The sequence below is a fragment of the Escherichia albertii genome, from assembly GCF_028622335.1.
GTDB classification, from domain to species: domain Bacteria; phylum Pseudomonadota; class Gammaproteobacteria; order Enterobacterales; family Enterobacteriaceae; genus Escherichia; species Escherichia albertii.
Window position 1 is genome coordinate 576,716 of record NZ_CP117568.1, and the last position, 57,671, is coordinate 634,386.

51 protein-coding genes and 2 pseudogenes (2 of these 53 running past the window's edge) are annotated in these 57,671 nt (G+C 46.4%); 26 read left to right on the plus strand and 27 right to left on the minus strand.

Annotated elements, in window-relative coordinates; genetic code table 11:
• A protein-coding gene (locus PS053_RS02760) for a sulfatase-like hydrolase/transferase (protein ID WP_059218791.1) crosses the window boundary here: on the minus strand, positions 1 to 511 show its beginning. 1,172 nt of this gene lie to the left of the window's left edge; 511 of the gene's 1,683 nt are visible here — the first part of the coding sequence; the start codon lies at positions 509 to 511; the stop codon falls past the left edge of the window.
• Between the two features lie 689 nt (positions 512 to 1,200).
• Between PS053_RS02760 and PS053_RS02765 the strand changes: the two genes are divergently transcribed.
• Positions 1,201 to 6,633 (plus strand): autotransporter outer membrane beta-barrel domain-containing protein, encoded by a 5,433-nt coding sequence (locus PS053_RS02765; protein ID WP_256921763.1) that lies wholly within the window; start codon positions 1,201 to 1,203, stop codon positions 6,631 to 6,633.
• 79 nt (positions 6,634 to 6,712) lie between these two features.
• On the opposite strand, the gene PS053_RS02770 is transcribed toward PS053_RS02765, so the two are convergent.
• Together PS053_RS02770 and PS053_RS02775 are read right to left on the minus strand one after the other, a co-directional pair.
• The gene (locus PS053_RS02770) at positions 6,713 to 7,099 is read right to left on the minus strand and encodes a type II toxin-antitoxin system death-on-curing family toxin (protein WP_000638401.1); all 387 of its coding nucleotides are present in this window, start codon (positions 7,097 to 7,099) and stop codon (positions 6,713 to 6,715) included.
• Positions 7,096 to 7,317 carry a type II toxin-antitoxin system Phd/YefM family antitoxin gene (locus PS053_RS02775; protein ID WP_001195490.1) on the minus strand — a complete coding sequence of 74 codons (222 nt, stop codon included), beginning with the start codon at positions 7,315 to 7,317 and terminating at the stop codon, positions 7,096 to 7,098. Before PS053_RS02775 ends, PS053_RS02770 begins: the two co-directional genes overlap by 4 nt.
• A gap of 417 nt (positions 7,318 to 7,734) precedes the next feature.
• Between PS053_RS02775 and PS053_RS02780 the strand changes: the two are divergent.
• Positions 7,735 to 8,064 (plus strand): annotated as a pseudogene (locus tag PS053_RS02780) (methyltransferase domain-containing protein); the annotation flags it as partial.
• A gap of 82 nt (positions 8,065 to 8,146) precedes the next feature.
• On the opposite strand, the gene PS053_RS02785 reads toward PS053_RS02780, so the two are convergent.
• Positions 8,147 to 8,707 (minus strand): recombinase family protein, encoded by a 561-nt coding sequence (locus tag PS053_RS02785; RefSeq protein ID WP_021573890.1) that lies wholly within the window; start codon positions 8,705 to 8,707, stop codon positions 8,147 to 8,149.
• 219 nt (positions 8,708 to 8,926) lie between these two features.
• On the opposite strand from PS053_RS02785, the gene PS053_RS02790 reads away from it, so the two are divergent.
• Together PS053_RS02790 and PS053_RS02795 are read left to right on the plus strand one after the other, a co-directional pair.
• Complete coding sequence (locus tag PS053_RS02790; protein WP_273774644.1) at positions 8,927 to 11,887, plus strand: Tn3 family transposase; 2,961 nt, start codon at positions 8,927 to 8,929, stop codon at positions 11,885 to 11,887.
• A 27-nt stretch (positions 11,888 to 11,914) separates the two neighbouring features.
• Positions 11,915 to 12,349: pseudogene (locus PS053_RS02795) on the plus strand (trans-aconitate 2-methyltransferase); the annotation flags it as partial.
• Between the two features lie 3 nt (positions 12,350 to 12,352).
• Here the strand turns inward: PS053_RS02795 and PS053_RS02800 are convergent.
• The 6 genes from PS053_RS02800 to sad form a co-directional block, all read right to left on the minus strand.
• Entirely contained in the window at positions 12,353 to 13,267 is a 915-nt protein-coding gene (locus tag PS053_RS02800) for a bestrophin family protein (protein WP_024164792.1), read from the minus strand.
• A 204-nt stretch (positions 13,268 to 13,471) separates the two neighbouring features.
• On the minus strand, positions 13,472 to 14,923 hold the full coding sequence (gene uxaB / locus PS053_RS02805; protein ID WP_256878981.1) for a tagaturonate reductase: 1,452 nt from the start codon (positions 14,921 to 14,923) through the stop codon (positions 13,472 to 13,474).
• A 246-nt stretch (positions 14,924 to 15,169) separates the two neighbouring features.
• Complete coding sequence (locus tag PS053_RS02810; protein WP_000558269.1) at positions 15,170 to 16,588, minus strand: sensor domain-containing diguanylate cyclase; 1,419 nt, start codon at positions 16,586 to 16,588, stop codon at positions 15,170 to 15,172.
• A 135-nt stretch (positions 16,589 to 16,723) separates the two neighbouring features.
• Positions 16,724 to 17,086 carry a DUF4186 domain-containing protein gene (locus tag PS053_RS02815; protein WP_001257077.1) on the minus strand — a complete coding sequence of 121 codons (363 nt, stop codon included), beginning with the start codon at positions 17,084 to 17,086 and terminating at the stop codon, positions 16,724 to 16,726.
• Complete coding sequence (gene glsB / locus PS053_RS02820; protein ID WP_000257427.1) at positions 17,086 to 18,012, minus strand: glutaminase B; 927 nt, start codon at positions 18,010 to 18,012, stop codon at positions 17,086 to 17,088. Before glsB ends, PS053_RS02815 begins: the two co-directional genes overlap by 1 nt.
• Positions 18,013 to 18,075: 63 nt before the next feature.
• Positions 18,076 to 19,464 carry a succinate-semialdehyde dehydrogenase gene (gene sad, locus PS053_RS02825; RefSeq protein WP_059259336.1) on the minus strand — a complete coding sequence of 463 codons (1,389 nt, stop codon included), beginning with the start codon at positions 19,462 to 19,464 and terminating at the stop codon, positions 18,076 to 18,078.
• A 100-nt stretch (positions 19,465 to 19,564) separates the two neighbouring features.
• On the opposite strand from sad, the gene ptrR reads away from it, so the two are divergent.
• The 3 genes from ptrR to ydeA all read left to right on the plus strand — a co-directional run bounded on the left by ptrR (position 19,565) and on the right by ydeA (position 22,989).
• Positions 19,565 to 20,446, plus strand: coding sequence for a putrescine utilization regulator PtrR (gene ptrR / locus PS053_RS02830; RefSeq protein WP_000366483.1), 882 nt, complete (start codon positions 19,565 to 19,567; stop codon positions 20,444 to 20,446).
• A gap of 78 nt (positions 20,447 to 20,524) precedes the next feature.
• Positions 20,525 to 21,640, plus strand: a complete 1,116-nt coding sequence (yneK, locus tag PS053_RS02835; RefSeq protein ID WP_256878988.1) for a putative protein YneK — start codon at positions 20,525 to 20,527, stop codon at positions 21,638 to 21,640.
• Positions 21,641 to 21,798: 158 nt separating this feature from the next.
• Positions 21,799 to 22,989: an L-arabinose MFS transporter gene (ydeA, locus tag PS053_RS02840; protein ID WP_059218795.1), complete on the plus strand. Its 1,191-nt coding sequence runs from the start codon at positions 21,799 to 21,801 to the stop codon at positions 22,987 to 22,989.
• 24 nt (positions 22,990 to 23,013) lie between these two features.
• On the opposite strand, the gene marC is transcribed toward ydeA, so the two are convergent.
• The gene (gene marC / locus PS053_RS02845; RefSeq protein ID WP_000885021.1) at positions 23,014 to 23,679 is read right to left on the minus strand and encodes an NAAT family transporter MarC; all 666 of its coding nucleotides are present in this window, start codon (positions 23,677 to 23,679) and stop codon (positions 23,014 to 23,016) included.
• Between the two features lie 211 nt (positions 23,680 to 23,890).
• Between marC and marR the strand changes: the two genes are divergently transcribed.
• The 3 genes from marR to marB are packed head-to-tail and all read left to right on the plus strand — an operon-like array spanning position 23,891 to position 24,978.
• The gene (gene marR / locus PS053_RS02850; RefSeq protein ID WP_000799374.1) at positions 23,891 to 24,325 is read left to right on the plus strand and encodes a multiple antibiotic resistance transcriptional regulator MarR; all 435 of its coding nucleotides are present in this window, start codon (positions 23,891 to 23,893) and stop codon (positions 24,323 to 24,325) included.
• 20 nt (positions 24,326 to 24,345) lie between these two features.
• Positions 24,346 to 24,729, plus strand: coding sequence for an MDR efflux pump AcrAB transcriptional activator MarA (gene marA / locus PS053_RS02855; RefSeq protein WP_000091205.1), 384 nt, complete (start codon positions 24,346 to 24,348; stop codon positions 24,727 to 24,729).
• Between the two features lie 30 nt (positions 24,730 to 24,759).
• Positions 24,760 to 24,978, plus strand: coding sequence for a multiple antibiotic resistance protein MarB (gene marB, locus PS053_RS02860; protein ID WP_059227422.1), 219 nt, complete (start codon positions 24,760 to 24,762; stop codon positions 24,976 to 24,978).
• A 57-nt stretch (positions 24,979 to 25,035) separates the two neighbouring features.
• Here the strand turns inward: marB and PS053_RS02865 are convergent, their stop codons facing one another.
• From PS053_RS02865 to PS053_RS02885, 5 genes are all read right to left on the minus strand, one after another.
• Positions 25,036 to 26,475, minus strand: coding sequence for a 6-phospho-beta-glucosidase (locus PS053_RS02865; protein ID WP_059225580.1), 1,440 nt, complete (start codon positions 26,473 to 26,475; stop codon positions 25,036 to 25,038).
• A 23-nt stretch (positions 26,476 to 26,498) separates the two neighbouring features.
• Complete coding sequence (locus tag PS053_RS02870) at positions 26,499 to 28,172, minus strand: carbohydrate porin (protein ID WP_059215954.1); 1,674 nt, start codon at positions 28,170 to 28,172, stop codon at positions 26,499 to 26,501.
• A gap of 59 nt (positions 28,173 to 28,231) precedes the next feature.
• On the minus strand, positions 28,232 to 28,543 hold the full coding sequence (locus PS053_RS02875) for a PTS lactose/cellobiose transporter subunit IIA (RefSeq protein WP_000457096.1): 312 nt from the start codon (positions 28,541 to 28,543) through the stop codon (positions 28,232 to 28,234).
• 27 nt (positions 28,544 to 28,570) lie between these two features.
• Positions 28,571 to 29,893 carry a PTS sugar transporter subunit IIC gene (locus PS053_RS02880; RefSeq protein WP_000523807.1) on the minus strand — a complete coding sequence of 441 codons (1,323 nt, stop codon included), beginning with the start codon at positions 29,891 to 29,893 and terminating at the stop codon, positions 28,571 to 28,573.
• Positions 29,894 to 30,009: 116 nt separating this feature from the next.
• Entirely contained in the window at positions 30,010 to 30,321 is a 312-nt protein-coding gene (locus PS053_RS02885) for a PTS sugar transporter subunit IIB (RefSeq protein ID WP_000789850.1), read from the minus strand.
• Between the two features lie 198 nt (positions 30,322 to 30,519).
• Between PS053_RS02885 and PS053_RS02890 the strand changes: the two genes are divergently transcribed.
• A complete protein-coding gene (locus PS053_RS02890) occupies positions 30,520 to 31,218 on the plus strand; it encodes a GntR family transcriptional regulator (protein ID WP_000577187.1) in 699 nt (232 codons plus the stop codon).
• A 42-nt stretch (positions 31,219 to 31,260) separates the two neighbouring features.
• On the opposite strand, the gene eamA is transcribed toward PS053_RS02890, so the two are convergent.
• Positions 31,261 to 32,160, minus strand: a complete 900-nt coding sequence (eamA, locus tag PS053_RS02895) for an O-acetylserine/cysteine exporter (RefSeq protein WP_256878980.1) — start codon at positions 32,158 to 32,160, stop codon at positions 31,261 to 31,263.
• A gap of 195 nt (positions 32,161 to 32,355) precedes the next feature.
• Between eamA and ydeE the strand changes: the two genes are divergently transcribed.
• The 3 genes from ydeE (at position 32,356) to PS053_RS02910 (ending at position 33,970) form a co-directional block, all read left to right on the plus strand.
• Positions 32,356 to 33,543: an efflux MFS transporter YdeE gene (gene ydeE / locus PS053_RS02900; RefSeq protein WP_256878979.1), complete on the plus strand. Its 1,188-nt coding sequence runs from the start codon at positions 32,356 to 32,358 to the stop codon at positions 33,541 to 33,543.
• 227 nt (positions 33,544 to 33,770) lie between these two features.
• Complete coding sequence (gene mgtS, locus PS053_RS02905; RefSeq protein WP_000901363.1) at positions 33,771 to 33,866, plus strand: protein MgtS; 96 nt, start codon at positions 33,771 to 33,773, stop codon at positions 33,864 to 33,866.
• Complete coding sequence (locus PS053_RS02910; RefSeq protein WP_212741656.1) at positions 33,866 to 33,970, plus strand: hypothetical protein; 105 nt, start codon at positions 33,866 to 33,868, stop codon at positions 33,968 to 33,970. The genes mgtS and PS053_RS02910 overlap by 1 nt, the downstream gene beginning before the upstream one ends.
• A 125-nt stretch (positions 33,971 to 34,095) precedes the next feature.
• Here PS053_RS02910 and PS053_RS02915 read toward each other — a convergent pair whose 3' ends face one another.
• Together PS053_RS02915 and dcp are read right to left on the minus strand one after the other, a co-directional pair.
• Positions 34,096 to 34,986 carry a diguanylate cyclase gene (locus tag PS053_RS02915; protein ID WP_000592790.1) on the minus strand — a complete coding sequence of 297 codons (891 nt, stop codon included), beginning with the start codon at positions 34,984 to 34,986 and terminating at the stop codon, positions 34,096 to 34,098.
• Between the two features lie 270 nt (positions 34,987 to 35,256).
• Positions 35,257 to 37,302, minus strand: a complete 2,046-nt coding sequence (gene dcp / locus PS053_RS02920) for a peptidyl-dipeptidase Dcp (protein ID WP_256878978.1) — start codon at positions 37,300 to 37,302, stop codon at positions 35,257 to 35,259.
• 136 nt (positions 37,303 to 37,438) lie between these two features.
• Here dcp and ydfG point away from each other — a divergent pair, with 136 nt between their 5' ends.
• The 3 genes from ydfG (at position 37,439) to ydfZ (ending at position 39,338) form a co-directional block, all read left to right on the plus strand.
• Positions 37,439 to 38,185 carry a bifunctional NADP-dependent 3-hydroxy acid dehydrogenase/3-hydroxypropionate dehydrogenase YdfG gene (gene ydfG, locus PS053_RS02925; RefSeq protein ID WP_002462120.1) on the plus strand — a complete coding sequence of 249 codons (747 nt, stop codon included), beginning with the start codon at positions 37,439 to 37,441 and terminating at the stop codon, positions 38,183 to 38,185.
• A gap of 88 nt (positions 38,186 to 38,273) precedes the next feature.
• On the plus strand, positions 38,274 to 38,960 hold the full coding sequence (rspR, locus tag PS053_RS02930; protein WP_000215537.1) for a DNA-binding transcriptional regulator rspR: 687 nt from the start codon (positions 38,274 to 38,276) through the stop codon (positions 38,958 to 38,960).
• Between the two features lie 174 nt (positions 38,961 to 39,134).
• Complete coding sequence (ydfZ, locus tag PS053_RS02935; RefSeq protein ID WP_000214712.1) at positions 39,135 to 39,338, plus strand: putative selenium delivery protein YdfZ; 204 nt, start codon at positions 39,135 to 39,137, stop codon at positions 39,336 to 39,338.
• A gap of 35 nt (positions 39,339 to 39,373) precedes the next feature.
• Here the strand turns inward: ydfZ and PS053_RS02940 are convergent, their stop codons facing one another.
• The 5 genes from PS053_RS02940 to PS053_RS02960 form a co-directional block, all read right to left on the minus strand.
• Positions 39,374 to 40,834, minus strand: a complete 1,461-nt coding sequence (locus tag PS053_RS02940) for a mannitol dehydrogenase family protein (RefSeq protein WP_256878977.1) — start codon at positions 40,832 to 40,834, stop codon at positions 39,374 to 39,376.
• An 89-nt stretch (positions 40,835 to 40,923) separates the two neighbouring features.
• Positions 40,924 to 42,291 carry an MHS family MFS transporter YdfJ gene (ydfJ, locus tag PS053_RS02945; protein WP_000151238.1) on the minus strand — a complete coding sequence of 456 codons (1,368 nt, stop codon included), beginning with the start codon at positions 42,289 to 42,291 and terminating at the stop codon, positions 40,924 to 40,926.
• Positions 42,292 to 42,348: 57 nt separating this feature from the next.
• Positions 42,349 to 43,368 carry a Zn-dependent oxidoreductase gene (locus PS053_RS02950; protein WP_256878976.1) on the minus strand — a complete coding sequence of 340 codons (1,020 nt, stop codon included), beginning with the start codon at positions 43,366 to 43,368 and terminating at the stop codon, positions 42,349 to 42,351.
• Positions 43,369 to 43,381: 13 nt separating this feature from the next.
• On the minus strand, positions 43,382 to 44,596 hold the full coding sequence (gene rspA / locus PS053_RS02955) for a starvation-sensing protein RspA (RefSeq protein WP_159386159.1): 1,215 nt from the start codon (positions 44,594 to 44,596) through the stop codon (positions 43,382 to 43,384).
• A gap of 196 nt (positions 44,597 to 44,792) precedes the next feature.
• Positions 44,793 to 45,119, minus strand: a complete 327-nt coding sequence (locus PS053_RS02960) for a YnfA family protein (RefSeq protein ID WP_002462117.1) — start codon at positions 45,117 to 45,119, stop codon at positions 44,793 to 44,795.
• Positions 45,120 to 45,253: 134 nt separating this feature from the next.
• Between PS053_RS02960 and PS053_RS02965 the strand changes: the two genes are divergently transcribed.
• A complete protein-coding gene (locus PS053_RS02965; RefSeq protein WP_001066434.1) occupies positions 45,254 to 45,595 on the plus strand; it encodes a DUF1283 family protein in 342 nt (113 codons plus the stop codon).
• Positions 45,596 to 45,629: 34 nt separating this feature from the next.
• The gene (gene speG, locus PS053_RS02970; protein ID WP_000606224.1) at positions 45,630 to 46,190 is read left to right on the plus strand and encodes a spermidine N1-acetyltransferase; all 561 of its coding nucleotides are present in this window, start codon (positions 45,630 to 45,632) and stop codon (positions 46,188 to 46,190) included.
• A 2-nt stretch (positions 46,191 to 46,192) separates the two neighbouring features.
• Here the strand turns inward: speG and PS053_RS02975 are convergent, their stop codons facing one another.
• Positions 46,193 to 46,903, minus strand: a complete 711-nt coding sequence (locus PS053_RS02975) for a YnfC family lipoprotein (protein WP_095575737.1) — start codon at positions 46,901 to 46,903, stop codon at positions 46,193 to 46,195.
• Between the two features lie 107 nt (positions 46,904 to 47,010).
• On the opposite strand from PS053_RS02975, the gene PS053_RS02980 reads away from it, so the two are divergent.
• The 7 genes from PS053_RS02980 to clcB all read left to right on the plus strand — a co-directional run bounded on the left by PS053_RS02980 (position 47,011) and on the right by clcB (position 56,064).
• Complete coding sequence (locus tag PS053_RS02980; protein WP_000857964.1) at positions 47,011 to 47,316, plus strand: DUF1161 domain-containing protein; 306 nt, start codon at positions 47,011 to 47,013, stop codon at positions 47,314 to 47,316.
• A gap of 243 nt (positions 47,317 to 47,559) precedes the next feature.
• Positions 47,560 to 49,986 carry a selenate/tellurate reductase subunit YnfE gene (gene ynfE / locus PS053_RS02985; RefSeq protein WP_059227410.1) on the plus strand — a complete coding sequence of 809 codons (2,427 nt, stop codon included), beginning with the start codon at positions 47,560 to 47,562 and terminating at the stop codon, positions 49,984 to 49,986.
• 62 nt (positions 49,987 to 50,048) lie between these two features.
• Positions 50,049 to 52,472, plus strand: a complete 2,424-nt coding sequence (ynfF, locus tag PS053_RS02990) for a selenate/tellurate reductase subunit YnfF (protein WP_207610706.1) — start codon at positions 50,049 to 50,051, stop codon at positions 52,470 to 52,472.
• A 10-nt stretch (positions 52,473 to 52,482) separates the two neighbouring features.
• The gene (gene ynfG, locus PS053_RS02995) at positions 52,483 to 53,100 is read left to right on the plus strand and encodes a DMSO reductase like molybdoenzyme iron-sulfur subunit YnfG (RefSeq protein ID WP_000213046.1); all 618 of its coding nucleotides are present in this window, start codon (positions 52,483 to 52,485) and stop codon (positions 53,098 to 53,100) included.
• Between the two features lies 1 nt (position 53,101).
• Positions 53,102 to 53,959 (plus strand): dimethyl sulfoxide reductase anchor subunit family protein, encoded by an 858-nt coding sequence (locus PS053_RS03000; RefSeq protein ID WP_059224358.1) that lies wholly within the window; start codon positions 53,102 to 53,104, stop codon positions 53,957 to 53,959.
• 42 nt (positions 53,960 to 54,001) lie between these two features.
• Positions 54,002 to 54,616 (plus strand): Tat proofreading chaperone DmsD, encoded by a 615-nt coding sequence (dmsD, locus tag PS053_RS03005; RefSeq protein ID WP_054410585.1) that lies wholly within the window; start codon positions 54,002 to 54,004, stop codon positions 54,614 to 54,616.
• Positions 54,617 to 54,771: 155 nt separating this feature from the next.
• Positions 54,772 to 56,064, plus strand: a complete 1,293-nt coding sequence (gene clcB, locus PS053_RS03010) for a voltage-gated ClC-type chloride channel ClcB (protein ID WP_256878974.1) — start codon at positions 54,772 to 54,774, stop codon at positions 56,062 to 56,064.
• Here the strand turns inward: clcB and bioD are convergent.
• Both bioD and mlc read right to left on the minus strand, forming a co-directional pair.
• On the minus strand, positions 56,017 to 56,712 hold the full coding sequence (bioD, locus tag PS053_RS03015; RefSeq protein ID WP_000919219.1) for a dethiobiotin synthase: 696 nt from the start codon (positions 56,710 to 56,712) through the stop codon (positions 56,017 to 56,019). The genes clcB and bioD overlap by 48 nt on opposite strands.
• Positions 56,713 to 56,837: 125 nt before the next feature.
• Positions 56,838 to 57,671, minus strand: the 3' portion of a protein-coding gene (gene mlc / locus PS053_RS03020; protein ID WP_000225258.1) for a sugar metabolism global transcriptional regulator Mlc. The gene runs 387 nt beyond the window's last position; only the last 834 of its 1,221 coding nucleotides appear in the window; its start codon lies off the right edge, out of view — the gene reads right to left on this strand; the stop codon is at positions 56,838 to 56,840.

Below are 57,671 nucleotides of genomic sequence, written 5' to 3' on the forward strand. Positions count from 1 at the left end.
ATAATTCCGGCAGAAAAGTTTCACTCAGCGGAATACCATCCTGAGCATCAGTATTTGAGTAAACGCCAAAACGAGCAGGCGCACGTCCTGTCATAATCGCTGCGCGTGAAGGACCAGAAACTCCATGAGCGACATAACCGTTGGTAAATCGTACACCTTCATCCATTAGCGAAAGCAGGGTTGGTGTCGATTTTTTTGCGGCCTCAATGGCTTTATCAATACCTATTTTGTAGGTATCGACAACTTCCCGGTTTTCCATTGTTTTAGGATCAAAAGAGCTTTTATCAAATGGCAGTTGCCCATAGCCCAGATCATCCATGGTCAATACGATAATATTTGGCTTACCTTTAGTGCTGTATTCTGTCGGTGTAAAATCAGAGAAAGCAACGTTGGTCTTGGTTGCTTTCAGCTTTACATCATCTGCTGCATGAGCGGCAAATGCGGCCATACCAGATGCCAGTATTAAAGATACTGACGTGCTTATAACACTTTTCTTCAGTACAGACTTCATAATATTTCCTCTTCTTATTGTATTTAACCTACAGGTAATTTTATGAAGAAAAATAAGTAAGTGTAAGTGAAGTAAGTCACAATAAAGTACAACAGATGACACCCAAAAAAGAGGGAATCAGAGGCCTGAATATGTTGACAAATCTCAGATTTATACAGAGTAAATTCTGGCTGCTAAATAACTATCTCATTGAAAATATTTGGTTCTTGTTAATATCATCTGTAATGGTAACTTTGGCACATCACAAAATATGGTGCAATTGGCGCTCCAGTTGCAATAATTTTGTGATTGTTATCATGTTATAAATCAAGCACTTTATTTCTGAGTTATTTATAAAACAGATTTCATACCCGGTAAGTACATTTCACCTTACGATTATGCTTTATCTATTTGTGCCGTTTAAATAAATAAAAAATCATTTTTTATTTTTGTAAAAATCTTATAAAAACACTAATTATCTGAACTCCTGGCGCTACGACTGCTTGCTTTCAAAACTAATAACATCCAATAAGATAAATGTTGTTATATGAAAATATATCAACGTGTCTTTATCGTCGTCGGGCTTTGTTGACCCGTTGACGTTTTGTTTAACCATTGCAACACTCACTTTAGCTGTATGAAAACGATAAATCTGATGAGAGTGGCGAGAAGCGAATGAGATAAATATAACTGGACAAGGAGTATTACTCATGAACACTATCTACCGCGTTATATGGAACCATACACTGGGCGTGTACCAGGTTTGCTCTGAATTAACAAAAAGAATGACTCAATCCTTTGCTTTAACTCTTTCAGGGCGATCGGAGTTAAATAAAAAACATAATCGCTATCCTCAACTGCAGCAGATTACATTAATTATCACGCTGGGATTATCTTCATCGACATTGGCTGCTACGACATTTAATGGAGAGTACACTTTCGATGAAAATAAGAGCTATGCAGGTTATATCGTTGGAGCAAACGCCAGCGGCACGCTTAATATTGGCACAAATATCGTTGCATCAGTGAGTGATGCCAGTTCATCTGTTATTGGTCAGGGAACTAATGGTCGCGGCACGGTTAATGTATATGATGGAGGTTTTTGGGATTTAGTTGATCACAGATATGGTGCTGACTCTCCATTATCTCTAAATATTGGACAAGAAGGGAATGGTGTATTAAATATTGAATCTGGAGGCCTGGTCACCGTGGGGCAAGTCATTCTTGGCAAACTTGTCAGCGGCTCTGGTGAAGTTAATGTCAGCGGTAACGGCTCAATTCTTAATACCAGAGATATGTTAGTGGGTCAGTCCGGTACAGGAGAACTCTTAATTTCTGATTACGGTTTAGTCAATAGTTCCTTTAGCAGTAGCATTGGTCAGTCGAGAGGATCATCTGGCGTAGTGCATATTGAAAATAATGGACAATGGATAATTAGAGGAACAGATGGTCAATATCTGGATTTAGTTGTCGGTGATAGCGGGGAGGGCGAGTTTTATCTTTCCACTGGTGGAAAAGCATCGGTTGGACAAATTCAGATAGGTAAAAACAATACCGGAAACGGCGTAATTAATGTCAGTGGTGTAGGTACAGAGCTGAATACCTATGCTATTCAGACTGGTTTAAATGGCGTTGGTACTTTAAATATTTCTGATTATGGTGTGGTAAATAGCACAAAAAGTGGTGCTGTGGCATTTGCAGGCAATTCTGTGGGGATCGTAAATGTCAGTAATCATGGTCATTGGATCATTAAAGCTGAGAACGGAGCCTATCAAGTTCTAAATGTTGGTGTTCAGGGTTATGGTACGGTAAATATTGAAAGCGGTGGAGTTATCGATGCAGATATTGTTACAGCTGGTTTTGAAAATACGGGTGGAGGTCTTATCAACACGGCTAATGCAGGATCAGAACTCAATATTAGAGGATTAAGGCTTGGTTTTGGTAGTGATGCCATACTGAATATTTCAGATTCCGCAGTAGTAAATAATACGGGGCAAAATACATTTGGAAATAACGAATATGTAAGGGGGACAGTTAATATTACTGACAATGGAAACCTTAATTCAACAGGTACTGGTTCAAACGTAGGCATGTTTGGCGCTGGCGATATTTATATCTCTTCTGGCGGTAAGATGACAGATACAGGCACTACGGTATTAGGCTTTTATCCCAGCGGACGCGGTATCGTTGATATTAAAAATGCTTCTTCGTCAATGGTATTACAGGCTTTGGTTTTGGGATATCAGGGCAATGGAAGATTAGATATTAGCGATACAGCTAAAGTATCCAACGGCGGTTATGTAGTATTAGGACAGTCAAATGGTAGTATTGGTATTGCTAATGTGAGTGATTCCGGGAGGTGGGAAGCCGGCGCTCAGGAGTTTTATGTTGGTTACGACGGCAATGGCACGTTAAATATTAACAGCGCGGGGCAAGTTATAGTTGGAAACGCTTATGCCGGGGTAAGTGGCACGGGTGTAGGTATTGTTAACATAGACGGCAATGGAACTAAATTTCAGTCGGCGGTACTTACTGTTGGTCATTCAGGTGCCGGAACGCTTAATCTTGTTAATCAGGGTGAGCTCGAGCTCACTGGCCAAAGCATGGCGATTGCCGCTAATAGTGGAAGCACAGGCACAGTGAATATCGGTGCCCCTGCAGGAATGAATGCCGTTGCGCCGGGAACAATTAACAATCTTGGGGTAATAAATTTCGGTAACGGGAATGGGAATCTGGTTTTTAACCACACCAATAATACCTCTGCGGGATATAATGTAGACTCGGTTATTTTAGGTGGTTATGCTGATACAGCTATTATTCATGACGCAGGCCATACCATTTTTACAGGCAATAACATTTACGACGGTTACACTAATATAAATGGCGGTATTCTGACCATTGCTTCTCATTCTGAAAATGGCGATGATGGTCTTGGAATCAGTAAGGTTATCATCTCACAGAATGGCACGTTACAAATAGAAGCAGCAAACTCTGAGAATGATAGCTTTCGCTTTAAAAATATGCTATCCGGGAGCGGGATATTAAATGTCAATCTGTCTTCCACTAATAAAATTTATACCTTTATGGATTCTACAGGTAATGCTTTCACCGGCATTACAGAAATGGACAGGAGCACATTCATCCTTGAAAAGGCAAATACTGTTACATTAACCCATGCCATGCTGCAGTCTAATGCAGGAAATATCATCCATGTAGGAGCGGGAGAGAAAAATATCGGCGGCCTGGCCTTTAATGGCGGGACGTTGATATTTGACACACCAGTACCTGCTTATTTAAATGCTAATGGCAGAATAATCGCTGAGACTCTGGTGGCAGGAAGTGGTAATTACAGTTGGAGCGGACATGATCAAAACGTTTCTGGGAACGGTGTCGTAAAAATCGCAATGCAAGATCCATGGCATGACCCCATGGCTGCTTCTCCCAACAATACTCTGAATCTCCTTGAGCAAGATGATACGCACCCGATGCTTCAACTCATCAAGGCTGATAACGTCATGGGTTCCGGTGGTTCTCTGCAGTTGCAGGCTATGAACGAGGAGCCAATACCCGAAGATAAAAGGTTGAAAATTGCACAACATGGCGTTGAGGTTGCTACAGGACATTATGGGTTCCGCCTGACGACTGCGCCAGGTGATGGATTGTATGTCAACTATGGTCTGAACAAACTGGATATTCATGCTAATAAAGAACTGGTGCTGGCAGAGCGCGAGGGAGACAGGCAATCAGCCGCAGATATGTCAGCTCAAATCATCGGTGAAGGACATCTGGTTATTGATACTGCCGGGCAGGTGTCTTTGTCCAATGGCAATAATAGTTACAGCGGAGATACTCGGATAAATAAAGGTGTTTTGCGTACCGATGCTAATGATGCGCTGGGTAAAACGGCAAATTTGTCTATTAGCAACCTTGCTCAGTTAAATCTCAATGCTACTGCGCAAACCGTCAGAACATTTAGCGGGCAATCAGGTTCTCTCCTGGATTTTAATGGTGGTTATCTTACGCTGAGCGAGGGAGGAATAAGTAATGGCATGTTGACAGGTGAGGGTAATTTTCATGTAACAGGTAACATACTCGATATTATCGGAGCGAACGGCAATCTCAGCGTTACACATACCATTGATTCAGGTGCGGAAATATCGCTGAATAATGGGGCAGGGGCAGGCAGAGGCAATATTGTCAATGAAGGAATATTAAGACTGAAAGGTGTCAAAAATACGTTATCCAACTCGTTGAGAGGACGCGGTGAGGTATATGCCACTACCGGGACAGATGTACACCTTCGTGGCGATAACAGTAATTTCAGTGGTTTGTTCAATATTGAGGATGGTAGCGCCATTACCATCAGTGAGCAGAAGCAGTTGGGTACCGCAGGGGTTATCGACTATGGAATGTTGATAGTGATGACCGGGCAAAACTGGCAACTGAAAAACGAAATTATCGGCAATGGCGACCTGGAGAAAACGGGCGATGCGACGCTCACATTAACCAACGCATCGGCTGGTTATAGCGGAACAACGCAAATTACGGCTGGAGAACTTACCCTCGGAGCAACACTGGATTCAATCGTCAAAATGACCAGCACTCAGATCAATATTCACAATGGCGCGGTGATGTCTGGTTTTGTCGCCACAGCGAAAAATGTTGATGTCATGCAGGGGGGGGAATTACACGTATCCAGGACAACTATTGGCGGCGACCTTGTGAATAGCGGTACAGTGCGCATGAATCGCTCCGGCGCCAGTCCGGGTAATCAGCTTATAGTTAACGGTAATTACACAGGGAATAACAATGAATTGATCGCATTTAACACTACGCTGAACGGAGATGAGTCGCCCACAGATAAGGTGATCGTTACCGGAGATACCCGTGGTAGTACCCGGGTGGTGGTGAATAATATTGATGGTCAGGGAGCGCAAACAGATAAGGGTATAGAGCTCATTGAGGTCAATGGTGATTCTGCAGGGAGTTTCGCACTTACTCATGGCACTGTTGAGGCTGGAGCTTATGTATATAGCCTCGCCAAAGGGACAGGCGAGGGGAAAAAAAACTGGTATTTGACCAGTCAATGGCACGAGCAAACGTCTCCGGGGACTGATGTTTCGAAACCACCCACAGTGGATCCACAACGTCCTGCGATGCTTCGTCCTGAAGCCGGTAGCTATATCAGCAATCTCGCAGCCGCTAACACACTGTTTAATCATCGACTACATGACAGATTGGGAGAGCCGCAGTATACCGACGTTTTCCGCAATGAAGGTGATTTCGCCAGTAGTCTGTGGTTGCGTCAGGTCGGTGGGCACGAACGCTCGACTTCTGGTTATGATCAACTTAAAACGCAAAGCAACCGTTATGTTGTACAACTGGGCGGGGACCTGGCACAGTGGAACGGCAACAGTCAGGATCGCTGGCATTTAGGTATCATGGGAGGGTATGCCAATGAACACAGTAATACCCGAAATGAACGCGTAGGTTACCACTCGGATGGACGTATTGATGGTTATAGCGTGGGGATGTACGGCACCTGGTATCAGAACGACGCCGACAAAGTAGGGGCATATGTAGATAGTTGGGTACTGTATAACTGGTTCAACAATACAGTGGAGTCCGATCATCGTCAGGGAGACAGCTACCGTTCACGTGGTTTTACGGCCTCACTGGAAGCTGGTTACACCTTCCTTATCGGTGAGTTTACAGGCAGTGAAGGAACACTAAATAGCGGGTATGTTCAGCCGCAAGTTCAGGTTACCTGGATGGGTGTGAAAGAGGGCAATCACACACGTAGCGATGGCACTTATATCGAAACCGAAGGGGATGGCAATGTGCAAACTCGTCTTGGTGTCAGAACTTACCTGAACAGTTATCATCGGCGTGATGCAGGTAAACAGCGAGAGTTCCAGCCATACATTGAGGCCAACTATCTCTACAACAGTGAGGTGTATGCGGTAAAAATGAACGGCACGAAGATTAGCCGCGAAGGAAGCCGCCATCTGGCCGAATTGCGTACCGGCGTAGAGGCGAAACTGAATAACAATCTTGCGATGTGGGGAAATGTCGGCGTGCAAATTGGCGATAAAGGCTACAGTGATACGCAGGGAATGTTAGGGGTGAAATACAGTTGGTAGTATTCATTCAGGAGGGCTTCGGGATGTCCGAGGTCCTCTTTGAATTTGAAATATTGGTAAGCAGGGAGAGTTTCTGCCATTAATTCCCGGAACTATCCACTCGTTCACGTAAACATCGCGCTAATTGACCGACCGTTTTTTCTCCGGTAGCCGCTTCGACAGTCAGGTTCTCCAGCGAGTTATCAACGTCACGGATACGGATGCCATTGCGCCAAAGAAAGGTCATAGTAACGAAAAATGCGGTACGTTTATTACCATCATGAAAGATGTGACCGCGAGCGATGGCAACCCAGTAGGTTGCTGCCAGTTCAAACAGGTCAGTAACGCCCTCGTAGTGAACACGATTCTGCACGCGATAAATCAACGCCTGTGCTCTGCCGGGGTCAGTCAGGCCCGCCACACCGGGAAAACGTTGCAAAATTCGATCGTGGAAGGCAATAACCTCCTGTGCACTGACCCAAATCATCGATCAGTCAACGCTTCAATTGTGTGTTCATGACGTTGCATGATGGCATCAAATTCCGCGTCCAGTTTCGCATTTTGATACGCCTCGAATGCGGCTTTACTAATGAGCACGGCAGAGCTGCCGTCGCGACGGGTGATTTCAACTGGCTCACCATTCAACGCGGTATCCAGTACAGTGGCAATATTGGCTCTGGCTTGTGTGGAAGTGTAAGTTTGCATGTCTTCTCCTGAATTGTACCATTAAGGTGTACACTTTAATTGTACATCACCTCTGTGCTGATAGGTGAGTGTATTTCGCCAATCACTCAGCGCCGACGTATTCATCTAATCAAGAAGGGGATATCAGCGGCATATCAAACGGGTAACGGCCTGGTTGACCGTGGGCGGTAAATGATATGGATAGTAAGTGTAATTTAACATAATATACATTATGCGCACCAAAAGATAGTCAGGCAGAATCCAGCGCTTTGTGCCGCCATTTGTTCTGGTCATCATTAGTCCCTCAGAGCTTTTCCTCCAGTACAAATCCTTCTTCATCATTATGGTGTCATCGGTCGATGAATTACGCCGTTGATAAAATGCATGGCAGTAAGTTTCTATCTACACTTTGGATAACGCGCTGACAGGAGTAAAAGCATGTCTGACTGGAATCCTGCTTTATATATGCACTTCGCCGCCGAACGATTGCGTCCAGCAACGGAGTTGCTTGCCAGAATCCCACTGGAAAATGTCTGGCAAATTGCCGATATCGGCTGTGGTCCCGGTAATAGCACCGCCCTGTTGTATCAACGCTGGCCAGCAGCCAGGATTACAGGCATTGATTCATCTCCGGCGATGATTGCTGAAGCTCGTATAGCTTTACCGCAATGTGAGTTTGTAGAAACAGATATTCGCGACTGGCAACCTGAACGCTCACCTGAACTTATTTTCGCCAATGCTTCGTTACAATGGCTGCCCGATCATTATGGACCAGCGGGGGCATTTGAACAGAAACTTACGGTTTCAACTGCTGAACAAAGGATGAAACCGTAATTTCTTGAATGTGAGTTTATCCGGCTCTGGCTGCTGCAATATATTTATACAGGGTAGGTTTTGAAATTCCCATTATTTCGCAGATCTGTGTAACCGTGTGCTTCCTTTCATCGTACAACCTTACAGCCAGGGCTTGTTTGTCCTTACTAAGAGACTTGGGTCTCCCTCCTTTTTTACCACGTGCCCGTGCAGATTTGAGTCCTGCCTGGGTTCGTTCACGGATCAGGTTACGTTCAAACTCTGCCAGTGCACCAAATATATGAAAAATTAACTTACCTGAACTTGATGATGTATCTATAGCTTCCTGAAGACTTCTCAGACCAATACCTCTGGACTCCAGTAACGACACCATTTCTATCAGATCCTTAAGTGAACGGCTCAGGCGATCCAGTCGCCAGACCACAACAGTGTCACCCGCTCTTGCATACTGTAAAGCACTATACAAGCCAGGGCGTTCAGCTTTAGCACCACTAAGTTGGTCTTCGAATATTTGCTCACATCCAGCCTGGTTGAGGGCATCTCGTTGAAGATTGAGATTCTGGTCGTCGGTAGAAACTCTGGCATACCCAACCAGCATATATGTATCCCTCAGAAGTAAAAAAACTTGTCACATTACCAGGTATATTAACATAGATATATTAACCGAGTATATTAACCACGAAACGATTGTAAATCTGTTGTTTTGTCGGAGGCCTGAAAGGCAGTAAACAAAACGAGCGTTTTCTTTACATCCTGTGCGTAACGATGTTCGCCATAAACATATCAACGGGACGGTAAACTTCAGAAAGGGGTAACGATGTCAACAAACGAAAAATTTCTGACTCAGCGACAACGCTACCAGCCAGTTATGTTGCCACAGGATTTTTCTGATGAGGAAATGGCACGGGACTGGACATTAACTACATCTGATCTACTGGAGATTGAGCGCTATCGTGCCCGTTTCCGCTTATTTATCTCCCTTCAGATTTGCGCAGTCCGTCTTTATGGACGATTTATTCAGGACATTGGTAGCGTATCACCACGCATTGTTAGTTATCTGAATAACCAACTTTCTTTACCACCATCACTGACAGTTGCGTCACCTGAACGAGAAGCGACACTGGCTGAACAGCGTAAAAATATACTGACTTATCTTGGTTTTACCCGTTATGACGAAAATATTCAGTCAAATCTTAAACTTTGGTTAGTAAAACAAGCTGAGAAAGGTTTCTTACCTGATGCTCTGTTTCTCCGGGCTGAACAATATTTACTTTCTTCTCGGGTAATTTTACCAGGACCAACAATCATTGAGCGTCTAATTATCAGCACTTGTGCTCAGGTCCATGAACGAATGTTCGACACTCTGTATAAACAGCTTTCTGCCGGGATTAAACAGACTATTGATGATCTATTAGTAACCTTACCTGGCGATCAACGGTCATTGTTCTATTTGCTCAAGGAATCACCACCATCAGCCACAGCTATTTCAATTAAGCGCTATATGAAACGGTATTATGTGATTGATAATTGTGAGCTTGATGCTGTCAATTCTGTTATTGTTGATCCCGCATTTATGACTTACCTATATAAACTGGCATATCGTTACTCTGCCAAAGATATTAAGCGTTTCAAAGCACCAAAACGTTATTCTTTAATGCTATGTTTTTTATTAGAAACACGTAAAATATTGCTCGACAATCTGATAAAAATGCACGACCAGTTTATAATGGAATTATTGCGCCATGGAAAACGCCTTCATGATCAAAAGCATCGTGAGTTACGCAAGCGGCAGAAAAAGGCTATAGATACAATACTTCAGGTAACAAACTGGCTCCTGGGGAGTCAGGATGACAGACCATTATTTAAAAAAGAACTCTGGCAATCTGTTAGCGAAACAAAACTACTGGAATCAGTGAATGATCTGAATGCTTTTAAACGCCTTGAGGAACGGGGACTTGGTGATATTCTTGTTACCCGTTACCCAGGATTCCGTAAATACTTTTCAGAATTTCTTCGGTTACCTTTTAAAGCAAAACCAGGAACAGAACAACTCCTCAATGCAATTATGCTCCTGCGTCAACTTGATGATGGCGAAATAAAAAGATTACCAGTCAATGTTCCTACCCATTTTGTACCACATGAGTTACAGCGAATATTGAAAGGGAAGGATGGAAAATTACAACGAAACGCATGGGAACTTGGAGTAGCTATTGCCATGAAGGACGCCCTTCGTTCAGGCGATCTCTTTGTACCTCAGAGCAAACAGTACGTTTCGTTCTGGGATCTAATGCTGGATCCACATCACTGGCAGGCAACCCGGGAAGGGGTTTATAGTGCGCTGCAACAACCAACTCAGGAATACGTTAAGACAGCACTAATTCTTGAATTCCATAAGATAGTTGGTGAAACAGAAAAACAGTTCGAATTTGATTCTTTTGCTGAAATTAAAGACGGAAAACTGCGACTTCAACGGGACGATAAAGCTGAAATTCCAGAAGCAGTCACTCGACTACAAAAGGTCATTGATGCCAGTATGCCCTCTATTCGCATAGAGCAACTACTAATGGAAGTCGACCAACAAACTCATTTCAGCAGGCATTTCATACCTGTTCAGCAGCATAACAGCAGGCCAAAACATTTTTATAAGACTCTCATTGCTGCACTGATATCACAAGCAACCAATCTTGGCGTGGTTGCTATGAGTACCAGCGTTAATGATGTCAGCGTCGATATGTTACGACATGTATTGCAATTTTATATTCGGGAAGACACTATTAAATCCGCCAGTGCTGAAATTGTAAATCAGCATCATCAACTTCCTTTTAGTCAAATACACGGTTCAGGGCAATTATCGTCTTCTGATGCACAACGTTTCGGCATCAGGGCAGATAGTCTCCTGGCTGCATATTATCCACGCTATTATGGTTATTACGAAAAAGCGATCGGGATATATACGCACGTATCAGATCAATATTCGGTATATAGTACCAAAGTAATTTCCTGCAATCCCAGAGAAGCCTTATATGTACTTGATGGAATTTTAGAAAATAATACCATACTGAAAATTCGGGAACATACCACAGACACGCACGGCTATACCGAGATAATTTTCGCACTTTGTTATCTTCTTGGCTATTACTTTATGCCACGAATCAAAGATCTAAAGGATCAACAACTTTATCGGGTTGACCGTACAGTTAATTACGGAGTTTTTACACCATTACTGAATAAAACAATAGATCTGGATATTATTGAAGAGCAATGGGATGCGATGATTCATGTATCACAATCTCTGAAAGAACGTACTGCACCAGCTCATGTCATCGTAGAGAGGCTCACTAATAGTTTTCCATCTGATCGTCTTTCTAAGGCATTTACAAATCTTGGCAGAATTATTAAGACAGAATATATTCTACGCTATATAACTGATAAAAAATTACGACGTACGGTTCAACTTCAGCTTAATAAAGGTGAGTATCGTCATAAATTACCAAGATGGATTTTCTTTGCAAATCAGGGGGAGTTCACGACTGGCGACTACGAAGAAATCATGAATAAAGCCAGTGCGTTGAGTCTGGTATCAAATGCAATCCTTTACTGGAACACTTCGAGAATAAGTAATATTATTGAAGAATTACGTAAAAATGGTGAGATTATTGATGATGATATATTAGCTCATATTTCTTTGCTTCCCTATAAGCACGTATTACCCAACGGTACTTATTTTGTTGATGGAGAGCCTTACGGTGGTAAGTCAACCGAAGGGGCAAAACCGTAAGTTTCTGTTCAAATGCCCCCGCTGGTCCATTATGAACTCTTTCCCCGTCTGGTTTCGTTACTGGCTCCGCATGGCGTGCTGGCTGTGCAGATGCCAGATAACTGGCTGGAGCCGACTCATGTATTAATGCGTGAGGTAGCCTGGGAGCAAAACTATCCAGATCGAGGACGTGAACCACTGGCTGGCGTTCATGCCTATTACGATATTCTGAGCGAAGCTGGGTGCGAAGTTGATGTCTGGCGAACGACCTACTATCACCAAATGCCCTCACACCAGGCGATTATTGATTGGGTCACCGCCACTGGCTTACGTCCATGGTTGCAGGATTTGACCGAGAGCGAACAACAGCATTTTCTCGAACGCTACCATCAGATGCTGGAGGAGCAGTATCCGCTGCAGGAGAACGGGCAGATACTGCTGGCATTTCCGCGGCTGTTTGTTGTTGCCCGACGTACAGAATAAAAGTTACGTCAGTTGATAATGGCGATCAGGGAGAATCTTTGGAGGAATCGCCGTTTCATCGTTCATCTGTAACAGGTCTATTTCGATGGCGTTACAGATAGCATCAAGCGGTAAGTCATTGTTTTCTATTCCGAACGGATCTTCCAGTTCCTCCGCCAGACAATCCAACGAAATGAACGTGTAGGAAATCAACACAGAGATAAAAGGCGTCATATAATGCAAGTCCACTACTAAAGCGAACGGTAGCATTATGCAAAACAGATAAACTGTGCGATGCAAAATCAGAGTATAAGCGAATGGAATTGGCGTGTGTGCAATACGTTCACACCCTGCCAGCACTGAAGATATATCATTAAGCCGATCGTTGAGACTAATAAAAAGGATGTCGGAAAGTACTCCGTTTCGGCGTTGAATGGCTAACCATTCCCCCATTATCAACAAAATACGGTTGGCCGGAGAGTTAGACTTAAGCACGCGCTGAAGGGAGTCAGCCTTAAGGTATTTGGCCAACACTTCTGCCTGCGGTTGTTTACGTAATGTCATACGTAAACAGTGAGCAAAAGCAATTTGCAATCTAGTGAACTCTCTTACGCTTACTGTGTCTGGCAATGTCGTTTTTACTTCACGCAACAATGACCGTGAAGCAATCATCAGTTGTCCCCAAAGTTGCCGCGCTTCGACATAACGTGCATACCCCGCGTTGTTACGAAAACCGAGAAAGATTGCAATGGCGACACCGATAATACTGAACGGCGCAAGAGTAAATTTGATCCCCAGATGCGTATACCAGGGCAGTATAATTAGAACGGCGATAGAAAAGAGAAAGTTTAGTAGCAAGCGTGAAAATATCTTGGATAATACGGAACCGTGCCAGACAAAAATACGACGCAGCCAATGCTGTTGTGGACGAACAATCATGGTTATCTTCAAACATGGAACTTTCGCTCTATTAAACGTGATCACGATCACATTCTCAAGGTGTTTACCCACAAATTTCCTGTAAGGCAGCAGCGGCTACAGGAGTTACATGCATCTCCCGTTTAATATTAAGCTCATAGTATGTTGTAACTAATCAGCGTTCATAAAAAACCCGGTCGTAACCGGGTTCAGATAACAAAGCCATTAGCACAGAGGACGAACCGCTTCGCGCATTCCTTTTTCCAGAATGGAATCCAGGTCTCTTGTCACCTGCTCTACCAGCCCCGGCACCTTGGTCAAGTCCTGCTCCCAGTGGCCTTTTTCTGCCAGCACAATGGCAACCAGTTCCTGAGTGCCGATAACACGCTCACGATGCTGGCTCCACAATTGCTGATAACGCTCCAACCAGTGCGCATCATCCTGCACCGGATACGTTTCACCATTACGTTCACCACGATAGAACGCAATCAACGCCGCTAATGCAAAAGTGAGACGGGCCGGAAGTTTGCCATTCACTTTCTGCCCTGCCAGTAGCTGCGGCAGGATACGGGTACGGAACTTGGTCATACCGTTAAGCGCAATAGACAATAACTGATGCTTAATGTATGGATTACGGAAACGCCCTGTCACCGCACTGGCGAAGGATTCCAGCTCTTCACGCGGCAGATCCAGCACCGGGATAATCTCTTCATAGATCGCTTTTTCAACAAATGCGCAAATTTCTGCGTCATTCATCGCCTCGCCTACGGTGTCCAGACCCGCCTGGAATGCCACCGGTACCAATGCAGTATGTGCACCATTGAGGATTGCGACCTTACGTTCTTTGTAAGGTTTAATATCGTCAACAATCAGTACGTTGAGCGGATATTTGTCCAGACGCAGTTCTGTGGCTAATGACTTAGGTCCCTGAATAACAAACAGATAAAAGTGTTCTGCGGTGTCAAGGAAGCCATCGTGATAACCCAGTTCTTCTTCCAGTTTTGTCACTTCGTCACGCGGATACCCTGTAACGATGCGGTCCACCAGCGTAGAACAGAAAGTATTTGCCTGATCCAGCCACTGTATAAATGCTTCCGGCAACGCCCACTCTTGCGCGTAACGCAACACCAGTTCACGCAGTGCGTCGCCGTTATAGTCGATCAGTTCGCACGGAATGATGATCCAACCTTTATCCAGTGCGCCGTTGAAATGGCTGAAGCGTTCAAACAACAGGCGCGTCAGTTTGGCCGGATAGCTTACAGCTGGCGCATCATCAAATTTATCACCTGCGTGGTAGCTGATACCCGCTTCGGTAGTATTGGAAAAGACAAAGCGCATTTCCGGGTTATGCGCCAGTTTCAGGAATTCATCGTATTCACCGTAGACGCTGATTTCACGGTTAACGGAACGAATCAGACGAGCATCACTGACTGCTTCCCCCTTCTCGTTCAGACCACGGATGATGGTGGTGTACAGACCACCCTGAGTGCTAAGTGACGGCGGAAATGACGTATCAATCGGACGAACAACGGCTACGCCAGCGTTCAGATCGGTGTGCTCATTAAGAAGATCAATTTGCCAGTCAACAAAGGCGCGCAGGAAGTTACCTTCACCAAATTGAATAATACGTTCTGGATACTGTGCACCGGGAAAATCGCGACGATTTAGTGTTTTCACAATGGGTTCCCTTCTGATTAGTCATACAACCTGTTTTAATTGGTACGACAGGTTAGCAAACTTTAATACACTGAACCCCTGTTTTGATCAACTCGTGGCGAATAACTAACAGGTTTTGGCGAAAAATGTGCTGTCGGTCAAGGTTCCTCAAGGGTTACACAGCATAACTACAGCTTCACTTCATAATGACAAACCACAAATCGGTAGAACAAATTAGTCGCCATTTCCCCTGAAATAGCAAACTTGTCAGACAACTTCTTCATCATAGCGCATTGTGCTGGTGCGGTTTCGCCCGTCTTTCTTCGAGCGATAAAGACATTCGTCAGCTTCCACCATCAGCTTATTGAAGTCATCTGTTAACGTAAGAAATGAAGCACAACCACTCCCGACGCCAATACTGACCGTAAGATAGAGCGTTTTTTGTTGCCAGTTAAATGGCTGCAGTTCCACACCTTTACGGATTTTCTCCGCCATCAACAGACCATCGACGGGGTTCACCGAAGGCACTGCGACGGCAAACTCTTCCCCGCCCATCCGCGCAACCAGCCCCTTATCGCCGACAATCTTTTGTATATGCTGCGCAAATACACTTAAAACTTTATCGCCACATTCGTGACCATAGTTGTCATTAATATTTTTAAAATAATCAATATCAAGCAGCATGACCGTCAAATGCTGTGTCTGCTGCAATGACGGATTTTTTAACGCCTCATAGAGACCAGACCGCGAATATACCTGCGTCAGAAAATCAAAATCAGCACGCAACGAGACCTGTTTCATCAGCGAATTAATCGCTGCAACACTAAAGGAGACCATAATCGGGCAAATGGCCATCGTGGCAATCCCCAGTCGCGCGGAAAACATTTGTGGAATGGAGAACGGAGAACCCACGGCGATATCAATGACTGAATTGGCCACCAACACAATTTCCACCGCCCCGGTGATAAAGGTCAGCAAACACGTTACCTGCGGCGTATAACGCACCGCGCACCAGATTAACGCAGGCAGTGGAAATGCCAGACTCCCTGCTCCACCAATCACAACAGAGGCGCTAACGGACACAATCAGTGCCATGGCTGGCATTAGCCGCTCAGCTTTAAAGCGCGGCATAACACCGGGAATTGCCAGTGTCAGCATACAAGGAACGATTAGCACCCCTGTAGAAAATTGCTCACTAAACCAGTCGGCAAGCAATGGCCAAAAATCCAGACTATCAATACTTACCGAACCAATCGCTCCAACAATGGCACATAATAAGGCGGCAATCAGACAATAATTAAATAATCGTAAAGCACTTACTGGTTCATATTTATTTTTTCCAAGACGCTTATCTCGTGCCACCAGCAGAGCAACAGTCGCAATAAACATCATATTGGATAAATTGATAACCAGCGAGACCAGCCCCCATTCAGTGGTCATGGCGTCATAAGCCAGCATTGCCACATAACAGATGGCATAGTAATGCAGGCGATTAAGCCAGACATAGCGGGCAAACACCCCTGCCATCACACCATTCAGCGGCCAGAAAAGTGAGAGTTCATGAACCAGGCGTAGCTTTGCGCCGATAAAATAAAACAACGTGGTAAGTACAAAAATAGCAAAGCTATTACGTAACAGATGACCTTCCTTAAACAATCGGAAAGTGGTATTGGGGAGTACATGCATTAATGATCTATCCATACAATTGCGAGCGGCAATTATCTCAACGCAATAAGTAAATTCTCATAAAGGATAGCATGTTCGCTGACAGCGGCGATAATTTAAGAGATCTATCCGATGAGATTTTATCGCATACAGCAATTATTGTGGCTGATTCATCTGAATAACCAGCCAATGATAAATGACCATCACGATATAGCGTTGTTGCTCTTCACTTAACGGTACCCCCTGCGGAATGTTATGCCACTTCGCCAGGCAGCCGCGACAACAGGTTGCAGTGGCATGTTGGGCGATAAACACTGGATGTCCGCGCATGGGTGTTTGCTTACCGTCATTTGTCGGAAACGCCGGGGCAAGACGTTTCGCGACAAAATCTGCCGCATGTTGTTCGATAACCGGTGCGCCCTTCGCCAGACAATACTGACGCTCCTTCACACCAAGACGAAAACGAGAGCGGAATGTCGAACGGGATAACCGGGTGAAGAGTGGATCGAGTGACCGCATTAATAAACCGAGCGCCCTAACTGTTTCGTCAACTGTTCAAGTACAGCAATACCGGCAAGAGAATTTCCCGCATTGTCCAGTTCCGGGCTCCAGACCGCAATCGCCATCTCATGTGGGACAATAGCGACAATACCGCCGCCAACACCGGATTTAGCCGGCAAACCAACGCGCCAGGCAAACTCACCGGCGTTCTGATACATACCACTGGTCGCCATCAGCGCATTAATTTGCCGCGCCTGCATCGGCGTCACCACCGGTTCATCAATATGAAATGCCTTACCCTGATTCGCCAGAAAAACAAACGTCCGCGCCAGCTCCACGCAACTCATTTTCAGTGCGCAGTAGTGAAAATAGTTTTGCAGTACGGTCGTCACATCATGATGGAAATTACCAAAGGACTTCATCAGCCATGCGATCGCCGCATTTCTCGCTGAATGTTCAAACTCAGAACGTGCAACGACGGTATCGTAGGCAATATCTGACACGCCGCTCAAACCGCGTACTACTTCCAGCATACGTTGCCGTGGTGCACTCAATCGTCCTTGTAGCATATCGCAGACCACCAGCGCGCCAGCATTAATAAACGGATTACGCGGAATACCGTGCTCCATTTCCAGTTGCACTAAGGAATTGAACGGAGATCCCGATGGATCTTTGCCGACGCGTTGCCAGATTTCCTCTTCGGAGTAATGACGCATGGCGACAACGAGGCTAAGCACTTTGGAAATAGACTGAATGGAAAAACGTTCTTGCGCGTCTCCGGCTTGAAAAAGTTGCCCGTCAACGGTACAGATAGCAATTCCCAGCCGGGAACCCTCTACCGTTGCCAGCGCCGGAATATAATCCGCGACTTTACCCTGACCAATCAGCGGACGCACTTGCCGCAAAATAGTCTCTAAAATTGCATTATCCATGGCGACTGCCACTCTATGCTCCTTTCCCGCAGGTCTGAAAAGACCTGCGAGTATAACAGAGCTCAATATATGGCGTTAGATCCGGTCTTTCCACACGGTCTGAATATTACAGAACTCATGTAAGCCGAAATGGGAGAGTTCACGCCCAAAACCGCTCTTCTTCACGCCACCAAAGGCGACTCGCGCATCACTGGCGCTAAAACCATTGATAAACACACCGCCGCATTCCAGACGAGCCGCCATCTGTCTGGCTAATGTTTCATTGCGTGTAAAAAGGGTTGCCGACAAGCCGAACTCGCTGTCATTAGCCAGTTCCAGTGCATGTTTCGCATCTTTCGCAATCGTAATCGCTGCGACCGGTCCAAACAGCTCTTCACGAAACGCGGTCATTTCCGGCGTTACGTCTGCCAGTACTGTAGCCGGATAGTAATTCCCTGCCCCTGCGACTTTTTCCCCGCCCAGCAACAAACGTGCCCCCTGCGCCAGCGTTCTTTCCACCTGATGATGCAGTTCATCACGCAAATCAAAACGTGCCATTGGGCCGAGATCGTTCTCTTCGTTAAGCGGATCGCCCATTTTTAGCGCTGCAGCCGCTGCAACAAATCGTTCAGTGAATACTGGGGCAATCCTTTCTTCGATAATAAAGCGTTTCGCCGCTGCGCAAACCTGTCCGGTATTCTGATAACGCCCGGCGACCGCGGCTTTCACAGCCAGATCCAGATCGGCATCGTTAAGCACAATAAACGGATCGGAACCGCCCAGTTCCAACACGCATTTTTTCAGCGCCGCCCCTGCCTGCGCACCAATAGCCGCTCCCGCGCGTACACTTCCGGTAACCGTTACCGCAGCAATGCGCGGGTCTTTAATCATCTGACTGACACCATCGTTGTCAGCATTTAACCAGCCATATACGCCTTGCGGAATACCTGCATCTTTAAAGACCTGCGCAATTAATTGCGCACAGCCCATCACACTCGGGGCATGTTTCAGTAGATAACCGTTGCCTGCCAGAATAATAGGGATAGCGCCGCGCATAACCTGCCATAGCGGAAAGTTCCACGGCATAATCGCCAGAATCGTCCCCATCGGTCGATATTCAATAACCGCCTGTTGATTCTCCACCAGCGTAGGTTCGGTCTTCAGCATGACCGGCCCATGCTCCGCATACCACTCGCACAAGTTAGCGGATTTCGTCACTTCAGCACGCGCCTGTTTGATGGGCTTACCCATTTCACGGGTGATCATTTGCGCCATTTCTTCGCCACGGGCGCGCAGCGCCTTGCCAATATCGCGCAGTTTTTCCGCACGGTAAGCGACACTCGTTTCGCGCCAGTGGCAAAAGTCCGCCGCAGCCAATTCAAGCGCATGTTCAATTTCATGAGTACCAGCCCAGGGAAGCACAGAAAGTCGTTCGCCATTGGCGGGATTGATCGAAATGGCATGAGTCGCCGGAGTGATGGACATCAGGATATCTCCATTGTGAGTGATATCTCCAGGATACGCAGATTTACTCCTTCGTAAAAATGAATAATATTAAGTCACTTATTCACAAATCGAGAATACCATGGACCTGACCCAGTTAGAGATGTTTAACGCCGTTGCCGAGGCTGGCAGCATTACTCAGGCTGCGGCAAAAGTGCATCGCGTACCGTCGAACCTCACAACCCGAATTCGCCAGCTGGAAACGGAGCTTGGAGTGGCGTTGTTTATTCGGGAAAATCAACGTTTACGTCTCTCTCCTGCCGGACATAACTTTTTACGCTACAGCCAACAAATTCTGGCGCTGGTAGATGAAGCGCGCAGCGTCGTCGCTGGCGATGAGCCGCAAGGTTTGTTTTCTCTCGGTTCACTGGAAAGTACTGCTGCGGTACGAATTCCGGCAACGCTGGCGGAATTTAATCGTCGCTATCCCAAAATTCAGTTTTCTCTCTCCACTGGCCCTTCCGGTACTATGCTGGACGGTGTACTGGAGGGAAAACTGAATGCCGCATTTATTGATGGCCCAATTAGTCATCCAGTCATTGACGGAATCCCGGTTTATCAGGAAGAACTGATGATTGTCACGCCACAGGGGCATTCCCCCGTTACTCGCGCCAGTCTGGTCGATGGCTGTAACATTTATGCTTTTCGGGCTAACTGTTCGTATCGACGTCATTTTGAGAGCTGGTTTCATGCTGACGGCGCAGCACCGGGAACAATCCATGAAATGGAGTCATACCACGGTATGCTGGCCTGTGTGATTGCCGGTGCAGGAATTGCGCTTATCCCCCGTTCCATGCTGGAAAGTATGCCCGGGCATCACCAGGTTGATGCGTGGCCTCTGGGTGAACCATGGCGTTGGTTAACAACATGGCTGGTCTGGCGACGTGGGGCGAAGACACGCCCGCTTGAGGCGTTTATTGAATTGTTGGGTATGTCTGAGTCGACAAAACGTCACGATCAATGAGCTATTTTTGATAGTTCATGTATCTCCTTTGCTCTATATAGTGATGCTCCGATGACTTTTGCATTACATGGGGCAAAAATGATCAGACCAGTCAGTGTCAGTAATTACATATCTATTTCTAACGATTTCCCCGTTAATTATATCCCACCGCAAATAAAAGACGTTTTAAAGAGTTTTATCGATGCACTTTCCATAATAATTTGTGATGAAGAATGGCGAACATCACTAAGAGTCAACTCAATTACAAAGAATATATTTGATAACCTGGATAATTTATCATATACCCAACAAGCATTATCCCAGGATAACGATAGCTTATATAATGAAAGCGTTCAGTTTAGATTAAAGTATCCCATTAAGACTGGAAAAAATAAAGAGTTCATGGAATTTTTGGTGGTAATAAATTTAAGTCCTGTCCATTTAGATAGTTTTCGCCACAATGGAGAAATTAATATATTTTGTCCACCTGATACAAAAACAGCCATTACAGGCTGTAGATTTCAGGCTGGGATCGAGCGGGTTCTCTTCTTGTTTCTGAATGATTTTATTGAACAATTTCCAATGATTAGTATCGGGATCCCCATCAAAAGGGCTCATACGCCACATATTGAACCACTGGCCCCGGATCACCATGCGGCTGCAGATTACTTACGCCAGTTTGATTTACTCGTCATGAACTTTATCTCCCGAGGTAACTTTGTTATATTTCCCGGTTTGTGGAATAAATCCGAGATCTCCAGGTGGTTTGCAAATACGCCTCCTAATTTAATCACCACTATTCTCAATATAACTGATGACGAATTAAAACACGACTTACTGCAAAGTTTGATGGATTCACTTTGTCATAATAAACATATATTACCTGAAGTTTGCATCTGTTTTTTATCTCTTTTAGCAGACAGCAAATCGCCTCATTTTCAGGAGTTATTTCTATTTTTTTCAACCATTTTTTTGAATTATCAACAATGTATGAATCCTAATGAAAATGATCTGAATGACGTGCTGATACCTGCATCATTAAATGAAAATAGAACTATTCGCCACCTGGCGAAAAAAATGCTTAAACTTATTACTAAAAAAAACATTCAACCTAAAGTTATTGGCGAAGACTTCGCCATTACAAGGCCACGTTCCCCAGTATCTCCCACCACGCCATCAATGGCCAAAACCCCCGTTCTTTCTGAACGTCATTAAATCTGATGTCTGCCAACGGGCTAACTCTCTGACGAGTGATATAACCACCGTCAGAGAAACGACAAAACGAGATCCAGATCACAAAAACATTGTACTCATCTCATTAACCGTTCTAAGATCATTCAATTACCTTTTCGCAACGAATCCAATAATCTGTTATGACAACAAACGCTGTTTCCCGCAAAGTGGCGTGGCTACGGGTAGTTACGCTGGCTGTGGCTGCCTTTATCTTCAATACCACTGAATTTGTTCCCGTTGGCCTGCTTTCTGACATCGCGCAAAGCTTCCATATGCAAACCGCTCAGGTCGGTATCATGCTGACTATCTATGCCTGGGTTGTGGCGCTTATGTCGCTCCCTTTTATGCTTCTGACCAGTCAAATGGAACGCCGCAATCTGTTGATTTGCCTGTTTGTGGTCTTTATCGCCAGTCATGTTCTGTCATTCTTGTCGTGGAACTTTACCGTTCTGGTTATCAGCCGAATCGGCGTAGCTTTCGCACATGCAATATTTTGGTCGATTACCGCATCTCTGGCGATCCGCATGGCGCCAGCGGGTAAACGAGCGCAGGCATTAAGCCTTATCGCCACCGGCACAGCTCTGGCAATGGTATTAGGTTTACCCATCGGACGTATCGTAGGGCAGTATTTCGGCTGGCGAACAACCTTCTTCGCAATTGGTATTGGGGCACTTATCACTCTGCTATGCCTCATAAAATTACTGCCCTTGCTTCCCAGCGAACATTCAGGATCGCTGAAAAGCTTACCGCAATTGTTCCGCCGTCCGGCATTGATGAGTATTTATCTGTTAACCGTGGTAGTGGTCACCGCCCATTACACGGCCTATAGCTATATCGAACCTTTCGTACAAAACATAGCCGGATTCAGCGCCAACTTTGCCACAGTATTACTGTTATTGTTGGGTGGCGCAGGCATTATTGGGAGCGTGATTTTCGGCAAACTGGGTAATCAATACGCTTCCCCACTGGTCAGCGCTGCAATTGCGCTACTGCTGATATGTTTGCTGTTGCTGCTACCTGCGGCGAACAGTGAATTACACCTTGGCGCTCTGAGTATCTTTTGGGGCATCGGAATGATGGTTATCGGGCTGGGTATGCAGGTGAAAGTGCTGGCACTAGCCCCGGATGCCACCGATGTGGCTATGGCGCTGTTTTCAGGGATTTTTAATATTGGCATTGGCGCTGGGGCGCTGGTGGGTAATCAGGTCAGTTTGCACGGGTCAATGTCGATGATTGGTTATGTCGGGGCGATACCTGCTCTCGCCGCATTAATATGGTCAATCATCATATTTCGCCGCTGGCCAGTCACTCTGGAAGAACAGACACAATAGTTTAAAGGCCCAAACGGGCCTTTTTTAATGGTAGGTTTTAATAATTTCCAGAATGCCGTTGATAATAAACTGCACGCCCATACAAACCAGAAGGAATCCCATCAGGCGGGAAATGGCTTCTATCCCCCCTTTCCCAACCAGCCGCATAATCGCACCAGAACTGCGCAAGCTGCCCCACAAAATGACAGCAACCAGAAAAAAGATCAGCGGTGGCGCCACCAGCAGAACCCAGTCAGCGAAAGTGGAACTCTGGCGTACAGTGGATGCCGAACTGATGATCATCGCGATAGTCCCAGGCCCCGCAGTACTCGGCATTGCCAAAGGAACAAAAGCGATATTCGCGCTGGGTTCATCCTCCAGCTCTTCTGATTTGCTTTTTGCCTCGGGAGAATCAGTCGCTTTATGCTGCGGAAAGAGCATGCGAAAACCAATAAACGCAACAATTAAACCGCCGGCAATACGTAGACCGGGAATCGAAATTCCGAATGTATCCATTACCAACTGCCCGGCGTAATAAGCGACCATCATAATGGCAAAGACATACACCGAAGCCATCAATGACTGACGGTTACGCTCAGCGCTATTCATATTGCCTGCCAGACCGAGAAACAGTGCTACGGTCGTCAGCGGGTTAGCTAACGGCAGTAACACCACCAGCCCCAGGCCAATTGCTTTAAACAAATCCAACATTGGTGGTAGTTATCCTGTGTGTCTGCGTAATCAGCGAAAAGTATAAAGGGTAATCAAGGTGAAAGTTGCACTCTTTAACTAACCTTGCCCTCCACTGACCAAAACTTGAACCGATTTAGCAAATCGTGGCATCTATCAATCCATTCGTTTGACTTATATTTGCCTGGGCAATATTATCCCGTGCAACTAATTACTTGCCAGGGCAACCATTGTGAAAAATACCAGTGACCTGTTCAATGAAATCATCCCATTGGGTCGCTTAATCCACATGGTTAATCAGAAGAAAGATCGTCTGCTTAACGATTATCTGTCACCGCTGGATATCACTGCAGCACAGTTTAAGGTGCTCTGCTCTATTCGCTGTGCTGCGTGTATTACCCCGGTAGAACTGAAAAAAGTGCTTTCGGTGGACCTTGGCGCGCTGACACGCATGTTGGATCGCCTCGTCTGTAAAGGCTGGGTCGAACGGATGCCTAACCCAAATGACAAGCGCGGCGTATTGGTGAAACTCACCACCAGCGGCGCAGCAATATGTGAACAATGCCATCAACTGGTTGGCCAGGACCTGCATCACGAATTAACAAAAAACCTGACGGCGGACGAAGTGACAACGCTTGAGCATTTGCTTAAGAAAATCCTGCCGTAAACAAAAAAAGAGGTATGACGATGTCCAGACGCAACACTGACGCTATGACTATTCATAGTATTTTGGACTGGATCGAAGATAACCTGGAATCGCCACTGTCACTGGAAAAAGTGTCAGAACGTTCCGGTTACTCCAAATGGCACCTGCAACGGATGTTTAAAAAAGAGACCGGTCATTCATTAGGTCAATATATTCGCAGCCGTAAGATGACGGAAATCGCGCAAAAGCTGAAAGAGAGCAACGAACCGATTCTCTATCTGGCAGAACGTTATGGTTTTGAGTCACAGCAAACGCTGACCCGTACCTTTAAAAACTATTTTGATGTTCCGCCACATAAATTCCGAAGCTCTAACATGCAAGGTGAGTCGCGTTATTTGCATCCGCTGAACCATTGCAACAGCTAATAAAAATGTGACAACGTCACTGAGGCAATCATGAAACCACTCTTATCTGCAACGTTGACTGCGTTAATTGCCTTTTCTACGCAGAGCTTTGCGGAACAAACCACACAGCCGGTCGTTACGCCCTGTGATGATGTGGTGATTGTTCCCCCATCACAGGAACAATCACCATTCGATTTGAACCACATGTCTACGGGCAGTGACAAGTCGGATGCGCTGGGTGTGCCTTATTATAATCAACACACTATGTAGCTATTGTCAGGCTCTTATCACAGAGCCTGACATTTCCTTCAGACCTTTTCCGTTGTATCAAATATTTTCGCCATTGCTGGCGATAAGATCCCGATACCAGTAAAACGAAGCTTTGCGTATCCGTTCCAGTGTTCCCTTCCCTTCATTGTCTTTATCGACATAAATCATTCCGTAGCGTTTTTTCATTTCCCCTGTTCCGGCAGATACAAGATCAATACAGCCCCACGGGGTATATCCAATCAACTCAACGCCATCCTCAGTTACCGCTTTTTTCATTTCCCGAATATGGGAGACAAAATAATCAATGCGATAATGATCGTTAACCGTGCCGTCAGCTTGTCGCTGGTCAACTGCGCCAAACCCATTTTCGACAATAAACATCGGCAACTGGAAGCGCTCCCAAAACCAGTTCAGAGAATAACGTAAACCTGCCGGGTCTATTTGCCATCCCCATTCAGAGGTAGCAATATAAGGATTGCTGACTAAATCCCGCGGCTCCACATAATCAAGCATGACGTTATCTTGTGAAAATTGCGTCACAAATGACATGTAATAGCTAAAGCCGATAAAGTCGACACATCCTTTGGCAAGAATCGCGTTATCTTCTGGTGTGATATCCAGCGTAAAACCTTTTCTGGCAAAGTAATTCAGCACATGTTGCGGATAGTTGCCACGCGCATGAACATCGGTAAACCAGTAGCGCCGATGCATGGCTTTCGTTGCCATCATCATATCATTAGGGGCACACGTCAGTGGATAAATAGGACACATGGCGATCATGCAGCCAATTTTAAATTCGGGATTGATCGATTTTCCAATATCAACAGCGAGTGCACTGGCAACTAACTCATAATGCACCGCCTGATACATGATTTCTTCCCTTGCAGACATCTCTTCGTCAGGAGAATACAAGACTCCAGAGTTAGTAAATGGAGACAGACTTTCACTGAAATTCACTTGATTATTGATTTCATTGAATGTCATCCAGTATTTCACTTTTTCTTTATAACGCATGAAAACGGTCGTTGCAAAACGGATAAAAAAATCAATAAGTTTACGATTTCTCCAGCCGCCATATTCTGTAACCAGATAATAAGGCATCTCAAAGTGCGAAAGCGTCACCACCGGTTGAATCCCGTACTTCAGACACTCATCAAACAGGTCATCATAAAATTGTAAACCCGCTTCGTTGGCTTCTTGCTCATCACCTTGCGGAAAAATGCGTGTCCAGGCAATAGAAGTTCGAAAGCATTTAAAGCCCATCTCAGCGAATAATTTAATATCGTCCTTATAGCGGTGATAAAAATCAATTGCTTCATGGTTAGGATAATTGAGTCCGTCAATAATGCCATCTGTCACTTTTCGCGGAACACCATGTGCTCCTGCCGTCATTACATCGGCGATACTTATACCTTTTCCACCATCATTCCAGCCACCTTCCAGTTGGTGTGCGGCAACGGCGCCACCCCATAAAAAATCATGTTTAAATCCAGACATATCAACTCCTTAACTTAAATAAATTACCACCAGACTTCTGCCTGTATCCCGGCCATAAATTCGTCTTTGCTGTTATCATTAAAATTGAAATTCGACAATTCGTTATCAAGAATATTAATGTATGTACCATAGAAACGAATTTCTGGTCTTGAACCTAAAATACTCTCACCCACTTTTAACGCATGATACAACGTCGTTTTGTAGGCAGATTCGTTTAACGTTACACCCTGTTGGGTTTTGTTTTTTTGTTTAAACCAACCGAGTTCAACACCAGTCTGGTTCCAGGTATTCCAGATCCAGGCAGGACGAATAACTGTACGAATACTGTCGAAATCACTGTGAGCACCACTCTCATAGCTGTAAACATCTTCACCATGAGAGTAGACCAGCGCATTTGCCATAATGATATTATCGGTAAGATACATTTCACCTTGCGAAATTAAACGCCAGGCGATTCCGTCAGTATGATCGCCATAATAATAACGACCATGCGCCATGGTATTACTGGCATCAGAAAAGCTGGCAAAGCTGCTGGCATATGAATTATTAGCAACCTGCAATGTAAACTCATTAAACGTGTCACGTTGCATGTTTTGTCGTAAAATGGAAGTCAACATCCAGCTATCTTTCATCTCAAAATAGCTGTCATCACTTTCATTCGAATTTTGGTCATCCGTCTTATTAGGCGTGGAGTATTTTGCCATTACCGATAATGTTGCATCATCCCATAACGGGATATTACGATAACGAAGATCGACTGAGTTAGTATTCATCTGAGTCGTATGGGTAAAATCACGAGAGTAAACATCAACATCATCGCGACTTAATGACATATCAAAAAGCCCCACGCCAAGCGCCCAATTTTCAATCCCGACACCAGCGGCTACGTCAGTGGTTAATGTCTTCCAGTCTAGCATCTGGATTTCATATTGCGGGAGCTTATGTTTACCGACCCAAAAATCTGCTTCAGGCGCAAAAGGTAAAAAACCACGCGTGGTAAGATAAATATCACTAAACTGCATAATATTTTCATTGTTGCTATCACCAAACCAGGCATCGTTGTATTGTTCTCCGACGTTACCATCATAGGTTACGACAGCATTGGCGGTTTTTCCGTTTTGATTATAGACACGTTGATTTAACGTCAGATCAAACCAACCACTCATTTCGTTACCAAAACGCCCTAACGAACCAGCAGCATATGTTTGCGATGAACCGTGATTACTTGTTCCCCAGCCTGAGCGGAAATATCCTTGATAACTAAAGCCAATATCATCCTTAATGTATTTACTGATATCTTTCAGCGTCACACTTTCAATGGTTGTCTGGTCTCCTTTACTCTCAATAACGGCAACTTGTTGCGATCCATTCACGGCGTTAGCGCCATTAACCTGACTTTGCTCTCCGTTTTCATTTTTAATATTGTCAGCAACTGGAGATTGCTGCGATATTTCAGAAAGTGTAGCAACTTTATATTTGTTTTCAGCAATGCTTTTTTGTAGCGTAGAAAGTCGGGATTTATATTCTCCAAGTTCGTTTTTAGTTTGTTGAAGTTCAGTTTTATTTTGTGATAATTCATTTTCGAGAAGTTCAAGTCTCTGTTCAATCGTTAATTTAGCAGCCAGGGAATTTATTGGAAATAATGCTGCAACAATAGAAACAGACAAAAGACTAACATTAAGCGTCTTCAAATTCATAGCTTATCCTTAAGAGATATTAGATAGTATCCTCCAGCCGTTACGCTGGAGGAAAAAGATCATGCCTGAAGTTCTTTTCTTAACCGGATTATTTCTTTCGCTAAATCCTGACATAACATGGCATTCATTAAATGATCCTGCGCATGTACCAAAATTAAATTGACATGAATTTTACCACTTCCTTCATCCTGACTAATTAAGGCCGTTTGGATCTTGTGTGCTTTAAGACCAGCAGATTCCGAGCTGGCCATAAACTGTGTGACGCCTTCCCAGTTTTTTACCGTTGCACATCGTATCGCTTCCATCGCATCAGAGCGCGCCTGTCCGGCATTAATCAATAACTCCATAACGAGTTCTTCATCAGCAAACATTGAAATCTCCTTATTATGTAATCAGGCTTATGAGTTGTCGGTAATGGTATTGACTTTATTAGCGGCAATGACGAAGGGTAAATAAATCAATGTCGCGACAGCTAAACATAAGAATCCAACCATAAGAGCTAACCAGTTACCTCCAGTACCGAGAAAAGCGATTAATGGTCCCGGCGTAGTCCATGGAACGGCATAAGCTACTGGGGGAATAATTTCCATTGAAACAAAGAAATAACCAATGGTGCAGTTTACAATAGGGACTAAAATAAAAGGCACCATCATGATTGGGTTAAGGACAATCGGAAGTCCGAACATTACCGGTTCATTAATGTTGAAAATACCTGGGATAAACGACATTTTTGCCAAATCGCGATATTCTGCCCGCTTTGATGCAATAAAAATGGCCAGTAGTAATCCCAGTGTCATTCCTGAACCGCCACAGTTGGCGAAAGCATCATTAATTGAAGTCCAGGTAATTGGATACGGCGCTCCCCAGGTTGTACCATGTTGAGCAGCAAAGGAAAGGTTTTCCAGATTGGCTTCCGAAAATACCGTTTCACGAATAGCGGATGTCGTATTAGGCCCATGAATCCCCAATACCCATAAAAAGTTCCCTACAGCCCCCAGAATGATCACGGCAAAAATATTTGTCCCCATGTGTTTTAATGGCGCCTGGATCAATGTGTAGATAAGGTCGTTCAATCCTTTGGGGGAAATCAGCGTCAAACAATAATTAAGCGCAGAAAAAAACACCATCACAAAAAATATCGGCAATAATACTTTAAATGATCGCGCTACCGCAGGCGGCACCGCCGCCGGCATGTTAATGGCTATTTTAGGGTTTCGCGCTAACCGGCAGAATATCTCACTGGTAATCAGCGACACGATAACGGCAACAAACAGCCCTTGTGCACCGAGATATTTGGTTGTCAGAAACGCTTGTCCATCTATCATCTGATAAGGGGTATAGACTATAAAAAATGCGCCAATTGCGGTTAAACCACAGAGTAAATCGTCTTGCTCGTAACTGATTGCTATATTCCTGGCAACCAAAAAAGCAATCATAATCGACATGATGTTTACAGAGCCATTCATCACCGGAGTAAAAATAGCCTGTGCTTTTTCCAGATTCGGGAAAAGGCTGTTCAGGTGTAACAAACTGGCGATAAAACCGTCCGGTGATAAAATTGCAAAATTGATTAAAATAATCAATGAACTTGCCATAATAATAGGAAACGTAAAAACGAATCCATCTCTCACCGCTGCAACATGTTTCTGTGAATTTAACTTGATGGCGACTGGAACAAGAAAACGTTCCATTCCACGTTCGAATGAAGCCATTAATCCCATTTTTAATACCTGCTATTTTAAATGATATCGACATTCGAAGAATTTCGGAATGTATGTAATCATTTTCTGATGTGTGAAAAGTAAGTTCAGGTAATAATTTTAATGCTGCAGCAACGTTACTCTTGCAACAGTTTCATCGCTAATTCAAAAACGGCCTGCCCGTTCATCGTGCCATAATCTTTCATGTCGATAACAGCTATCGGTATTTTCCCCTGCGAAACGGCATCAAGCTCTGTTTTCTGAAACCGGACTTGTGGCCCGAGCAATACAATATCCACTTCGTTATTCTTTATTTTCCCTTTTGCTTCAGCAATTGCCAGTGCCGTAATATTAACGTCAAATGAAATAGCGTTCGCATGTTCAATCATACGCTTGACCAGCATACTGGTTGACATCCCCCCGGCGCATACTAACAAAATATTTTTCATATTCTTCCTTAATGGTATATAACAGGTTAAATTTCATAAATATCATATCCTGCGCTAAACACGCGTCCCGGTACATTGATCACAGTAATACAGCAAGAAAGTTGTTCAACTTCACGGAGATAATTAAACAACTCTGTAAAGCGTCAAAAAGAAAAACATTTAACCCATTGTTTTTAAAGAACATAAAAAGGTGCAAAAGTGATATTCCAAAAGATTGCCCGCTTACTTAAATCTGAAATTAATGGTAATACATGGCATGTCGGCGATTTGTTACCATCAGAAGCTGAGTTGTCACTTCATTATAATGTTTCTCGTAATACCTTACGAAAGGCATTAAGTGTGCTTGAAAACGATGGGATCATTCAAAGAAAGCATGGATCAGGTACATATATTCACAAAAAGAATTTTACGGCACATATCGATCATATGAATAGCTTCAGCGAGATTGCTCACAAGGGGGGGAAAGAAGCGGGAAGCAAGATTATGAAATTTGAATTACAGAATGCCTCGCCCGTCATTGCCAATGAGTTGAGTCTGTCGCAGGGCCAACCAGTCTATTACATCAAAAGACTGCGGTTTATTGAAAACAATGCCGCGCAATTAGAAGAAACCTGGATGTCAGTAGAGCGATTCCCCGATTTAACGATTTCACATATGCAAAAATCAAAATTTTCGTATATTGAGAACGAATGCGGGATCAAAATTATCGGCACTTTTGAAACCTTCTCACCAACCTTTCCCACACCAGAAATTGCCAGTATTTTGCATATCAGCCCACAGGACCCAATTCTGAAAATTCAGACGCAGGCCGTAGATAGAAATTATATTCCGCTGGATTACTCTCTACTTTATTGCAACATCTTTGAGTTTCAGGTTAAGTACTTCTTCCCTCGATAAATGGCAAAGCACAGAGTATTGATGACACTCTGTGCTTCACGTTTACCCTCTCACCTTCACGGCTTTATGCCAGCGCAAACCAAACACATTAATGTACAGTCCGGCCATAATTAGTAGCGCCCCCAAAAATTGCAGTACGCTTAAGTGCTCATCTAACAATACGGCAGCGCTTGCCAGCCCCACCACCGGCACTAATAATGATAACGGCGCAACACGCCAGGTTTCATAACGTCCGAGCAATGTTCCCCAGATCCCATAACCGACAATTGTCGCGACAAATGCCAGATACATCAGCGAAAAAATGGTTGTCATGTCGATAGTAACCAGACTGTGAATTATTTTCCCGGAACCATCAAGAAGCAGCGATGCAACGAAGAACGGAACAATCGGAATTAATGCGCTCCACACCACCAGCGACATGACCGCCGGACGTGACGAGTGCGACATGATCTTTTTATTGAAGATGTTGCCACACGCCCAGCTAAACGCCGCCGCCAGGGTCAACATAAAACCGAGCATTGCCACATGCTGACCATTCAGGCTGTCTTCAATCAACACCAGCACGCCAAAAATCGCTAATGCAATCCCCGCCAGTTGTTTGCCTTGCAACCGTTCACCGAAAGTAAATGCGCCGATGACGATGGTGAAGAACGCCTGCGCCTGTAATACCAGTGATGCCAGCCCTGCCGGCATACCGTAGTTCAGGGCGCAAAAGAGAAAGGCAAACTGCCCAAAACTGATAGTAAGGCCGTATCCCAACAGCAGATTAAGCGGTACTTTAGGTCGCGATACAAAAAAAATTGCCGGGAAAGCCACCAACAGAAAGCGTAAACCGGCCAGCATCAACGGCGGCATATTGTGAAGCCCCACTTTGATGACCACAAAATTGAGTCCCCATACCACAACGACTAATAGCGCCAACAACCCATCTTTTCGCGACATTCTACGGCCTCTGAATGTTGATCTTTTGTCAGTACTCAACTTAACGGAATTTACTTTTCTTTAACAGTTGATTTATTAATAACCGCCTGCGACGGAATTAATCGCCAAATAAGTCGCTATACTTCGGATTTTTGCCATGCTATTTCTTTACATCTCTAAAGCAAAACATTGCGAAACGCACTGCCGGATAGCCCAATGAACTTATCCTTGAGACGCTCCACCTGCTCCCTCCTCATTTCGTCGTTGTTATTAACCATCGGGCGCGGCGCCACACTGCCGTTTATGACCATCTATTTGAGCCGCCAGTACGGTCTGAGTGTCGATCTGATTGGTTATGCAATGACGATTGCACTCACTATTGGCGTCGTTTTTAGCCTTGGCTTTGGCATCCTGGCGGATAAGTTCGACAAAAAACGCTATATGGTGCTGGCAATTGTTGCCTTCGGCAGCGGTTTTATTGCTATTCCTTTAGTACATAATGTCTCGCTGGTGGTACTGCTTTTTGCCCTGATTAACTGCGCTTATTCCGTTTTTGCGACCGTACTGAAGGCCTGGTTTGCCGATAATCTTTCATCCACCAGTAAAACGAAGATCTTTTCGATCAACTACACCATGCTGAATATTGGCTGGACTATCGGCCCACCACTCGGCACATTGCTGGTCATGCAGAGTATCAATTTGCCCTTTTGGCTGGCAGCCATCTGTTCCGCTTTTCCCGTGCTTTTCATCCAAATTTGGGTTAAACGCAGTGAGAAAATAATCGCCGCCGGGACGAATAGTGTCTGGTCGCCAAAGGTTTTGTTACAGGATAAAGCCCTGTTGTGGTTCACCTGCTCCGCCTTTCTGGCTTCTTTTGTAGGCGGGGCTTTTGCATCATGTATTTCCCAATATGTGATGGTGATTGCCGACGGCGATTTTGCCGAAAAGGTGGTTGCGGTCGTTCTTCCGGTAAATGCTGCGATGGTAGTTACGCTACAATATTCTGTGGGCCGCCGCATTAATCCGGCCAACATCCGCATATTGATGACCGTTGGCACACTCTGTTTTGTTGTCGGTCTGGCTGGTTTTGCCTTCTCAGGCAACAGCCTGCTACTTTGGGGAATATCTGCTGCAATATTTACGGTTGGTGAAATCATTTATGCCCCTGGCGAATATATGCTGATTGACCATATTGCGCCGCCCGGCATGAAAGCCAGCTATTTTTCTGCTCAATCATTAGGCTGGTTGGGCGCCGCCGTTAACCCATTGGTAAGCGGCGTGGTCCTCACCACTCTGCCATCATCTTCTCTGTTTGCCATCTTGGCATTGGCGATCATTGCCGCATGGTTGCTGATGTTAAAAGGCATTCGCACCAGCCTCTGGAGACAACCCGTTCTTTGTTAACGGACGTGCCGTGCCACGCTGGCACGGCTGTTTTTCTGCAGCAAAGACGGTGTTTTTCACCCACATTTTTATTATCTCTTTCGCAATAGTGGAAAAACTGCCGTTCTCCGTCCAATTATCCTCTGATTCATTCTTTGTTTAGGTTACCTCTGCTAATATCTTTCTCATTGAGAGATATTAAGGTAAGCGAGGAAACACACCACACCATAAACAAACGGAGGTATATCATGCTGGGTAATATGAATATTTTTATGGCCGTACTGGGAATTATTTTATTTTCTGGTTTTCTGGCCGCGTATTTCAGCCACAAATGGGATAACTAATGAACGGAGATAATCCCTCAACTAATCGGCCCCTTGCTGCAGTTATGCACAAGGGGCCTGATTTTTATGACGGCGAAAAAAAACCGCCAGTAAACTGGCGGTAAATGCTTGCATGGATAGATTTGTGTTTTGCTTTTACGCTAACAGACAATTTCTTGCACTGATAACGCACTGTCGACACAGTAACATCACTTTTCTCAATAGATGTTAAACAGCGCAAAACTAGCCGTTAAACGCGTGAAATAACATCCTGTTTGTTGATAAACATGCAACGATTCCTGCCGGTCTGTTTACCTTCGTACATTGCTCTGTCTGCCCGTCCAATAACCACATCCAGTGGCTCTTCAGGAAATGCGCGACTCACACCCGCAGTCACTGTTATATTTATATGCCCACCAGGATGCGCTATCGCATGGTTATCGACTAACTGACAAATACGAACCCCGGCGCGACACGCTTCATCATCATTTTGCGCTTTGATGATAATAATAAACTCTTCACCGCCATAGCGATAAACTGTTTCGTAATCACGCGTCCAGTTGGCCAGAGACGTCGCCAGTGTACGTAATACCACATCACCTGTTAAATGCCCGTAGGTATCATTCACCAATTTAAAACGGTCTATATCCAGAAGCATTAAATAGAGATTCAGTGGTTCGGCATTACTCAATTGATAATCAAAGGATTCATCAAGAACCCGACGGCCAGGCAATCCTGTCAGAACATCCATATTACTGCGGATGGTCAGAAGATAAATTTTGTAATCTGTCAATGTCGCCGTAAAAGAAAGCAACCCTTCCTGAAATTTTGCAAAATGAGCTTCCTGCCAGCGATTTTCGATAATAGCCAACATTAATTCCCGACCACAGTCATGCATATGTTGGTGGGCAGAATTCATTAACCGAACGTAAGGTAATTCATCATTATCGAGTGGCCCCAGGTGCTCAATCCACTGACCAAATTGACACAACCCATGAGAATGGTTATCCGTAATTTCTGGTTTACTGGCATCTCTTGCGACGACGCTGTGAAACATATTTACCAGCCACTGGTAATGGGCATCGATAGCTTTATTAAGATCTAACAAGATGGCATCGATTTCCGTTGTCTTCTTGATCATTGCCACTCCTTTTTCACCGTTCCTTGTGTGCGCTATTCTAACGAAAGAAAAGAAAACTTATGTCAATATTTTCATAGATACACCTTTAATGGCGCACTCAAAAGTTAACACCGTGATTTAAAACAAATCTGGTAGAAAAAAAGTGATTAATTCTCACCTTATTGGCAAGGTGCGATCTTTTCATGCCATGTTAGAGGGTAAATACAGGCCGCATTCTTTCTGGCAAATTTGTGTGCCAGCAAGCGTTCCTGCTGACACACAATATCCAATTTAACCGTTCAGCCCGCGATGTTGCAGCATCGGCGTAATATGGGGGGCTTTACCGCGCCAGTGGCGATACAAGCGTTCTAAATCTTCGCTATTGCCTCTGGAGAGGATAGCTTCACGAAAACGTTGCCCATTCTCACGCGTTAAACCGCCCTGCTCGACAAACCATTGATAACCATCGTCTGCCAACATTTGCGTCCACAAATAAGCGTAATAACCTGCCGCATATCCGCCGCCAAAAATGTGAGCGAAATAACTGCTGCGATAACGTGGCGGTACCGCGGGAAGCTCCATATTTTCTGCTACCAGCGCCCGTCGTTCAAAATCATCCACATCCTGTATGGCTTCATTTTCCTGCAAACAGTGCCAACGCATATCGAGAAGTGCGGCGCTTAATAGCTCGCTCATCTCATAGCCTTTATTGAACAGGCTGGCATTGCGCATTTTCTGTTGCAACTCTTCTGGCATGGCTTTCCCTGTCTGATAATGACGGGCATAGCGAGCAAAAACCTGCGGATGCATTGCCCAGTGTTCGTTGATTTGCGAAGGGAATTCAACAAAATCACGTGGCGTGTTAGTCCCCGAAAGCGTGGCATAACGCTGGCAGGCAAACAGGCCATGCAGAGTATGACCAAATTCATGGAATAAAGTAATAACATCATCCCATAATAATAAAGCGGGTTCACCGACGGCAGGTTTCTGATAATTGCAGACGTTGTAAATCACCGGTCGCGTTTCATTGAGCGTGGATTGCTCAACAAAATTGCCCATCCACGCGCCACCGCTTTTTGAATCACGGGCGAAGAAATCACCATAAAATAGCGCCAGCCCCACGCCATTATGATCAAAAATTTCCCACACGCGTACATCGGGATGATAGACAGGAATATCAAAACGTTCGACAAACTTGATGCCAAAAAGCTGATTAACGGTCCAGAATACACCTTCATTCAACACCGTGTTTAATTCGAAATAAGGTTTGATCTGGGCTTCATCGAGATCGAATCTCTCGCGTCGTACCTGTTCAGCATAGAATGCCCAATCCCAGGGCTGAGCGCGAAATTCATCTTGTTGCTGATCGATAATCGCCTGAATTGATGCCAGTTCATCGTCCGCCCGTTTACGCGCCGCCGGAACAATTTCACGCATAAAATTGAGTGCCGCTTCTGGCGTTTTTGCCATCTGGTCGGCAATTTTCCACGCAGCATAATGGGGGAAACCAAGTAATTTCGCCTGTTGAGCCCGAATTTCCACCAGCCGTTGAATAATAGCGCGGGTATCATTGGCGTCATTTTTTTCAGCCCGCGTCCAGCCTGCAGTAAACAGTTTTTCACGCGTCTGGCGATCGCGTAGTTCGGCAAGGGCCGGTTGTTGTGTGGTATTCAACAACGGGATGAGCCATTTGTTATCCAGGCCTTTCTCGCGCGCCGCCTCTGCCGCCAGCGCAATATCTTGCTCGCTCATTCCCGCCAGTTGTTGAACATTATCAACCACCAGACCGCCGGATTTGTTCGCAGCTAATAGCCGCTGATTAAACTGGCTGGTTAGCGTCGCCGCTTCGGTATTCAGTACTTTTAATTTTGCTTTATCGGCTTCATCCAGTCTGGCTCCGGCAAGGACAAAACGTTGATGAATAACGTCAACCAGACGGACAGATTCACTATCAAGACCTGACGTTTCGCGCCGCTGCCAGACAGCGTCAACCCGAGCAAATAATTCGCCATTGAGGTAGATGTCATTAGCCAGTTCTGCCAGTTCCGCCGAGAACTGTTCGTCGAGACGCTGTAATTCATCATTGGTATGCGCCGAAGTCATGGCAAAGAAGACGCTGGTAACACGAGTGAGTAATTCCCCGCTCTTTTCAAGAGCCAGGATTGTGTTATTAAAATCTGGCGTCTGTGGATTTAAAGCTATCTCCTCTATCTCAATCCGCTTTTGCCGCATCCCTTCGTCGAAGGCCGGGCGATAGTGGTTATTCTCAATCAGATCAAAACGGGGAGCCATATATGGCAGAGTGCTCTGCGCAAGGAAAGGATTCGTCGTTGACATTTTCTACTCCTGAAAACGAGGTGTTTCATAGCGTAGGCTTCCTGATAACAGAGTGCAATCTTGCAACCAGTATTACCCGCAGGCAAACATCACGTGCTATGTTAGTTACACACAAAAAGCGTTGAGGAACAGTGAGATGATCGTTTTAGTAACGGGAGCAACAGCAGGTTTTGGTGAATGCATTACTCGTCGTTTTATTCAACAGGGCCATAAAGTTATTGCCACAGGCCGCCGTCATGAACGGTTGCTGGAATTAAAAGATGAGCTGGGAGATAACCTTTATATTGCACAGCTTGATGTCCGTAACCGCGCCGCCATTGAAGAGATGCTGACATCGCTCCCTGTCGAGTGGCGTAATATTGATATTCTGGTAAACAATGCCGGCCTGGCGTTGGGTATGGAACCTGCGCATAAAGCGAGTGTTGACGACTGGGAGACCATGATCGATACCAACAATAAAGGCCTGGTATATATGACGCGTGCCGTGCTACCGGGTATGGTTGAGCGTAATCGTGGTCATATTATTAATATTGGCTCCACTGCGGGTAGCTGGCCATATGCCGGCGGCAACGTCTATGGCGCGACAAAGGCATTTGTTCGTCAATTCAGTCTGAACCTGCGTACTGACCTGCACGGCACCGCTGTTCGTGTTACCGACATTGAACCGGGTCTGGTTGGCGGCACCGAATTCTCAAATGTTCGCTTTAAAGGCGATGACGATAAAGCAGAAAAGACTTACCAAAACACCGTCGCACTGACGGCTGAAGATGTTACCGAAGCAGTCTGGTGGGTAGCTACCCTGCCTGCGCATGTCAACATTAACACGCTGGAGATGATGCCAGTAACGCAAACCTATGCCGGACTGAATGTCCATCGGCATTAATTTTTATACCCGGCTTAATCGCCGGGTTATTGCTTGTGACAAAAAAGTGGTAGACTCATGCAGTTAACCCACTCATAAGCAAGAACGCATGACCGTCGAAACGCAACTAAACCCCACACAGCCTGTCAATCAGCAAATTTATCGTATTCTTCGCCGTGACATTGTGCATTGTCTGATTGCACCAGGTACGCCGTTGTCGGAAAAAGACGTCTCTGTTCGTTTCAATGTGTCGCGCCAGCCGGTTCGTGAAGCCTTCATTAAACTGGCTGAAAACGGTCTGATTCAAATTCGTCCGCAGCGTGGCAGCTACGTCAATAAAATCTCTATGGCCCAGGTACGCAACGGCAGCTTTATCCGCCAGGCCATTGAGTGTGCAGTAGCCCGCCGGGCGGCAACCATGATTACCGAAAGCCAGTGCTATCAACTGGAGCAAAATCTTCACCAGCAGCGTATTGCTATTGAACGTAAGCAACTGGATGATTTTTTTGAACTTGATGATAACTTTCATCAAATTCTGACCCAGATCGCCGATTGTCCGCTCGCCTGGGACACGATTGAAAACCTGAAGGCGACCGTTGATCGGGTGCGCTATATGAGTTTCGACCACGTTTCGCCGCCAGAAATGCTGCTACGCCAACACATGGATATTTTTGCTGCCCTGCAAAAACACGATGGCGATGCGGTAGAGAAAGCAATGACATTGCACTTGCAGGAGATCAGCGAGTCAGTACTACAGATCCGTCAGGAAAATAGCGACTGGTTCAGCGAAGAGTAATTTATTTCCTCTCATCCCATTCGGGGTGAGAGCCCATCCCCTTCTTCTGGTTCATGCAAGCATCAAAAAAGATGTGAACTTGATCATAAACAAAAAATAATTCACTCGACAGGAGTATTTATATTGCGCCCGTTACGTGGGCTTCGACTGTAAATCAGAAAGGAGAAAACACCTATGACGACCTACGATCGTAACCGTAACGCAATCACCACTGGCAGCCGTGTTATGGTTAGCGGCACCGGTCACACTGGCAAGATCCTGTCGATTGATACCGAAGGTCTGACCGCAGAGCAAATTCGCCGCGGTAAAACCGTTGTTGTTGAAGGTTGCGAAGAAAAACTCGCTCCTCTGGACTTGATTCGTCTCGGCATGAACTAATCGTGTGAATGCCGCCGAAGGCGGCATTGCTTTTTTTACTTCACAGAATATTTCGCCACCGTCGCTTTTGCCCCATCGGCTAATAAAGCCAGGTACGCTTCCGTCACTTTATCGATAAATAAAACATTGTCTGGCAAATCGTTGCCAAATATCGCCTCAATTGCCATCAATGCCTGTACGCGAGCTTCTCCTTCCTCACTGTTTTGTACGGCCTGTTGAATCACGGGTAATAACGGTTCGCTGATCTCAATCGAATTGCCCTGCTCATCTACGCCACCGACATAACGCATCCAGCCAGCGATACCTAACGCCAGCAGATCAAACGCGCTGCCATGTGCTAAATGCCAGCGTACAGAATCCAGCATACGCTGCGGCAGTTTCTGGCTGCCATCCATCGCTATCTGCCAGGTCCGGTGACGTAACGCCGGGTTGCTGTAGCGTGCAATTAATCGATTAGCATAATCTTGCAAATCCACGCCCTGTACCTTCAACGTTGGCGCCTGCTCCTGCAACATCAAGGCATGTGCCGCGTGACGATAATTTTCATCTTCCATGCAATCGTTAATGTGTTGATAACCGGCCAGATATCCCAGATAAGCCAGGAATGAATGGCTGCCGTTGAGCATACGTAGTTTCATCTCTTCATAAGGCAGCACATCTCTAACCAGTTCGGCGCCTGCTTTTTCCCATTCAGGGCGTCCGGCGACAAAACTATCTTCAATGACCCACTGACGAAAAGGTTCACAAGCCACGCCCGCCGGATCGCGTACGCCAGTAAGTTGTTCAAGTTTATCCAGCGTTTCTGCCGTTACTGCAGGCACAATACGATCTACCATCGTTGACGGAAACGTCACATTTTCTTCAATCCATTGTGCCAGTTTTTCATCAATAGCACGCGCATAAGACGTGACAACGTCACGCATAACATGACCATTTTCTGGCATGTTATCGCATGACATCACGCTAAACGCGGGTAATCCGGCGGCTTTACGGCGCGCCAGCGCCTCAACAATGACACCTACCGCGGTTTTTGGCTGGTGGGGATTTTGCAGATCGGCGGCCACCATCGGATGGTCTAACATTAATTCTCCCGTCGCCGGAGAGTGGAAATACCCTTTTTCGGTAATTGTCAGAGAAACGATGGCAATTTGCGGTTCGCACATGGCGAGCAACACGGCTTCTAAGCCATCCATTTGCACATGCAGGGCTTTTTTCACGACGCCAACGACACGAGCGGTCCAGGCATCTGCAGACATCTCCGCAACAGTATAGAGATTATCTTGCTGATTTAGATCAGCAATTTGCTGTTCGCCACCAATTAAGTTGACCTCATAATACCCCCAATCACTAAAATGTTCAGCGGCAAGAATATCGGCATAAACCCCCTGATGTGCGCGGTGAAATGCGCCAAAACCTAAATGAACAATTCGCGGTATCAGATTATTGCGATCATAGACAGGGAGTGTAGCTTTTGCTGATAACAAATTATTTCCCATGACAATTCCCTTAAATTTAATATGGCAAGCTAAAAAGTTTGTTATATGAATAAAAAAATCCCTCCTCACTAAGAGAAGGGATTCAGGATTTACAGACTTCTTGAAGGCTGCACTGCATTTATGATGTTTGGTTGATCCTCCGCTGCATCTTCCAGCGCACTTAAATCACGGTCTTTAACTTCTGGCATTTTCAGCGCAGAAATTAAACCTATAGCCGAATAAGCCATAATCATGACTGCAATTGGATACCAGGATTCAGTCATGGTGCAGAAAATACCTGCAAGAATAGGGCCAAAACCTGAGGCAATAAGACCACCGATTTCTTTTGATATTGCCATTCGGGTAAAACGATTTTTACAGCCGAACATTTCTGCCATGGTAATATTTTCCAGAGCAAACAATCCCAACACCGCACAGTTATGAATCACAATCAATGCAACCATGATGGTGCCTGGGGCATAGCTTTTATCGACAATAATAGACAACATCGGCCACGCCAGTACAATTGCTGAAGTATTCATAATAATATAAGGAATACGGCGGCCAATTCTATCGGACAACCATCCCAGGAAAGGAATCGTCATAAAGCCGATAATTGAGCTGATCATTAAGGCATCTGTCGGAATCGCTTTATTAAACAGCAGTGTTTGTACTAAATAACCTGCGAGGAAAGTCTGAATTAAGCCAGAGTTACCCGCCTGCCCAAAACGTAAGCCCGTTGCCAACCAGAAAGATTTACTTTGGAACATACTGCCAGATGGCACAGCTTTTGGCGCAGGTTGTTGACTATCATTCACCTTCTCAAAGACTGGGCTCTCTTTCAGATTCATACGCAACCAAATAGCAAATATCATTACCACTACGCTGGCGAGGAATGGTATACGCCATCCCCATGCCAATAGTTCTTCTTTGCTGAGGATAAAGAACATAAAGGCCCAGATTGCCGTTGCACTCAAGGTACCGCAGTTAGTACCCATTGCCACAAACGAGGAGATAATCCCGCGTTTTCCTTTTGGGGCATACTCAGCAAGCATAGTACCGGCACCAGAAATTTCCGCCCCAGCACCCAGCCCCTGAATAATACGTAGCGTCACCAGCAAAATGGGGGCAAAAACGCCGATTTGTGCGTAGGTCGGCAACACGCCAATTAAAGTGGTACAGATTCCCATCATGGTGATGGTAATAAAAAGCACTTTTTTACGCCCTATTCTGTCGCCCATTTTGCCGAAAATAAATGCTCCGACAATACGTGCCACATATCCTGCACCGTAGGTTCCCATTGCCAGAATTAACGCCATTGCAGTTGATGATTCTGGGAAAAATATTTCATGGAACACTAACGCAGCGCCGAGTGAATATAACTGGAAATCCATAAACTCAAGTGCAGTGCCTAACCATCCTGATACGGCAGCCTTCACCAAATCCTTAGTGCTTCTTTCGTGTTTTTCTATTGTCATAATGGATATCTCTAAAAAAGAGGTAAGATGTGTACTACTTACTCGCTGTTATTGGTATTATTCAGAAAAAGTGAGTAAGACTTTGCAGCATCGTTTTTGATCCTGTTCAAATAAATTTATGGCATCAGCAACATGCTGGAAATTAAACGTATGGGTAATTAGTTTGTCAGGGTTAATTAATCCTTTACTTAGCCAATCGATAACAACTGGGAATTTATTCGCATTTAGTCGGGAGGAAAAAATAGAAAGTTCTTTACCAGTAATGCCCTGCTGAATAACTTCCGACGGTTCACTGGAAAATCCCATTAAAACAATACGTGCCGCCGGTGAAGCCAGCGTAACGGCTTCTTTCAATATGGATGGATGACAAGCTGCATCAATGATTAATGTTGGCTTAATGCCTTTCTCAGCAAATATTTCACCAAGTGGCGTCTGCCCATTATTAATCGCCCAGTCCGCACCACATTCTCTGGCCTTTTCCAGTCGTTCATCAATACGATCAGCGACAATGACATTTTTAACGTTATAGACGCCTTTTAATACCTGAACGACGGTCAGCCCAATTGGACCAGCTCCGTAAACCAGAACGGTATCATTTTCAGTCGGTTTGCCATGACCCGTAACATTTGCCGCAATGGTAAAGGGTTCAATCATGACTGCATATTGATCGGCAACCTCATCAGGGATTTTCCACGCGTTTTTCGCCGGCACTATCGCATATTCGCTAAAACCGCCGTCAGCATGAACGCCCAATACAGCCAGCGTTGTGCAGACATTCGGCTTACCAATAGAGCATGGATAGCAATGCCCACAGCTCACCACGGGATCGACAGCGACACGCTCGCCTACTCTGGCGCTTTCTACACCTTTCCCCACAGCGTCAATCACCCCAAAGAATTCATGACCAATGACGCGAGGGTATTTCGCAAAAGGGTTATGCCCACGATAGATATGGCTGTCTGAACCACAAATTCCAGCGAGTTTCACCTTTATTCGTACTTCACCCGTATTCGGGATGGGAATTTCACGTTCGATAATCGCCAGTTGATTCGGTTTTTCAATTAAAATGCTTTTCATTATTTATAACTCCTTACCAGTTCCACAGCGTGCCATCTTCCAGACGTGCGACTGGTAGATAGGCAGGTTCGTAGGGATATTTCGCCGCCAGCTTTTCATCAAACTCGATGCCAAGACCCGGTTTGTCACCTGGATGCATATAGCCGTTATCAAAGGCCCAGTTATGCGGGAACACTTCGAGCATTTGTTCGGAGTACCCCATATATTCCTGGACGCCGAAATTTGGCACCCATAAATCAAAGTGCAGTGCTGCCGCCATGCAAACAGGAGACAAATCAGAAGGACCGTGCGAGCCAGTGCGCACCTGATACAGTGATGCAAAATCAGCAATCCGACGCATACCAGTAATCCCCCCCGCATGGGTCAGCGTTGTTCGGATATAATCGATGAGCTGTTCTTCAATTAATTGCTTACAGTCCCAGATGCTGTTAAAGACCTCGCCCACAGCAATTGGCGTGACAGTATGCTGACGGATGAGACGGAAGCATTCCTGGTTTTCCGCAGGCGTAGGATCTTCCATCCAGAACATGCGGTAGTCTTCAATACTTTTACCAAAGCGAGCGGCTTCAATAGGCGTTAAGCGATGGTGCATGTCGTGGAGCAAATGCTCATCAAAACCAAATTTGTTACGTACTGCGTCGAACAATTTCGGCATGAAATCGAGATATTTTTCTGTCGACCACAACTGTTCTTCCGGCCACTGCCCTTTGGTTGCGGGTTCATAAGCCAGCCCTTTGCCTTTGGACATACCGTAGGTGGTTTTCATGCCAGGAATGCCGCACTGTACGCGGATGGCTTTGAATCCCAGTTCCTGATGGCGAGCATAGTCATCCAGCGCCTCCTCGATGGAGTGCCCCGTGGTGTGACAATAAACCATGACTCCTTCACGGGAAGCCCCTCCCAGTAACTGGTAAAGCGGCATGTTGGCCGCTTTGGCTTTAATGTCCCACAGCGCCATATCCACTGCCGAAATGGCCGACATAGTGACAGGACCACGACGCCAGTACGCGCCTTTATAGAAAAATTGCCAGATATCTTCGATACGATGCGCATCGCGGCCAATGAGCTGCGGGCAAAGGTGATCCTGCAAATAAGAGGCAACGGAAAGCTCACGCCCGTTCAGGGTGGCATCTCCAAGCCCTGTGATACCGTCCTCGGTGGTGATTTTTAAGGTAACGAAATTACGTCCCGGACAGGTAACAAAAACTTCAGCCCTTACGATCTTCATATTTGATTCCTTGCATCGCTTGTCGTGATGCATAAAATCTACGCAACTGAGCTACTACCATACAAGTATAAAGATCGTAAAAAGCCATCGTGATCACAAAAAAAGGCGCATATTTGCACCGTGAATAATTGACAGAGGAGTAAAATTAAGGTGATTTAGTTCATTAAAATCAACCTATCTTATTGATTTAATATCTTTATGCACGCCACCAGCCAGCGACAATAATCAACATACCACAAAGCGCAATTATGGCTCCCGTCCAGTCGTACAGACTCAGTTTCACCCCATCCACAATTCGCAGCCATAAAAGCGCCGTGCAGACGTAAACACCGCCATAAGCAGCATAAACCCGCCCACTCGCCGCCGGATGCAAAGTCAGCAACCAGACAAAAAGCGCCAGAGAGAGCCCCGCCGGCACCAGCAACCAAATACTGGCGTTCCTTTTCAGCCATAGCCATGGCAAAAAACAGCCAATAATTTCACACAGGGCAGTCGCGAAAAACAGTAACGTTGTTTTAATCATCTTTGTCACTCATTGACATCATGTATAGTTATAGGACGGCATAATATCATCAATATATACATTTCCCTGGTACGTTTGGCGTTCGCAGTGGATCGTGTAAAATCAGCCAAAATCATTCATGTAAGGAATAAATCATGAATAACACTCTTCGCAAACAACTCTGCCTGCTGGCCTTGCTGCTGCCTGGCGCTCTGGCACTGAGCGCAACAACCTATGCAGAAACCAACAAACTGGTGATTGAGTCTGGTGATAGTGCGCAAAGCCGCCAGCATGCGGTTATGGAAAAAGAGCAATGGAATGACACGCGCAATCTGCGCCAGAAAGTGAACAAACGCACTGAAAAAGAGTGGGATAAAGCCGACGCCGCATTTGATAACCGCGATAAATGCGAACAAAGCACCAACATCAATGCCTACTGGGAACCGAATACTTTGCGCTGTCTGGATCGTCGTACCGGACACGTTATCACCCCCTAACCTGTTATTAAGATAAGGAATGTAAGGACACGTTATGATTAACGCCCACAGTGTTAAGCTACGTCCGCTGGAGCGTGAAGATTTGCGCTATGTGCATCAACTCGACAATAACGCCAGCGTAATGCGTTACTGGTTTGAGGAACCTTATGAAGCCTTCGTTGAACTCTCTGATCTGTATGACAAACACATACACGATCAGAGTGAACGCCGCTTCGTCGTGGAATGCGACGGCGAAAAAGCGGGCCTGGTGGAATTAGTTGAAATTAACCATGTCCACCGCCGTGCGGAATTTCAGATAATTATCTCCCCGGAATACCAGGGTCAAGGTCTGGCTACCCGCGCCGCAAAATTAGCAATGGACTATGGCTTTACCGTACTTAATCTTTATAAGCTTTATCTGATCGTCGATAAAGAGAATGAAAAAGCAATCCACATTTATCGTAAGCTTGGTTTTACGGTCGAAGGTGAACTGATGCATGAATTCTTTATTAACGGTCAATACCGCAATGCCATTCGCATGTGCATTTTCCAGCATCAATATCTGGCAGAGCATAAAGCTCCAGGTCAGAATTTACTGAAGCCAACAGCACAATAGCATTAATAATAATCGATAGTATTTTTGATGGTATAAACTCGTTCGATGGCGGGTTTTACTCCCTCATCAACAATGACCAGATGGCAGTCCACTGGATTAGCGTGGCTGTCATATTCACAAGTTTGTTTGATATTGCCAACCTGTTGATGATTCAACAAAGTAATTGCTGTGTAATCAAGTTTCTTTATCGGATCGTCTGAAGGAGTTGCTGTTACCGATAGTTTTTTATCGTTGCTTTCTGTCGTTTTTCCCAGTGGATATCCCTGTGCATCATAACGATACTCCACCTTCATCTCTTTACTGCTGGCTTTAACCACAAAGCCATTATCATCCGTTTCCCAACTGACGCCCGCGGAGGGTAATTCAGCTAGCTGACATTTACCTTGTAAGCGAACTCTTTTCTCCAGCGTTTGCGCATCCCGGTAATAATTAGCATCCAGCACCAGAGCGACTACTGTATTATTTTCCAGATCCAGTAATTCGAGAGAATCGAAGCAGCCTTCTTCCGATAAAGTCCCTGAAACACGCTTCGCCACTTCTCCTTGCTCATTCATTAGTGTCTGGGTGAAATCTTTCACTGGGCCACGCAACGGATCGAAGTCAAATTCATTAGAGAAGCTGGCCATTTCTGGCGTAAAAGAGAGCGTTACCTCCGGGCGGTCACATCCTGTAAGTATTATCGCAAGCAAACATGGCAGTAATTTGTCATTCACGTCAGTCACCTGGTTGTAGAGATGATTCTCAATCATAGTAGCAAATACAGTACTTTACACATGAAATGCTATGCTTTAATGAGTAATCTTCCCGTAAGGAGCCAATGATGAAAACTTCTGCTTGTTGTGCCGTGCTTCTGCTTGCCCTCGCCTCACCCGCGGTGCTTGCCGCGCCGGAATCGTGTGAGCGCATAAAAAGCGATATTGCGCAGCGTATTATCAATAACGGCGTGCCGGAAAGTAATTTCACCTTAAGCATTGTGCCGAATGATCAGGTTGATCAACCGGATTCCCAGGTTGTCGGACATTGCGCCAACGATACGCATAAAATTCTCTATACCCGTACCACCAGCGGTAACGTCTCTGCACCTACTCAGGCTACCCAGGACGGCGCATCTGCCGAACCGCAGTAAACATTTACGTGGCATATCTTATCAGGCCCGCAGCTCGCAACGATCCTGTAGGCCTGATAAGTCGTTTACACCACACCTGGCAACTTGCATCTCATCCGACGAATACCTCTTTAGCACTCACACCTTTCTATTGATATGGATTAATAAGTGTTAACCCAATATGGGTAGACTGCATCCATAGTTAGCACGCTAAATATTCAATATATAATCATTTATATAACGACAGATATCAGGGAGTGAGTTATGTCCAAAAATGAAAGTCAGGTGGGCATTAGCCGCAGAACATTAGTTAAATCAACGGCTATCGGTTCACTGGCACTCGCGGCTGGCGGGTTTTCATTGCCTTTTACGATGCGTAACGCGACGGCGGCAGTGCAACAAGCCAGTGAGAAAGTGGTCTGGGGCGCCTGTTCCGTCAACTGTGGTAGCCGTTGCCCCTTACGACTTCATGTCAAAGATAATGAAGTCATTTGGGTAGAAACAGATAACACCGGCAAGGATGAGTATGGAAACCATCAGGTACGGGCCTGTTTGCGTGGTCGCTCAATTCGCCGGCGTATTAATCATCCCGACCGTTTGAATTACCCAATGAAACGCGTAGGCAAACGCGGTGAAGGAAAATTCGAACGAATTAGCTGGGATGAAGCGCTGGACACCATCGTCAATAGCCTGAAAAAAACCGTCGAACAGTATGGCAACGAAGCGATATATCTTAATTACAGTACAGGGGTTATTGGCGGAAATATCACACGTTCTTCACCCTATGCATCAATAATCGGCCGTCTGATGAATTGTTATGGCGGCTACCTTAGCCATTATGGCTCCTACAGTACGGCCCAGATATCTGCCGCGATGCCATACACTTATGGCTCTAATGACGGTAACAGCATCTCAGATATTGAGAACAGTAAGCTGGTGGTGATGTTTGGTAATAACCCAGCCGAAACAAGAATGAGCGGCGGCGGCATCACTTATCTTCTCGAAAAAGCGCGTGAAAAATCGAATGCCAAAATGGTGGTGATCGATCCACGCTATACCGACACCGCAGCCGGACGGGAAGATGAATGGCTACCTATCCGTCCTGGCACTGATGCAGCGCTGGTGGCTGGCATCGCCTGGGTTTTAATTACGGAAAATCTCGTTGATCAGCCATTTCTCGATAAATACTGCATCGGTTATGACGAAAAAACTTTACCGGCGGATGCCCCGCGCAATGGCCATTACAAGGCCTATATTCTTGGCGAGGGAGACGATAAAACAGCCAAAACCCCTGAATGGGCAGCCAAAATTACGGGGATCCCGGAAGATCGCATCATAAAACTCGCCCGCGAAATTGGCACTACCAAACCTGCCTACATTACTCAGGGATGGGGGCCGCAACGCCAGGCTAATGGCGAACTCACTTCCCGCGCAATTGCCATGCTCCCCATCCTTACGGGCAATGTTGGAATTAATGGCGGTAATAGCGGCGCACGCGAAACATCATGGGCTATTACGTTTGAATTGATGCCGGTTCTCGAAAAGCCAGTTAAAACACAAATTTCCGTTTTTACCTGGACTGATGCAATTGTTCGCGGGCCTGAAATGACGGCTTTACGCGACGGCGTTCGCGGCAAAGATAAGCTGGATGTTCCTATCAAATTTATCTGGAATTATGCCGGTAACACGTTGGTTAATCAGCATTCTGATATCAATAAGACTCACGACATCCTGCAAGATGAATCGAAGTGCGAAATGATTGTCGTCATAGAGAATTTTATGACGTCATCGGCGAAATACGCAGATATTCTGCTGCCGGATCTGATGACTGTTGAACAGGAAGATATTATCCCTAATGACTCTGCCGGAAATATGGGATACCTCATCTTTTTCCAACCCGCCACGCGCGCAAAATTCGAACGTAAACCTATTTACTGGATCATGAGCGAAGTAGCCAAACGTCTCGGTCCAGACGTCTATCAGAAGTTCACCGAGGGGCGTACCCAGGAACAGTGGTTACAGTATCTGTACGCCAAAATGGTCGCCAAAGATCCAACGCTGCCGTCTTATGACGAACTGAAGAAAATGGGGATCTATAAACGTAAAGATCCTAATGGTCATTTCGTCGCTTATAAGGCATTTCGTGACGACCCTGAGGCTAATCCATTAAAAACGCCATCCGGTAAGATTGAAATTTACTCCAGCCAACTGGCGGAAATCGCCCGCACCTGGGAGCTGGAAAAAGATGAAGTGATCAGCCCGTTGCCAATTTACGCCTCAACATTTGAAGGCTGGGACTCCCCTGAACGTAGCGCCTTCCCGCTACAACTATTTGGTTTTCATTATAAATCTCGCACTCACTCCAGCTACGGCAACATCGACGTATTGCAGTCAGCCTGTCGACAGGAAGTGTGGATCAATCCTGTTGATGCGCAAAAACGCGGTATTGCCAACGGCGATATGGTGCGGGTGTTTAATCACCGCGGCGAAGTTCGGCTTCCGGCGAAAGTCACGCCGCGCATTATCCCCGGCGTTAGTGCTATGGGTCAGGGAGCATGGCATGAAGCAAATATGTCTGGCGATAAAATCGACCATGGCGGTTGCGTCAATACACTGACCACACTGCGTCCTTCGCCACTGGCGAAAGGGAACCCTCAGCACACCAATCTGGTGGAAATCGAGAAAATATAAATAACTACGACCAGGATGTACTGGAATTACATTTTTGTTCAATAAGCAATAAGTGAGTAATGATGAAAATCCACACCACAGAGGCGCTCATGACGGCTGAAATTAGCCGCCGAAGTCTGATGAAAACCTCCGCTCTTGGTAGCCTTGCACTGGCAAGCAGTGCCTTCACTCTGCCATTCTCCCGAATAGCCTGTGCTGCAGAAGCTCCGGTAGAAGAGAAAGCAGTCTGGAGCTCCTGCACCGTTAACTGCGGAAGCCGCTGTCTGTTACGTTTACATGTGAAAGATGACACCGTGTACTGGGTGGAGTCTGATACTACAGGTGACGATGTCTACGGTAATCATCAGGTTCGCGCTTGTTTACGCGGCCGTTCTATCCGTCGGCGGATGAACCATCCAGATCGGTTGAAATATCCCATGAAGCGCGTCGGAAAGCGTGGAGAAGGTAAATTTGAACGCATCAGTTGGGATGAAGCTCTGGATACCATCAGCGATAACCTCCGTCGGATCCTTAAAGATTACGGAAATGAGGCGGTACATGTTCTGTACGGAACTGGCGTGGATGGCGGCAATATCACCAACTCAAACGTCCCGTACCGTCTGATGAACTCTTGCGGCGGTTTTCTTAGTCGCTATGGCAGCTACAGTACCGCCCAAATCAGCGCGGCAATGAGCTATATGTTCGGCGCCAATGATGGTAACAGCCCGGATGATATCGCGAATACGAAGCTGGTAGTTATGTTCGGGAATAACCCAGCGGAAACGCGTATGAGCGGTGGCGGCGTCACTTACTATGTTGAGCAAGCGCGTGAACGCTCAAATGCGCGCATGATCGTCATCGATCCTCGTTATAACGACACAGCGGCTGGGCGTGAAGATGAATGGCTGCCCATTCGCCCCGGCACCGATGGCGCACTGGCCTGTGCGATTGCCTGGGTACTGATTACGGAAAACCTGATCGATCAGCCATTTCTCGACAAATACTGTGTGGGTTACGATGAAAAAACGCTACCCGCCAGCGCACCGCGTAACGCTCATTATAAAGCCTATATTCTGGGCGAAGGGCCGGACGGTATTGCTAAGACGCCTGAATGGGCGGCGAAAATCACCAGTATCCCGGCAGAAAAAATTATCCAGTTGGCTCGTGAGATCGGTTCAGCAAAACCGGCTTATATTTGCCAGGGCTGGGGCCCGCAACGTCACTCCAACGGCGAGCAAACATCCCGTGCCATCGCCATGCTTTCAGTGCTTACCGGGAACGTCGGCATAAACGGCGGTAACTCGGGTGTACGCGAAGGTAGCTGGGATCTGGGGGTTGAATGGTTCCCGATGCTCGAAAACCCGGTCAAAACACAGATTTCTGTTTTTACATGGACGGACGCAATCGACCATGGTACGGAAATGACGGCAACCCGCGATGGCGTGCGCGGTAAAGAAAAACTGGATGTTCCGATTAAGTTTTTGTGGTGCTACGCCAGCAACACGCTAATTAATCAACATGGCGACATCAATCACACCCATGAAGTACTTCAGGATGACAGCAAGTGCGAGATGATTGTCGGTATTGACCACTTTATGACGGCCTCAGCAAAATACTGCGACATTCTGTTGCCTGACCTGATGCCGACGGAACAGGAAGATCTCATCTCACACGAATCCGCCGGGAATATGGGGTATGTGATCCTCGCCCAACCAGCAACCTCTGCAAAATTTGAACGCAAACCCATCTACTGGATGTTGAGTGAAATCGCGAAACGTTTAGGGCCAGACGTTTATCAAACCTTCACTGAAGGCCGTAGCCAGCATGAATGGATCAAATATCTTCATGCGAAAACGAAGGAGCGTAACCCGGAGATGCCCGATTACGAGGAGATGAAAACGACCGGGATCTTTAAGAAAAAATGTCCAGAAGAGCACTATGTCGCTTTCCGTGCATTCCGCGAAGATCCGCAGGCAAATCCACTGAAAACGCCATCAGGTAAAATCGAAATTTATTCTGAGCGGCTGGCGACCATTGCGGATACCTGGGAATTGAAAAAGGATGAAATTATTCATCCGCTGCCAGCGTATACCCCAGGTTTCGACGGCTGGGATGATCCCCTGCGGAAAATCTATCCACTCCAGTTAACGGGCTTCCACTATAAGGCTCGTACCCACTCCAGCTATGGCAATATTGATGTCTTACAACAAGCTTGCCCGCAAGAGGTGTGGATCAACCCAATTGATGCTCAGGCTCGTGGTATCCGTCATGGCGATACCGTGCGGGTATTTAACAATAACGGACAAATGCTGATCGCCGCAAAAGTGACACCGCGCATTCTGCCTGGCGTAACCGCTATCGGACAAGGTGCATGGCTTAAAGCCGATATGTTTGGCGACCAGGTCGATCACGGCGGCTGTATTAACATTCTGACCTCCCACCGCCCTTCACCGCTGGCAAAGGGAAACCCATCACACAGCAATCTCGTCCAGATTGAAAAGGTTTAAGGAGTAACCCATGACGACACAATATGGATTTTTTATTGATTCCAGCCGCTGCACCGGCTGCAAAACCTGCGAGCTGGCGTGTAAGGACTACAAAGATTTAGGCCCCGACGTCAGTTTCCGCCGTATTTATGAATATGCGGGAGGTGACTGGCAGGAGGATAACGGTGTCTGGCATCAGAACGTCTTTGCCTACTATCTCTCGATTTCGTGCAACCACTGCGACGATCCGGCCTGTACCAAAGTCTGTCCCAGCGGCGCAATGCACAAACGTGAAGATGGCTTTGTGGTGGTCGATGAAGATGTCTGCATTGGCTGCCGCTACTGTCATATGGCCTGCCCGTACGGCGCGCCACAGTACAACGCCGAAAAAGGCCATATGACCAAGTGCGATGGCTGCTATTCACGCGTCGCGGAAGGTAAACAACCGATATGCGTTGAATCATGCCCGCTGCGCGCGCTGGAGTTCGGCCCCATTGAAGAACTGCGCAAGAAACACGGCGATCTTGCCGCCGTCGCGCCACTGCCGCGTGCGCATTTTACGAAACCCAATATTGTTATTAAGCCTAACGCCAACAGCCGCCCTTCTGGCGACACCACCGGTTATCTGGCAAATCCGAAGGAGGTATAAAATGGGAAATGGATGGCATGAATGGCCGTTGGTACTGTTTACAGTACTGGGGCAAACGGTGGTCGGCGCACTTATCGTCAGCGGCCTCGGCTGGATGGCAGTGAAAGACGATGCCGCTGCCCGCCAGCGCATTGTGCGCGGGATGTTCTTCCTCTGGCTGGTGATGGGCGTGGCTTTCCTCGCTTCTGTGATGCACCTCGGCTCGCCACTGCGCGCGTTTAACTCGCTTAACCGCGTCGGTGCATCCGGGCTGAGTAACGAAATTGCCGCTGGTTCGCTCTTTTTCGCCGTCGGTGGTATCTGGTGGCTGGTCGCTTTCATCGGTAAAATACCGCCAGCGCTGGGGAAACTCTGGCTGCTGATTAGCATGGCACTCGGGGTAATTTTCATCTGGGTGATGAGCCGCGTTTACCAGATTGACACCGTGCCCACCTGGCATAACGGGTACACCACGCTGGCCTTTTTCCTGACTGCGTTTCTCTGCGGCCCGCTGTTTGGTACTCTTCTTCTGCGCGCCGCGCGGGTGGATTTTCACAACACGGCGCTGGCAGCAGTCAGCGTACTGGCTTTGCTGGTAACCGCGGCAGTCATCGTATTGCAGGGCATGTCGCTGGCGACGATCCACAGTTCCGTACAACAGGCCACTGCGCTGGTGCCGGATTACGCCTCGCTCCAGGTCTGGCGTCTTGTGTTGCTTGCAGGTGGATTAGGCTGCTGGCTGTGCCCTCTGGCACGCCAGAAATCACCACATGTAGCCGGATTGCTGCTTGGTCTGGTGCTAATGCTGGGTGGTGAAGTTATTGGTCGCACGCTGTTTTATGGCCTGCACATGACCGTAGGTATGGCAGTAGCCGGTTAACACAAATCGTGCGGGGCAACCCGCACTTTCAGGATGGTATGAATGACGCATTTTTCACAACGTGAAGATTTTTCCATGACGGCACGCGTACTGGGCGCGTTGTTTTACTACGCACCGGAGAGCGCCGAAGCCTCAGGCCTGGTGACCGCATTATCCAGTGACGGATGGCAGGCGCAATGGCCGCTGGCGGCAGATGTTCTGGCCCCCCTGGCAAGTGATTTTCAGGCTGAAAGTGAAGAGAGTCTGTCGCAGGCATGGCAACGCTTATTTGTCGGACCGTGGGCGCTGCCCTCACCGCCGTGGGGTTCTGTCTGGCTGGATCGTGAATCAGTATTATTTGGTGACTCCACGCTGGCGCTTCGTCAGTGGATGCGTGAAAACGGAATTCAGTTTGAGATGAAGCAAAATGAACCGGAAGACAATTTTGGTTCCCTGCTGTTACAAGCTGCCTGGCTTGCTGAGAACGGACGGCAGACAGAGTGCGAAGAACTGCTGGCCTGGCACCTGCTGCCGTGGTCATCGCGCTTTCTTGAGGTGTTTATCGAGAATGCTGAGCATCCATTCTACTGCGCCCTGGGGAAACTGGCCCGTTTAACGCTGGCGCAATGGCAATCACAGTTGTTGATTCCTGTCGCGGTTAAACCATTGTTTCGTTGAAATTGATTTGAAATTACGGATGGTGACTACATGCGCCATCCGGCATCAAGAAGTTACAGTGTCACGAATAATTCTATATAAAGCACAGACTGCTTTTACGCCTGACCTCTTTTCCCGCAAAATAGTTATCTGTATTTAACGCGCTGTTTCTGCCCATGCACCATCTACACATCTACCCGAATCTGCGTACCATGTTCCGACGTCTGATTATCGCGACGGTAACAGGCATCCTTGCGGCTCTTGCTGTTGCGGGATTTCACCACGCCATGTTATTACTGGAATGGCTATTTCTGAGCAATGATTCCGGTAGCCTGGTCAATGCTGCCGCCAATCTTTCTCCGTGGCGTCGGCTATTAACTCCGGCGCTTGGTGGATTAGCGGCTGGCTTATTACTGATGGGCTGGCAGAAATTTACTCAACAACGTCCCCACGCGCCTACCGATTATATGGAGGCATTACAGACCGATGGGCAGTTTGATTACGCCTCCAGCCTGGTAAAATCACTCGCCTCTCTGCTGGTGGTGACCAGCGGCAGCGCAATCGGTCGTGAAGGTGCAATGATTTTGTTGGCGGCGCTTGCTGCATCATGGTTTGCCCAACGTTTTACGCCGCGCGAAGAGTGGAAATTATGGATTGCCTGCGGTGCTGCAGCGGGGATGGCTGCGGCCTATCGTGCGCCACTTGCAGGTTCTTTATTTATTGCCGAAGTGCTGTTTGGCACTATGATGCTGGCCTCCCTCGGTCCGGTGGTGATCTCTGCCGTCGTGGCGTTGCTGGTCAGCAATCTTATTAATCATAGCGATGCTTTGCTCTACAGCGTGCAACTCTCAGTGACGGTTCAGACTCGTGACTATGCGCTGATTATCAGTACCGGCATTCTGGCGGGTTTGTGCGGCCCACTGTTGTTAAAGCTTATGAACGCCAGCCATCGGTTTTTTATTAATCTGAAACTCTCGCCGCCCTGGCAACTGGCTTCAGGTGGCTTGATAGTAGGCTTACTCTCTTTGCTTACACCTGCCGTATGGGGTAATGGCTATAGTGTGGTGCAATCCTTTTTAACCGCCCCGCCGCTGTTTACGATCATTGCCGGAATATTCCTTTGTAAACTGTTCGCAGTACTTGCCAGTAGTGGCTCCGGCGCACCTGGCGGCGTGTTTACACCAACGCTATTTATCGGCCTGGCGATTGGTATGTTATATGGACGTAGTCTGGGGTTATGGTTTTCTGGCGGCGAAGAAATTACGCTTCTGCTGGGACTTACCGGGATGGCGACACTGTTAGCGGCGACCACGCATGCTCCGATTATGTCGACATTGATGATATGCGAAATGACCGGGGAGTATCAGCTACTCCCCGGTTTATTGATTGCCTGCGTGATTGCCTCGGTAATGTCGCGGACTTTACATCGTGACTCTATCTACCGCCAGCACACTGCACAGCATGGATAAGCGGATGTATTGTCCCAACTCGCGCTGTTCGGCTCGTGGCAGATAAGGCAGCTCGCCAATGAGCGGTGCCGGGAGTTTTTTACTCAACACATCAATGATTTCAGCATAATGTGCTAATCCCGGATTGATACGATTCGCCACCCAGCCAATCAGCGGCAGGCCGTCGTTAGCAATGGCCTGCGCGGTCAAAAGCGCATGGTTAATACAGCCTTCCTGAATGCCCACAACCATTAACACCGGGAGCTGTTCCTGCACTACCCATTCAGAAAGAGGACGGAGATCATTCATCAGGCTACGCCATCCGCCGGTCCCCTCAACGACTACATGTTCAACTTTGTCGGCCAGATTAGCCAGACCATTTGAAATGAGCGTGTAATTAATTGGGCAACTGTGCGCCACGCTGCTTTCTTCTTCGCTTAACGCAATAGGATTGACTGCTTCATAAGGCAGCTCAACAGACGAAACACTCTGCAACACCAGGGCATCTTTATTACGCAGCCCGTCAGGCGTTTCTTTGCTCCCCTTCGCTACGGGCTTGTACCCCGCAACTGTTTTTCCCTGAGAGGCTAACGCTTGTAGCAATGCGCGGGAAACCACCGTTTTCCCCACAGAAGTGTCTGTACCTGTAATAAAGAAACGCTTCAGCATCACTAACTCCACCGTTATGCTTCACAAATATAAGCCAGGAAAATAATTCAACGATGAAAGTCTAAGTTATGCGTTCAGCCCCCAAATTGAGATAGCGCAAATTTTGGTACAACAGTTAAAAAATGTTAACCCTGTAATAGACGAATCAACAAAGAACCGTTATACATCGCGTCTTTTACCAACGCGGCCCCCGCCATTGTCCCCTGATTAGAAAATTGGGTGCTCTCAACGCTAATATGCTGGCTATACGCTGGAAGCGCTTGCTGGCGGATACTGTCAGAGATAACCGGAAAGAGGATATCCGCCGCTTTACTTAGCGGTGAACCGATCAGTATTTTTTGAGGGTTAAATAAATTCACCATGATGGCGAGAATGCGCCCGACATGTGTGCCCACGCCGGTAATGATGTCTTTTGCCAGCAGATCTCCCCGCAGTGCCGCCTGGCACAGTGAATCCACCGTTAACGGCTGCCCATGTAACATCGAGCTCATAGATTGATTAAGGCGCAATCGTGCCAGCTCGAGAATGCTGTCAACGCTGGCGATGGTTTCCAGACAACCATGATTACCGCAATAACAGCGTTTCCCGTAAGGATCGACCTGAGTATGGCCAATTTCAACGAGGCTACTGCTTCCCGCGTGTAGCAGATGACCGTCTGTAATCACACCAGCCCCCACATTGTGATCGATAACCACCTGAATCACATCACGCGCCCCACGAGATGCGCCAAAGAGAGCCTCAGCCATCGTCCATGCGCTGATATCATGCTGAATATAAACAGGTACACCCGTATGCTGCTCAAGCGCCTCGCCAAGCGGCATCTCTTTGACGTCCTCATAAAACGGCATACGATGCACGATGCCATTTTCGGTATCAATAATTCCCGGCAAGGTAATAGCAATCGACGTCAAACGTTCCAGCTTTTTCTGATGACGGATAAAAAACCGATCGATATGGTT

Coding starts and splice junctions, on each gene's coding strand:
- PS053_RS02960 (WP_002462117.1), bottom strand. CDS start 45,119: ATGATTAAAACAACGTTACTGTTTTTCGCGACTGCCCTGTGTGAAATT.
- ynfE (WP_059227410.1), top strand. CDS start 47,560: ATGTCCAAAAATGAAAGTCAGGTGGGCATTAGCCGCAGAACATTAGTT.
- mgtS (WP_000901363.1), top strand. CDS start 33,771: ATGCTGGGTAATATGAATATTTTTATGGCCGTACTGGGAATTATTTTA.
- PS053_RS02950 (WP_256878976.1), bottom strand. CDS start 43,368: ATGAAAAGCATTTTAATTGAAAAACCGAATCAACTGGCGATTATCGAA.
- speG (WP_000606224.1), top strand. CDS start 45,630: ATGATTAACGCCCACAGTGTTAAGCTACGTCCGCTGGAGCGTGAAGAT.
- bioD (WP_000919219.1), bottom strand. CDS start 56,712: ATGCTGAAGCGTTTCTTTATTACAGGTACAGACACTTCTGTGGGGAAA.
- PS053_RS02980 (WP_000857964.1), top strand. CDS start 47,011: ATGAAAACTTCTGCTTGTTGTGCCGTGCTTCTGCTTGCCCTCGCCTCA.
- marB (WP_059227422.1), top strand. CDS start 24,760: ATGAAACCACTCTTATCTGCAACGTTGACTGCGTTAATTGCCTTTTCT.
- rspR (WP_000215537.1), top strand. CDS start 38,274: ATGACCGTCGAAACGCAACTAAACCCCACACAGCCTGTCAATCAGCAA.
- yneK (WP_256878988.1), top strand. CDS start 20,525: ATGATCAGACCAGTCAGTGTCAGTAATTACATATCTATTTCTAACGAT.
- dmsD (WP_054410585.1), top strand. CDS start 54,002: ATGACGCATTTTTCACAACGTGAAGATTTTTCCATGACGGCACGCGTA.
- rspA (WP_159386159.1), bottom strand. CDS start 44,596: ATGAAGATCGTAAGGGCTGAAGTTTTTGTTACCTGTCCGGGACGTAAT.
- PS053_RS02800 (WP_024164792.1), bottom strand. CDS start 13,267: ATGATTGTTCGTCCACAACAGCATTGGCTGCGTCGTATTTTTGTCTGG.
- PS053_RS02940 (WP_256878977.1), bottom strand. CDS start 40,834: ATGGGAAATAATTTGTTATCAGCAAAAGCTACACTCCCTGTCTATGAT.
- clcB (WP_256878974.1), top strand. CDS start 54,772: ATGCACCATCTACACATCTACCCGAATCTGCGTACCATGTTCCGACGT.
- PS053_RS02870 (WP_059215954.1), bottom strand. CDS start 28,172: ATGAATTTGAAGACGCTTAATGTTAGTCTTTTGTCTGTTTCTATTGTT.
- PS053_RS02865 (WP_059225580.1), bottom strand. CDS start 26,475: ATGTCTGGATTTAAACATGATTTTTTATGGGGTGGCGCCGTTGCCGCA.
- PS053_RS02810 (WP_000558269.1), bottom strand. CDS start 16,588: ATGCATGTACTCCCCAATACCACTTTCCGATTGTTTAAGGAAGGTCAT.
- sad (WP_059259336.1), bottom strand. CDS start 19,464: ATGTCCATCACTCCGGCGACTCATGCCATTTCGATCAATCCCGCCAAT.
- PS053_RS02885 (WP_000789850.1), bottom strand. CDS start 30,321: ATGAAAAATATTTTGTTAGTATGCGCCGGGGGGATGTCAACCAGTATG.
- ydfG (WP_002462120.1), top strand. CDS start 37,439: ATGATCGTTTTAGTAACGGGAGCAACAGCAGGTTTTGGTGAATGCATT.
- ydeE (WP_256878979.1), top strand. CDS start 32,356: ATGAACTTATCCTTGAGACGCTCCACCTGCTCCCTCCTCATTTCGTCG.
- marC (WP_000885021.1), bottom strand. CDS start 23,679: ATGTTGGATTTGTTTAAAGCAATTGGCCTGGGGCTGGTGGTGTTACTG.
- PS053_RS02915 (WP_000592790.1), bottom strand. CDS start 34,986: ATGATCAAGAAGACAACGGAAATCGATGCCATCTTGTTAGATCTTAAT.
- PS053_RS02790 (WP_273774644.1), top strand. CDS start 8,927: ATGTCAACAAACGAAAAATTTCTGACTCAGCGACAACGCTACCAGCCA.
- ynfG (WP_000213046.1), top strand. CDS start 52,483: ATGACGACACAATATGGATTTTTTATTGATTCCAGCCGCTGCACCGGC.
- PS053_RS02770 (WP_000638401.1), bottom strand. CDS start 7,099: ATGATTTGGGTCAGTGCACAGGAGGTTATTGCCTTCCACGATCGAATT.
- PS053_RS02880 (WP_000523807.1), bottom strand. CDS start 29,893: ATGGGATTAATGGCTTCATTCGAACGTGGAATGGAACGTTTTCTTGTT.
- ydeA (WP_059218795.1), top strand. CDS start 21,799: ATGACAACAAACGCTGTTTCCCGCAAAGTGGCGTGGCTACGGGTAGTT.
- PS053_RS02875 (WP_000457096.1), bottom strand. CDS start 28,543: ATGTTTGCTGATGAAGAACTCGTTATGGAGTTATTGATTAATGCCGGA.
- ynfF (WP_207610706.1), top strand. CDS start 50,049: ATGAAAATCCACACCACAGAGGCGCTCATGACGGCTGAAATTAGCCGC.
- PS053_RS02815 (WP_001257077.1), bottom strand. CDS start 17,086: ATGCGGTCACTCGATCCACTCTTCACCCGGTTATCCCGTTCGACATTC.
- PS053_RS02765 (WP_256921763.1), top strand. CDS start 1,201: ATGAACACTATCTACCGCGTTATATGGAACCATACACTGGGCGTGTAC.
- PS053_RS02775 (WP_001195490.1), bottom strand. CDS start 7,317: ATGCAAACTTACACTTCCACACAAGCCAGAGCCAATATTGCCACTGTA.
- ptrR (WP_000366483.1), top strand. CDS start 19,565: ATGGACCTGACCCAGTTAGAGATGTTTAACGCCGTTGCCGAGGCTGGC.
- ydfJ (WP_000151238.1), bottom strand. CDS start 42,291: ATGACAATAGAAAAACACGAAAGAAGCACTAAGGATTTGGTGAAGGCT.
- PS053_RS02965 (WP_001066434.1), top strand. CDS start 45,254: ATGAATAACACTCTTCGCAAACAACTCTGCCTGCTGGCCTTGCTGCTG.
- dcp (WP_256878978.1), bottom strand. CDS start 37,302: ATGTCAACGACGAATCCTTTCCTTGCGCAGAGCACTCTGCCATATATG.
- marA (WP_000091205.1), top strand. CDS start 24,346: ATGTCCAGACGCAACACTGACGCTATGACTATTCATAGTATTTTGGAC.
- ydfZ (WP_000214712.1), top strand. CDS start 39,135: ATGACGACCTACGATCGTAACCGTAACGCAATCACCACTGGCAGCCGT.
- PS053_RS02910 (WP_212741656.1), top strand. CDS start 33,866: ATGAACGGAGATAATCCCTCAACTAATCGGCCCCTTGCTGCAGTTATG.
- eamA (WP_256878980.1), bottom strand. CDS start 32,160: ATGTCGCGAAAAGATGGGTTGTTGGCGCTATTAGTCGTTGTGGTATGG.
- PS053_RS02785 (WP_021573890.1), bottom strand. CDS start 8,707: ATGCTGGTTGGGTATGCCAGAGTTTCTACCGACGACCAGAATCTCAAT.
- PS053_RS03000 (WP_059224358.1), top strand. CDS start 53,102: ATGGGAAATGGATGGCATGAATGGCCGTTGGTACTGTTTACAGTACTG.